Below are 50,937 nucleotides of genomic sequence, written 5' to 3'. Positions count from 1 at the left end.
TTTTTCTCACCCTGCTCTATTTTACCTCGTTTATATGAAAAAGTCTGCCGAAGGGCAGACTTTTTCGACAGGCTGGGGGCATAGGCCAAATGGCCTATGCCCTGTCTTACTTAAAACACAGATATTCCAAAATCCGGGCGAGTAGCTCCACCGTGCCTACGTAATAACCACTGCGCCCATAAACTGCCTGTCCCGCTTTGCTGCACACCACAGCCAGAGGGGGACGGTCCGGATCGCAGCCCAGCCGGCGAGCCACCTCCTCCAGATCAAAGCTCCACTCATCCATCAGCACCTGAATTTCGGGCCATTTATGCAGCACTCTGGCCAACGTGGGCTGTTTTACGCTCTCTGCACTTCGCACAAAAAATTTAATGTCTGCCGGGAGCGCCTGGAATGCCTCCTGTCTGTCTGTCAGCTCGTTAAGTATATGCTCTGTGGGTTCACTCCCCTCCTCCAGCCAGAACAGTAAAGCGGGCTTGCCGCTGGTATGCCGCCCATCCCCCACTGGTTCTCCCGTCAGCGTAACCGCCGGAAGGGGCGGCATGTCCTGTTCTCCCAGCATATCCGCTAAAGCAAAGGTACGCAGACAGAGTGGGATGGTCTGCCCCTGTCCGGACAGGATAAAATCCCGCCGGGCGGCGAATTGACTGCCGTTGGGCAGGCGCACTGCGGTGATGATCCGGTACCCCCCCACAGGCAGGTTCAAACAATATATCTCCCTGTTCCAATCCCCATCCCGCAGATTTAACTGCCGCCAGCCCATCTCTGTCCAGCAGGAGAGCGTCCAATTCTGCCGGTACAGGGGTATCTGTCCCTGTGTCCGCACCAGCCGCAGCGGCCCAGTCTCCTCCTCCGCTACCGTCCGAAACCGACCATTCTCCCAAAACTCCGGCACCCCGTCTGTAGGCCGCAGCCGGGCGGCGATGCCCAAGGTACGCAGCAATGTCACAAACAGCACCCGGAGACTCTTTTCGTCGCACCGGCCCCGTTTCACTGCTACGGCAGGGGTCCAATACAGATTGGCGTAGCAGTCCCCCTGCGGCGCTGCAATATGGCGTCTCAATTCCCCCCACAGAAGGCCGGGCCGGGTGCGAAAGCGCTCTTCTAATCCTGCCAGCCATTGGGACAGCGGACCCCGCCAGGAGGTGAGCTTCTCCCAGGCGATTCTGGGGCAGGCTACATAGCGCCAGTAAATTTCTTCCGGCAGCTCACCGGCGGAGGGCAGGTGGAAGAGATCCTCTAACGTCTCACAGTCTGTATCCCGCAGATCTTTCTCCGCCAAAGTGGCTAGCAGCCGGGCCCGGCTCTCCCGGTTCTTCCCAGAAAGGAAGGCATATATTTCGTCAAAATTGCCACGGGCGCTCCGGAGAAGTGCCTCCTCCATTTCCGGCAGAGCAGCTCCCCGGAGCGGGTCAAAGTGGGCGCTGAGCCGGCTCTCCCGTATGGCTGTTCCCTGGGCCAGGACAGCGGCCCGTTCTGTCTTTTGGATCTGTGTCAGTGTGCCGGGATGGATGGGTGCGTCTTTAGGCGCACAGTAATTCCACTCCACCCATTCTTCCTCCGGGCAGAACGCATCGGACAGCATCAGGGTGCACCCCTCCCCGGTACAGTCCTCTTCCGCCCACAGGCCGTTCCACTCCGCCAGGACATGAAGGCTGCCCAGTCCCAGGGAGATTTCCGCCTTCCCGCAGCCGTCCGCCGTCAGGATTGCAACCGTGTGAAAGCCAGCCTCATTGAGAAGTTGCAGATGGAGCCGGGCGCCGGGGGCAGGCGCTCCCTGCCACCGGACTGAGAAGCGGTATTCCGCCGTCCTGGCATAGCGGGCGGTCTGATTATACCAGGTCACCGCCCCTTCCCGGCCGATGGGGACGCCATGGAGTGGAGATGTACCCCGACCGAAAATCCGGGAATGGACTACCATAGCTCTGGAGGCAGCGGTGTTGAACCACCCACGGTCCAACACCGGCTCCGGCTCACAGGCGCCGAGAAAATGCCAAACTCCGCCGCATAACACCTCCACCCAGGCGTGATTGTCGTCGCAGTGGGACCACCGGGGGGCATAGATCTGCCGGGCGGGAAGGCCCACGCTCCGCAGAGCCGCTGTCAAAAAGGCGGACTCCTCCCCGCACCGGCCGCTTCCATTGCGCAGTACGGTCAATGGTGCGGCGGTGCGGTCATCCTGGCTCTCGTAGGACGCCCACTCATGGCACCAGCGATTTACCTCCAGCGCTGCCGCTTCCGGGAATAATCCAGTCACCCGGGGCTGAAGCGCACGGTAAAAGCAGGCATGATATTCACCCAGATCCTCATCGTTCACCCTGGGACAGAGGACATAGTGGTAAAAAATCTCCTCCTCCAGTTGGGCGCACCAGGCGAATTCCTGACGCACCTGGAGGGCGTGGTCCGCGCACGTAAGGAAGAAGTCAAAGGAATAGCAGTCCAGATCGCTCACCGGCAGACTGTCCCGCAAAAATGCCATAGCCTGCCGGCGCTCCCCTGTCAGCGCATCCAGTTTCTCGCTCCACTCAGGCCGCATTGTCTCTCTCCTCTCTCTGAAACATCATGGCGCTCAGAAGCTGTACCATTTGGAAAAGTATGCAGATTTGCGAGGGTAAATCATCTTTGACGAGGCAAACAATCGCCGGAACACGCTGCGTATTTCAAGATTTTTCAACGCCGTTCAGAGGCGATTCGATCTGCAAAGACCGTACTGAGACAATTGGTACAGCTTTTCAGCTTTCCTCTGCCAGCAGTTCTTCCAGCTCTTCCTCGGAGAGCACGGGAATGCCCAGCTCGTTGGCCTTTTTCAGCTTGGAGCCGGCGGCCTCTCCCGCCACCACATAGCTGGTCTTTTTGGACACCGAGCCGGAGACCTTGCCGCCCAATGCCTCAATTCTCGCCCCAGCCTCCTGCCGGGTGAGTCGCTCCAGTGTGCCGGTGAGGACAAAGGTCTTCCCCGCCAGCTTGTCCCCAGCAGGCGCCTCATGGCTGTCCATATTTACCCCCGCCGCTCGCAGGCCGTCGATCAGGTGGCGGCTTTGGGGACTCTGGAACCACTGCACAAGGCTCTTGGCGGTAATACCGCCAATGTCCGGCACTTCGGTGAGCGCCTCCTCCGTGGCAGCCATCAGGGCGTCCAGGGAGCCGAACCGGGCCGCCAGCACCTTTCCCGCTTTCTGCCCGACCTGCCGGATCCCAAAGGCGAAGAGCAGCCGGGACAGGTCGTTCTCCTTGGATTTCTCAATGGCGGCGATCAAATTCTGAGCGCTGCGCTCTCCCAGCCGCTCCAGTTTGGACACCGCATTTGCCTCCAGCCGGTACAGATCGGCGGGCCCCTTTACCAGCCCGGCCTTCACCAGCGCCTCTACCACTGCCGGTCCCAGGCCCTCAATGTCCATGGCGTCCCGGCTGGCGAAGTGGACCAGATTGCGCAGCACCTGGGCAGGGCACTCCGCACCGGTACAGCGGATGTGAACCCCGTCCTCATCCCGGACCACCGGTGCGCCGCACACTGGACAGACCTCAGGCAGCGTATAGGGAACCGTCCCCTCTGGCCGCTGCTCTTTCAGCACACTGACAATCTCGGGGATAATCTCCCCCGCCTTTTGAATCAGTACCGTGTCGCCGATGCGGATATCCTTCTCCGCAATAAAGTCCTGGTTGTGGAGGGTGGCGTTGGTGACGGTGGTCCCCGCCAGGCGCACCGGCTCCACCACCGCTTTTGGGGTGAGCACACCAGTGCGGCCCACCTGCACCACAATATCCATCACTCTGGAGGTCTTCTGCTCCGGCGGATACTTGAACGCCGCCGCCCATCGGGGAAATTTGGCCGTGCTGCCCAAAATTTCTCTATCTGGCAAGCTATTTAACTTTATAACCGCGCCGTCGATGTCAAAGGGAAATTCCTCCCGGCTTTCCCCCATCTGGACAATTTGATCGCCCGCCTGGATAATGGTGGGACAGGTGTAATGTGGAATTACTTTAAAGTGCTGTGTTTTCAAGTATTCCAAGGTCTCTGTATGTGTCTGAAAGGTCTTTCCCTCCGCCAGTTGGATGTTGAACACCTGAATATCCAGCCGGCGGGCCGCCACCACCTTGGGATCGTGCTGACGCAGGGAGCCGGCGGCGGCGTTGCGGGGATTGGCGAAGAGAGACTTCCCCTGCACCTCCAGTTGGGCGTTAAGCGACTCAAAAACCTGCTTGGGCATATACACCTCGCCCCGGACAATCAGCCGGGGCAGCTTGTCCGGCAAAACCATGGGGATGGCACGCACGGTCTTCAGATTCTCCGTCACATCCTCCCCCACCCGGCCGTCTCCCCGGGTGGCCCCCCGGACAAAGACGCCATTTTCATACTCTAAGGCCACTGACAGTCCGTCCACCTTAGGCTCCACATCGTATTCAATCTCTCCGTCCAGGGCGTCCCGCACCCGCTGGTCAAACTCCCCCAGTTCTTTTTGGTCAAATACGTCCTGAAGACTCTCCAGCGGCACCAGGTGGACCACCTCCTGAAAGCCGTCGGCCACCTTGCCCCCCACCCGCTGGGTGGGAGAATCTGGCGTCACCAGCTCAGGGTGGGCCGCCTCCAGCTCCTCCAGCCGGCGGAGCTTGTGGTCAAAGTCGTAGTCGGACATAGTGGGGTTGTCCAGCACATAGTACTCATAATTGGCCTGTTCCAGCTCCTCTCGAAGGGTCTGGATCTCCTGTTGTTCGTCCATCTAAAGCCTCCACTTCTTCACATTGAAACCGCGCCGTAAACTGGGGCGTCCGCCAGCGCAGGAGTACAAACAGTCCATACCCCAGCATCGCCCCCAGGGTGTTGAGAATGACATCGTCAATATCGGTACTGCGGACCACGAAATACTGTCCAATTTCGATGAACACAGAAGTAATAAAGCCGGTCTTCGCCGCCCGCTGCCACCTGGCTCCCCGCCACAGCAGGGCGGGAAAGAGGCCGAAGGGCACAAAGACCGCCAGATTTCCCCCCAGGTTCAGCAGGGTAAAAGCCCAGCCGCCTTTTTGCAGCTCCCACCGGTAATCGGAAAGCATATGGAACGGCACCAAATTCACCCGGTAAAACGGCCCATACCGGCAGACCAGCAGCCGCACGTCTCCCCACATACCATCCGTTGTGGCCGCCGGCTCTACCACAAAGTCCGGCAGGAGCGTCATCACCAGTACGCCGGACACGATGGCCCCAAACAGAAGGAGCGCCCCCTCCCGCAGCGTGCTGCTTCTCAGCCCCATGGCTGCCAGAGTCCTCTTCCGGTAGGGCCGCAGGCCGGCAAACAGCACCGCCGCCGGAAGGGCGGCCAGCAGCATCATCTGCAGATAACGGAACAACGTATCACGAAGAAACATGTATATTAAGAAAGTTCTCCTCTCTCCTTTTCGTAACCAAATGGAAGGTTGAGATAGGTGTCCGGCACCTGTCCAATAATCACCGTCTCCGTCACGCACACCGGAACATTTATGCTATACTCTGCCCTTCCCCCCGGCAGCAGCAGGGACACCTCCACCGTCACGTCCAGCATCACCTGATGGAGGGTCTGGTTGATCCCCGCCGCAGTAAACTCATTGCGAAACTCCGCCCTTGGCACCGCCGCCGCCAGTACCTGCACGGACAGTACCGGCCCCCGGCCGGAACAGATCCCCCAGCCGGTGAGATTTCCTATGGGGATTCCCAGGGTCTCCCGGTCTAATGCCCGCACCCGCTCCAGCACGTCTGCCAGAATGCTCCCCCGCAGCCTGTTCAAGGCGGCCGGGTTGGCAGTGAGGGTAGTAATGGTCCCGTTCTGGTCGGTCTGAATGGCAAACAGCCCGTCGCCGGCATCGCCTTCCTCTAAAGAGCGGCCTACCGCGTCGTTGACGATCTCCGTCACCGCATTTTGCAGCTTCGCTCCGGCCAGCTCAATCACCACCGGCCGGGCCAGCCGGTCAATCTGCCAGAACAGCGCCAACGCCAGCCCAATCCCCGCCAAGGCAGGAAAGAGATGGTATCTCCGTTGGGCCGTACCTCCGCCGTATCGGCTGGCCAGCCGCCGCAAAAAGACAGACCGCACAAGCCCTCCCCCCTTTGGGTTCAGACTATGCGCCAGATTGCTTGACCTAGAACCCAGGCTCTTAGAAATGGTACAGCTTCTTATTCCGTCCGGAGCAGCTCCTCCACCGCCAGCAGAACCCCCGCCTTTCCTGACTCATAGGTCAGGCCCCCCTGAAGGTAGGCAGTATAGGGCTCCCGCATGGGCGCGTCGCAGGACAGCTCGATGGACGCCCCCTGGATAAAGGCCCCCGCCGCCATAATCACCGGGCTGTCATAGCCTGGCATGGCCCAGGGTTCCGGCGTCACATAGGAGTCCACCGGAGCGCCAGACTGGATGCCCTTGCAGAACCGCTTCAGGGGCTCCGGCGCGCCGAAGTGGATCATCTGGATGATGTCCCGGCGGACGGTATCTGAGGCGGGCTCCGTCCGGTAGCCCAATCCCTCCATAATCTTGGCGGCGAATACCGCCGTCTTCACCGCCTGAGCCACCGTATGGGGCGCCAGGAACAGTCCCTGGTACAGCGCCCGGCTGCTCCCCATCGTGCAGCCGCACTCCCGGCCAATGCCGGGGACGGTGAGGCGCATAGCCGCCCCCTCGATCAGATCCCGCCGCCCGGCCAGATAGCCGCCGGTAGGAGCAAGCCCGCCGCCGGGATTTTTGATCAGAGATCCCACCACCAGATCTGCCCCCGCCTGGGTGGGCTCTCTGGCCTCCACAAACTCGCCGTAGCAGTTGTCCACCAGAATGGCGGCGTTCGGATTATTCTCCCGTACCACCCGGCACAGTACTCCAATCTCCTCCACCGACAGGGACGAGCGGGTGGAGTACCCCTTAGACCGCTGGATCAGTACCGCTTTCACCTTTGGGTCCCGGACCGCCCGGGCCAGCCCCTCTGGGTCGGGCGCGTCGTCGGCCAAATCCACCTGCCGGTAAGATACCCCATAGCTTTTCAGGGAGCCGGGGCCCTTGTCCGTTACGCCGATCACCCCCAAAAGGGTGTCGTAGGGTGCGCCCACCGCCGACACCAGCACGTCCCCCGGCTTCAGCGCCCCGAACAGAGCGCAGGCGATGGCGTGGGTACCGTTGACAAAGTTAATGCGAACCAGAGCGTCCTCTGTACCGAAAATATCGGCGTAGATTTGCTCCAGCCGATCCCGGCCCAGGTCATCGTAGCCGTAACCGGTGGTGCCGGCAAAGCAGCTCTCGTCCACCCGATATTTCTGAAAGGCCGCCAGAACCTTTTGCGTGTTCTCTTCGGCAATGGCGTCGATGCGGTCAAACTGCTCCCGCAGGCCGGACTGAGCCTCCCGCCCCAAGGCCCGGACCCGTTCACTTAGCTGTAAAGACATCTCGCTTTTTTCATCCTATCTATTCGATTTTGTATCGTGCCGGGGGCGTCTGTCATCCCTCCAGCTCCGCCCCGGCATAGGCGGCCGCCAGCGCGGCGCAGGCCTCCACGTCCCGGGCGTCCACCATCTCCTGTGGGGTATGGGTGTACCGGCAGGGAATGGAGATCCCCCCGGTAACCACACCGCCCCGGCTTTGGTGAATGGCCCCAGCGTCGGTGCCGCCGAACCGGATCACATCCCGTTGAAAGGGAATGCCCTCGGCCTGTGCCAGGGCGCACAGCTTTTCTACTATGGCGGGGTGGCACAGGACGCTGCGGTCCATCACCTTCACTGCCGCGCCGCCGCCCAGAACGCTGGAGCACTGGTGCTTGGTGTCCAGCTCGTCGTCCGCAGAGGTCACGTCTACCGCCACCGCGTAGTCTGGGTCAATCGAGAATGCCGCAGTTCTGGCTCCTCTCAGCCCCAGCTCCTCCTGGACAGTAAAGACAAAATAGAGGTCGTTCTCACTCTGCTGAAGCCGCTCCAGCGCCATCAGCAGCACCACGCAGGAGATGCGGTTGTCCATATAGGGAGAAACCAGCCGGTCTCCCGCTTGATAGGCAGGTGTGTCGTACACCGCCGTATCCCCCACCTGCACCTTGGACTCGGCCTCCGCCCGGTTCTTGGCGCCGATGTCGATATACAGATCATCCAGCTTGAATGCCTTCTCCGCCTGGGCGGACACCGCCAGCACCCCCCGAGTCCCGTTGGCAAAGCGCACCGGCGCATAGGCGATCTCCGCCGGGGTCAGCCCCCCCAGGGGTCCAAAGCGGAGAAAACCGTTTTCATCTATATGGGTCACAATACAACCGATGGAATCCATGTGGGCGGCGAACATCACCTTGGGACCTCTTCCCCGTTTGCGGACAATCAGATTTCCCAGCGGATCGGTGGTAATCTCATCGGAAAAGGGGGCGGACAAGCCGCGGATGGCCTGGGCTATCCCCGCCTCGCCGCCGGAGGGACCATGACAGCTATTGAGGACGCGGAGGGTTTCTAACATATCCATACACTTATCTCTCCCTGTCAGCCGCGGCCGGCCAGCGCGCCGATAAAGAGCCGCGACAATGTCAATATATTCTCTATATCCTGGATGCAGGCCACGCTGGCCGGCGCATGGAGGTAACGCACTGGGGCAGATATGGTTACAGTCCGCACGCCCCCCCGGGATCGCTGTACCGCCGAGGCGTCGTTTCCCCCCGCGAGGCGGTGCTTGGTCTGCCAGGGGATCTGGTTGGCCTGGGCCAGATCCCGGAGCAGCTCAAACAGCTCCCGATCCGCCACGGAGCCCAGATCCATAAAGGGCACCACCGGCCCCCCGCCCAAAGCACATACGCTCTGGTGTCCTTTGGCGCCAGGCAGGTCTGCGGCAGTGGTGGTCTCCAGCACCAGGGCAATCTCCGGCTTCTCCCCAAAGGCGGCTCCGAAGGCCCCCCGGCAGCCCACCTCCTCCTGCACAGTAAACAGGAAAGTGCAGTCCATGGGCAGTTCCTCTTCCAACAGCTTGATCATCACCGCGCAGCCGATGCGGTCATCCAGGGCCTTCGCCTTAATGAGGCCGCTGCCGAAGGTCTCGCTGTCGCTGTCGAAGACGCTGCAGTCCCCCAGAGCCACCTGCTTTTCCGCCTCCTCCTTGCTGTCCGCGCCGATATCAATATAGAGATCCTCCGTCTTGGGGAGGGTCTTCTCCTCCTCGCCGCTGACCAGATGGTAAGCTTTCAGGCCGATGACTCCAGGGATCTTCTCCGGCCCCACCCGCACCGGCTTGCCGATGAGCACCCGGGTGTCAATTCCCCCAACACAGGAAAATTTCAGATAGCCCTCGTCAGTAATCCGGCGGATAATCAGCCCCACCTCGTCCATGTGGGCGCACAGAGCCAGCTTCGGGCCACCGGAGCGCTTCCCCCTTTTGAACACAATTAGATTTCCCAGGGCGTCCACCCGTGTCTCGTCGGCATAGGGGGCTACCCGGTCTCGGATATTGGCCCGGACCTCCTCCTCAAAGCTGGACACACCAGGCAGGGCACACAGTTCCCTGACCAAACTCAGCATAGACTGCCTGCCTCCTCTCCCAGACGCTTGGCAAAGGCGGCCAGAAGCTGGGCCACCCGCTCCATATCCTCCCGATCCAGCACCTCAATGGGGCTGTGCATATATTTCAGGGGCAGGCTCACCACCGAGGTGGCTACCCCCTCCCGGCTGATCTGCATATGCCAGCCGTTGGTACCGGTGTGGCCGGCCATCACCTCCAGCTGATAGGGGATCTCTTCTTTTTCCGCCTTCTTCACCATCCGCTGGGTCATCCAGCGGGTCATATTGGGGCCCACTCCAATGGCCGGTCCGCCGCCTACGGTCAGACATTTCTCCTTGGGGGCGTCCGGCGTCTGGCCGTGAGTTACATCCACTGCCACACAGAAATCCGGAGCGATGGAGAAGGTGGCCCCCTTGGCTCCCGCGCCGCTGATCTCCTCCCGGGTGCTGCCCAGAATGTAGAGATCCACATCCAGCTTCACGTCCTTCAGCAGCTCTGCCGCCCGTACCAGCGTAACAAAACAAGCCCGGTCATCCATGGCCTTGCCCCACAGCTTTCCCTGCCCCAATGGGGCGCATCCCCCGCGAAAGACCATGGGCGTACCGATGGGAATCCGCTTCTCCGCTTCCTCCTGGCTCAGGCCCACATCCACAAAGAGTTTATCTATAGGAACGGATTTTTTTCGTTCGCTGTCCTTCAGCAGGTGAGGCGGGGTACAGGCCACTACCCCCAGCACAGGCTGCTGGGCCAGCACCGCCAGCTCCCGCCCCGGCAGCATCCGGGGATCCACACCGCCGATGGACTGAAAGCGGAGAAATCCGTCCTCGATTCCCGTCACTATCAATCCGATTTCGTCCAGATGGGCGTCCAGCAACAGCTTTTTCGCCCCCGGCTTTCCGCAGCGGCGCAGGCCGATGACGCTGCCCATGCGGTCTGTCCATACCTGATCCATCAGCGGCTCCAGCAGCGCCTGGGCCACCTGGGCTGCCGGGCCCTCAAATCCGGAGGGGGCGTTGCATGCGCACAGCCCCTCCAGCGCCTGTTTCATATCCAAGTTTTCTTCCCCTCCTTCCGGTTTTTCAGTCCAGTCCCCGAATGATGGTTTTAAACACATTGCCCCGCTCCATAAAGTTCTTGAACTTGTCAAAAGAGGCGCAGGCTGGGGAGAGCAGTACTACGTCTCCCCGTTCCGCCCGGCAGTGGGCGGTCAGTACGGCCTCTTGAAAATCATCGGTCTCCACAATCTCCAGCCCGCCCGGCTGATATCCGGGGGCGCCCTCTACCGCCGTCCGCAGCTTCGGGGCGGTGTCCCCCGTGAGCACCAGCAGCTTGACATGGTCCACGATCTCCGATCCCAGATCGTCAAAGGGGATATGCTTGTCATAGCCTCCGGCGATGAGGATTACCTTATCCCGGAAGCAGCGCAGGCCTGCGGCGGTGCGGGATGGGCTGGAGGCGATGGAGTCGTTGTAGTACTTCACCCCCCGCAGGGTGCGCACCAGCTCGATCCGGTGCTCCACCCCCTGGAAGGAGGCGGCGAATTCCCGGATCACCTGATCTGGTACCAGGCCATTCACCGCCCCGATGGCGGCCATATAGTTCTCTACATTGTGGCCGCCGGGCAGCAGAATGTCCGCAAGAGGCAGCACCTCCCGGCTCCCTGTCTCGTCCGCCACCCAGATGGCGCTGTCCTTCAAAAATACGCCCTGGGACAGTTCCCGCTGGCAACTGAACCGCACCAGCCTGCCGGGGACCCGCCCCTCAAAGGACTGGGTAATCGGGTTGTCATCGTTGAGCACCGCCACCCCGTCCCCGTCCTGGAAGCGGATGATGTTCTCCTTTGCGGAGACATACTCCTCCATGTCCAGGTGGACATCCAGATGATTGGGCGCCAGATTGGTAATGACCCCAACATCCGGGCTGCGGCCCATGGTCATCAGCTGGAAGGAGGACAGCTCCACCACCGCGATATCCTCCATCTCCATCCCCGCCGCGTCGGGCAGCAGCGGCTTTCCGATATTCCCCCCCACGTAGACCGTATGTCCAGCCGCTTTCAGCAGGCCGGCGATGATGGTGGTGGTGGTGGTCTTCCCGTCGCTCCCCGTCACAGCAATGATTTTGCAGGGGCAAACCTCAAAAAAGGCCTCCATTTCAGAGGTAATTACCGCCCCCCGCTCTTTGGCGGCCAGCAGCTGGGGTACGTCCGGCCGCAGCCCTGGGGTGCGGAAGATCACCTCCTCCTCCAGCTGGTCCAGATAGCCGGAACCCAGCCGGAGGGTAACGCCCAGACTCTCCAGCGCCTCCGCCTGACCGCCGAATTCCTCCCGGCCCCGTTTATCACAGGCGGTGACCTTGATCCCCGCCCGTACCAGCATGTTAATCAGCGGGGTGTTGGACACGCCGATGCCAACCACCGCCACTGTTTTTCCCTGTAATTGATCCAAATAGTCCTGTGCAGCGGAACTCATAGCTCTGTTCCCCTTTCAGAAATTCATGCGCAAGCAATAGCGCCGCCAGTTCTTCAGCAAACATTATTATACTTCCGCTTTGGAAAAAATTCAATGAAAAGCAGTCATTCTTTCCAAATATAGGTCTCTCCCCTGATCCGCAGAGCGACGGCGGGGGCGCGAAAACAAGTTGAATCCAATTAGGCGCTATGATATAATTGGGGGCATAGTGCGGAATGGAAGGGGGACATCAATCGTGAACCAAGCACTGCAAAAAGTCTCTTGCTGATCGGCTGTTTTCTTATGGCAGCGTTCCTTTTCATTTATTCGGTTACAAAGAAGGATGTTTTCGGCTATTTCAGCTTTGGTTTTGCCGCTGCTGGTGTCATTTTCTGGCTCATATTTGGCCGGTGTCCCAACTGCCGCGGCTTTTTAGGCCGCACATACGATAAATACTGTCCCCACTGCGGCGCAAAAATAGAGTGGTAATTTTCCATCTACAGGAGGTAAGCTGCTATGTCCCTCGTCGTTTTAGACGGCTATGCCATGAATCCTGGGGACCTCTCCTGGGACTCGCTGGAGCCCTACGGCCCCGTCACTGTCTATGAGCGCACCCCCCACGAGCTGGCCGCCCAGCGCATCGGCGCCGCTCAAATGGTGCTGACCAATAAAGTGCCCATTACTCAGGCAGTGATGGACGCCTGTCCCAACCTGCGCTACATCGGCGTTACCGCCACCGGCTATAATATTGTGGACCTGACTGCTGCCAGCGCCCGGGACATTCTCGTCACCAATATTCCCGCCTACAGCACCCCCTCTGTGGCCCAGCATGTCTTCGCCCTGCTGCTGGAGCTGACCAACCGGGTGGGCTGGCACGCCCAGAGTGTCCGGGCGGGCGCCTGGCAGAGCTGTGCCGACTTCTGCTACTGGGACCGCCCCCTGATGGAGCTGGCTGGGAAGACCTTCGGCATTATCGGCTACGGCCGTATTGGACAGGCAGTCGCCCAGCGGGCCATGGCCTTTGATATGGAGGTACTGGCCGTCTCCTCCCACGCCCTTTTGGACCAGCCCCACCTGCACACCGTATCTATGGACGAGCTGCTGGCCCAGTCTGACGTCATCTCCCTTCACTGCCCTCTGACGGAAAAAAATAAAGGCTTCTTCAACCAGGAGACTATTGATAAGATGAAGGACGGCGCTCTGCTCATCAACACCGCCCGGGGACCTCTCATCCACAGCGGCGACCTGGCCCAGGCGCTCCGCTCCGGCAAGGTGGCCGGCGCGGCAGTGGACGCTCTCCCCCAGGAACCGCCCAGAGACGGCGACCCGCTTATCGACGCCCCCAACTGCATCATAACCCCCCACCTGGCCTGGGCCTCTGCCGAAGCCAGGCGGAGGCTGCTGGACATCACCGTCCAAAATCTGGCCGCTTTTGCCGCCAATCAGCCTATTAATGTGGTGAACTAAGAAATTCCCCCGCTGCCAGCTGGCAGCAGGGGAATTTGCATTACTTCGCAATCTGTGAGGTGGCCTCGGGCGCGTCTGGCATTTCACCGTCTGACTGCCTCCAGTAGGGATTGACCTCTGTCCAGTATGTCTCATTTTCAAATTTACCAGGGTAAAACAAGAACAATACCGTATGCCCTATGCCGCCGTTGGGCAGCTCTTCTGCTGGGTCGTTGTCCCCCGGAAATACAATCTCCTCAATCTCCGCCAAGTCAATTGGCGTTTCAAATTGGAAATAGAAGCTGGCGTCCGCATATAAAAATTGCTTCTCTGCATCGCTATGCCAGGAAAGAGACATGGTATCTCCTGGCTTGGTATACACTTTTGTACCGCTCTTCAGCAGGATATAGGGCCGCCAGGGCGCCTGCTCTCCCGCCGCATTTACATATTCACAGGCATCTTCAGTTGTCAGAAGCAAAGAAAAGGACAGGGAAAAAGGCGAGAGTGAAAGTTCTTCCACCACAGCCGGCATCGTTCCGTCCAGCATTACACTGGAACGCCCTGTAAAGGAATAGGACTTCACCATGCTGGTCAACGGAAAACCGATATCAAATTCCAGATTGTCATAGACCACCGGGGCCCAATCTCCTGTCTCACCAGAATAGATGCGCAGCTGGGATAGATTTTCCAATGTACAGTACCCCAGATGCTCTGGCACCTTCTTATTAAATGTAAGATGGAACATCAAAGAAATTCGGTTATCCGTTGGGTTCTCATCCGGCAAGGAGTCTATCCCCCACCAGTACCCAGAAAAGATTGCGCCTTCTGTCTTTGTCTCATCTGTATACAACCCCACTTCGGCTGGCCGACGCTCCTCCGGCGCTCCTGTAAACCAATAATCCCCCCGTCCTTCCGGTGTTCCCTCCGCCTGGGGGAGCACGTCTCCCTCCGGAGCCTGAAACTCCATCAGGGCGTAAACGCTCCGCTGATCCCACACGACTTCCTTCACCGTAAGACTGGCGCCGGACCCGTTTTGATCCCAAAATGTCTGTTGGACCGAGGTTGCCGCCAGTTTTTCGGCCTGGTTTTTGTCTGAAATGCCGAACATGCTCCGAAACTCTGGTGAAATGCCTGCCAGGGACACCGCTCCGGCGGCTCCAGCCAGAAGGGACACTGCCGCTACAGCAGCCGCCATCCGGCGGTAGGGAACGGCCGTCCCGCAGTCTGTCTGTCCCCCCCGCCTGCCCTTCACCAGAATTTCTGTCAGGGCATCCTTTTCCTTGGGAGAGAACGACAATCCATCCAGCTCCTCAAAATACCGTTTCATATCTCCTGCACCTCCAATTCCGCTTTTAGCCGCCGTCGTGCCCGGCTCATCCGGGCGCGGACAGCCTCCGGTCGGACGCCAAGCAGTCCGGCAATCTCTTCTGTGTGGTAGCCCATGTAGTAATAGAGCACCAACACCTCCCGGTCTCTCACCGGAAGCTGTTGGACCTGCTCCAGTACCCCGTCCGGCTCCGGCTGGAAAACCGGCTGCTCCGCCGCCTGATCCAGCCCTACGGTATGCCTGCGCCAAAAGCTCCTGCGCAGATTTTTGCAGGCATTGACCGTCACCCGCACCATCCAGGCCCGCTCCTGGGCGCTGGTGGGGAATGTTTCGGCAAACGCCATCCGTTTCAGCAGCACCTCCTGGCAGATATCCTGTGCGTCCTGCACTGAGTTCAAAATAGAGTATCCCAGCCGCAGAATCATGTCGGAGTAGTCCGACACCAGACGTTCTGCCAGCTGGCGCTCCGTCTCCTGTTTCATTTTGTCACCTCCCTGCTGTGTCCCTCTATATAATAAAACAACTGGGCCGCCCCTTTTGTGACAGGGACGGCCCACGTATTTTTAAAAACTGTACCATTTTCGTATTTCGAGATGTTTAACACAGCCAGGGATAATTGGGACTGCATGGATGCGTACTGAAACGATTAGCACAGCTTCTCACATCAGGGGGGCCAGCACCCGCAGCACCGCCCGCAGAAGGTGGCGGCCGGAGGAGTGGGCCCGGCAGCGTTGGAGGGTAATGGCCTCGCAGTGCTTGAGCGTCTGGAGAAAATCCGCCTTCATGTCCAGCAGGCAGGGCGCACCGCACAGCCACACGCCGTTTTCAAAGTGGAGGAACATACTCCGGTAATCCATATTGATGGTGCCCACCGTACCAAAACGGTCGTCCACCACAAAGTTTTTGGCGTGTACAAAGCCGGGGGTGTACTCATAGATGCGCACACCCGCCTCCAGCAAGGGCTCATAGTGGGCGCGGGTCACCTCAAAAATGATCCGCTTGTCCGGGATATGGGGGGTGATAATACGCACATCCACCCCAGACTTGGCGGCGTTGCACAGGGCCCGGTTCACACAGTCGCTCAGAATCAGATAGGGCGTGGTGAGATACACATAGTCCTTAGCCTTGGTGATGAGATTGAGATAGACAGTTTCCCCCACTGGCTCCCCGTCCAAGGGGCTGTCGGTGTAGGGCTGCACAAAGTACTCCCAGCAGTTTTGGGGCATCTCCTCCGCCCGTGGCCGGAGGGCGGCAAAATTCTCCTGCGCGCCGCGGATATAGTCCCACATACTCAGGAACATCACCGTCATGCTCCACACCGCCTCCCCCCGCAGGAGGATGGCGCTGTCCTTCCAGTGGCCGTACTTCTCCACCCGGTTGATATACTCGTCCGCCAGATTGATGCCGCCGGTAAAGCCAGTGTGGCCGTCAATAATGCACAGCTTCCGGTGATCCCGATTGTTCAGCCGCAGGGAAAGAACCGGAACAAAGCGGTTGAAGACACAGCACTTGATTCCCTTGTCTTCCAGCTTCTGGGCGTACTTCTTGGGCAGGGTGAACAGGGAGCCGATATCGTCATAGATCACCCGCACATCCACCCCAGCCTTGGCCTTCTCCTCCAAAATCTCCAGGATGGAGTTCCAAAAAACCCCCTCTTCAATGATAAAATACTCAATAAAGATATATCGCCGCGCCCGCTTCAGCTGCTCCAGCATCTGTGGGAACACGCTGTCACCCAGGGGAAAATAGGCTGCCTCCGTGTTGGTGTACAATGGCCCATGGGCGTACTGCTCCAGATAGCTGGCCTGGCGTATTGCGTCCTCGCCGTAGCGCTCCAGTGTGGTCTCCACACCGGGCCACTCCCCATCGGTCTTACAGTCCCCCTCCAGAGCGGTTACCATCTGCCGCTCCATCCCCTGCATCTTCTGCTGCGCCCGTAGAGACAGCCGGTTGCCCCCTACCAGCACATAGAACAGCCCGCCGAAGACAGGAAAAAGCAGGATCGGAATAATCCAGGCGATCTTATAGCCCGGGTCGCTGCGGCTGCTTACAATCCACAGCACCGCTACCACGGATATGGCAATGCACAGCCAGTAGAAATAGATAAAGTACTCAAAAAACTGCAGCAGCATCAGCGCCAGCAGCGCCAGCTGCACCCCGATCAGTAAAACCGTTATGGTCAGCCGGTGGAACATCAATGACGCAGCTTTTTTCAGCATGTCCCGTTTCCTCCTTCCACCTGGTCTGGCGGTGTCTTTGAAGCCTGCGGCGTTTTGAGTTCCGCCGCCTTCACCGCCACATTTTCCTCCCCCAGCAGCCCGCGCAGCTCCTGGAGCAAAATGGGGTGTACCTGGCAGGGCAGGGCTTGGGACCAGGTATTGGTATCCATAAACTTCGCCCGCAGAGGCTCCTCTCCGGGGAACATCAGCAAAATGCGCTGTATTTTTCCCCATCTAGGATCCGTCTGGGCGGGCAGGCGCAGATACAGCTTTTGATACTGAGGCGCGTTCTGGGCGGCCTGGCCGTTCTCCTCCAGGGGCTGTATCTTATCGCACATGATCTGCGGGGCCTTTTCGTCCCGCACGGAGATACGGCCCTCTGCCACAACAGGCGTATTTTCTTTCAGATAGGCGCCGCTCTCCCCCAGCACCCGGGAAAAAACCAGCATCTCCATAGAGCCCGTGTCGTCTTCCAGCATCACATAAGCCATCAGCGTATTGCTGCGCGTCGTCTTTGTCTTGGAGGAGGTCACCACTCCGGCCACGGTCACCCGCTGGCCGTCAGAAAAACGTTCCGGCCCACCCTCCTGTGCAAAATCCGCTGTGATCGCCCCCATGGACACCGCATGGAACCGCTTTGCCGCTTCTCGATACTCATCCATGGGGTGGCCGGTAAGATAGAGCCCGGTGGTCTCCTTTTCCATCGCCATCAGCTCCCGGCGGGAAAATTCCGGGATGTTCTGCACTACAAGCTCTGGGGCGCTCTCCTCCGCCCCGCTGCCGAAGAGGTCAAACTGTCCGGCCAGATTCTTCCGCTTGTTCTGGGCGATAGAATCCACCACCTGCTCATAGCCCTGGAGCAGCTGGGATCGCCGCACCCCCATAGTATCAAAAGCGCCGCAGCGGATCAGACTCTCCAGCACCCGCTTGTTCAGGTCGCAGTCAAACAGCCGCAGACAGAAATCCGGGAAGGACGAAAAAGGCCTTTCTTTTCTCCGCTTGAGAATGTCCCCTACAATCCCCCAGCCGACTCCCTTCACCGCCGCCAGGCCGAAGCGGATATTCTCCCCCGAGACGGTGAAATCCGCCCCTGATTCGTTGATATCCGGCGGCAGGAGGGCGATGCCGCACTCCCGGCATTCATTGATATACTCCGCCACCTTGTCGCTGGAGTCCAGCACCGAGGTAAGCAGAGCCGCCATGTACTCCTTGGGGTAGTGATATTTGAACCAGGCCGTCTGGTAGGCCACAATGGCATAGGACACCGCGTGGGCTTTATTGAAGGCGTAGTTGGCGAAGTCGTAGATCTCATCATAGATATCCGCCCCCGTCTGCTCGTCCACCCCCCGGGCGATGCAGCCCGGAATATTCCGCTCAGGGTCGCCGTAGATAAAAGACTGGCGCTCCTTTTCAATCTGAGCCTTCTTCTTTTTCGATATAGCCCGGCGCACCATATCCGCCTGCCCCAGAGAGTAGCCCCCCAGCTCCTGAAAAATACGGATAACCTGCTCCTGATAGACAATGCAGCCGTAGGTGACAGACAAAATGGGCTCCAGCTTGGGGTGCTTGTAGGTCACCCGATCCGGATTCTGCTTGCAGGCGATAAACCGGGGAATCGACTCCATGGGGCCTGGGCGGTAGAGGGCGATAATGGCGGTGATATCCTCAATGTTCTGGGGTTTAAGTCCCACACACACGCCGGTCATGCCAGAGGACTCCATCTGGAACACCCCAGAGGTACGCCCGTCGGCGAGCATCTGAAATACCTCCGGGTCGTGGTCCGGAATATCCGCCAGAGAAAACCCCGGCTGCTTGGCCCACACCATACGCGCCGTGTCGTCCAGAATGGTCAGGTTGCGCAGGCCCAGAAAGTCCATTTTCAGCAGGCCAAGCTCTTCCAGCGTCGTCATCACATATTGGGTGACGATGGACTCATCGTTCCGCGCCAAGGGCACATAGTCCACCACCGGCCGCTTTGTGATCACCACTCCCGCCGCGTGGGTAGAGGCGTGGCGGGGCATCCCCTCAATGGCCTTTGCCGTATCAATGAGCCTATGGATGTCCTCCTGGCTTTCATAACTCTCCCGCAGGGGCTTGGACAGCTTCAGGGCCTCCTCTAGGGTGATGTGGAGGTTGCTGGGGCCGCTGGGCACCTGCTTGGCCACCGTATCCACGTCGGCATAGGAGATATTCAGCGCCCGGCCTACGTCCCGGATAGCCCCCCGGGCCGCCATAGTGCCGAAGGTGACAATCTGGGCCACATGATCTCCGCCGTACTTATTCTGAACGTACTCAATTACCTCCTGCCGGCGGCGGATGCAAAAGTCAATGTCAATATCCGGCATCGTAACCCGCTCCGGGTTCAGAAAACGTTCGAAATACAGATCATATTTCATAGGGTCCACATCGGTGATGTCCAGGCAGTAGGCCACCATGGACCCGGCGGCGGAGCCCCGGCCCGGCCCCACCGGGATCCCCCTGCCTTTGGCGTAGCCGATGAAATCCGACACGATGAGGAAGTAGTCCACAAACCCCATTTGCCGGATGACTCCCATCTCATACTCCAGCCGCGCCCGGAAGCCCTCCCCCGGCTGGGGGTAGCGGCAGGCAAAGCCTTTGTCGCACAGCGCCTGAAAATAGGCGTCCGGGTCGGTATGTCCCGCCGGCAACTTGAACTCCGGCAGGTGGTATTTGCCGAATTCAAACTCCAAATTACACTGGTCGGCAATCCTTTGGGTATTCTCCACCGCCTGGGGGTAGTCGGGAAAGAGGGCAGCCATCTCCTCCTCCGATTTAATATAAAACTCTTGCGTCTCAAACCGCATTCGGTTTGGATCGTCCGCAGTCTTGCCCATCTGGATGCACATCAGCGTATCCTGCATGGAAGCGGCCTCCCGGGTCAGGTAGTGGGCATCGTTGGTCACTACCAGGGGAATCCCCGTCTCCCGGTGGAGACGCAGAAGTCCTGCCGCGGCCTCCCGCTGGGCGGCGATGCCGTGGTCCTGTATCTCGATATAGTAGTTATCCGCCCCAAAGAGATCCCGCATCCGCAGGGCCTCCCCCTTGGCGCCCTGATAGTTGCCCCCCAAAATCAGCCGGGGCAGTTCTCCCGCCAGACAGGCGGACAGGGCAATCAAGCCCTCGTGATGGGCCTCCAGAAGCTCCTGATCCACCCGGGGCTTGATGTAAAAGCCGTCAATAAACCCCTGGGAAACCAGGCGGCACAGATTGTGATAACCTGTCTCATTTTTGCACAGCAGGACCAGGTGCCGGGCCTCCGCGTCGTACTCATGAATCTTATCTGTCCGCTTTCGGGGGGCTACATAGACTTCACAGCCAATAATGGGTTTTACCCCCGCCGCCTTGCAGGCCCGGTAGAAGTCCACCACGCCGTACATGACGCCGTGATCGGTGATGGCCACCGCGGTCTGTCCCAGCTTCTTCACCCGCTGGGGCAGATCCTGAATCCGGCAGGCGCCATCTAAGAGGCTGTACTCTGTATGGACATGTAGGTGGACAAAAGACATGGCGCTCCTCCCGTCTTACTCTTCGCTGCCCGCCTTAAAATTATAGATGGGCCTGATAATGCGTTCCATCTCTGCGGTGGGGGCAATGTTGGACACAATGGATTCCATGGGCTTATAAGCCATGGGACACTCATCCAGCGTGGCGCTGCTTACCGATGTGGTGTAGATCTCCGCCATCTGCCGCTTGAACTCGGACACGGTAAAGGACTGCTTGGCCTCCCCCCGGCTCATCAGCCGGCCAGCCCCGTGGGGCGCCGAGCAGTTCCAGTCCTCATTGCCCTTCCCGGTACAGATCAGGCTGCCATCCCGCATGTTGATGGGGATGAGAAACCGCTCCCCCGCCTGAGCGGACACCGCCCCCTTGCGCAGAATCATGGCGTCGGTGTCGATGTAGTTGTGTACCGTCGTAAACTGCTCCTCTATGTGGAACTTCATCCCCTCCACCAGCTCATCCACCATGGCCTGGCGGTTAAGGGCGGCGTATGCCTGAACCAGCTTCATATCGTGAAGGTACTGCTCGAAGAGATCTCCGGATACATAGGCCAAGGGTTTGGGAATGGCAGTGTGCTTGGTGTTGCGCCAGGTCTTAATGGCCTGCTGGATTTTCTTTTCCTCCCCCGCCGCCTTCATTTGGGCGATCCTCCGCTCCAGGCTGGCCTCGTCGGTCTGATTGAGCACCCGATACCCTGCCTCCTGGTAGTACTTTGCCACTTCTAAGCCCAAGCGGCGGCTGCCGGAGTGGACTACCAGGTAGAGATTGCCCTCTTCATCCCGATCCATTTCGATAAAATGGTTGCCGCCCCCCAATGTACCCAGACTCTTCTCTGCCCGCAGGCGGTCCACCGCCTTCCAGCAGCACAACTGGTTCAAATGGATTCGCTCTGAATACCGGTGGGCCTTCTCCCGGATAGCAAAACCAGAGGGAATCCGCTCATAGATCAGCTTGTCCAGCTTTTGAAGCTCCACATGCCGCTCCCGCAGACGGACGGTCTCCATGCCGCAGCCGATGTCCACCCCCACCAGATTGGGCACCACCTTGTCGGTGATGGTCATAGTGGTACCCACTGTGCAGCCTGCACCGGCGTGTATATCCGGCATCAGCCGGATCCTGCTTCCGGCGGCAAATTCCTGGCTGCACAGCTCAATCACCTGGGCGATGGATGCCTCATCCACCACATCGGTATAAATCTTCGCTGTATTGTATTTTCCCGCTACTTCTATCATAGCTTCTCCTGTTATTCTCTTGTCCCGGCGTTCCCCTGGCCCCGGCTCAGCTCCACCAGCTTGCGCAGGCGGTGGTTCAGACAGGACTTGGTCACTGGCGGCTGACATACCTCCGCCAGCTGCGCCAGCGTCAATTCCGGATAGGCCACCCGCAGCCGTGCTGTCTCCCGCAGTTTCTCTGGCAGCTCCGCCAAAGCTCCCCGGTCATTCAGCCGCCGAATGGCCTCAATCTGCTCCTGGGCCGCCTCCACAACCTTATCCAGATTCGCCGCATCGCAGTTCACCCGGCGGTTCACCCGGCCCATTACCTCTTTCTCCGCCTTAGCGTTCATCACCGCCATAGCGGACAACGGCGCACCAAGCAGGGTAAGAATGTTTTCAATCGTTTCGCTTTGTTTAAAATAGGTAATATAGTTGCCCTTGCGTTCAATCTCTTTTGGGAAAAAGCCCGCCTCCCGCAGCAGAGCGGACAGCTCCCGGCTCACATTGTAATGGGACGTAGCCAACTCCAAATGATACCGCTTGGCTGGATCAGTCACCGAGCCCCCCGCCAAAAAGGCGCCGCGGAAAAAGGCCGCGCGGCAGTGCTCCTCCTCCAGAACGGCGAAATTGATATGGTGGGCCAGAATCTCCTCTAAATCATAGCCGAATGCTGCGCAGATAGCCGTAAGGCTCTGTCTGTCCTCAATTGAAAAGATACGCTTTCCGCCTGTCCCATCCGGCAACTGGTCAAAGGACACCTGAAATGCCCTCTGGAACAAGTCCGGCAGGCGGCTGGCAAATTCCTCCGATTCAGTGGCAATCCGGGCTCCATCCCGGGAAAAATGGCGGCAGAACAGCAGCACCCCATACGCCTCTGCCTGGGCACAGCAACGGCGGGACAACGGCTCCCGGCACAGCTCCTTCTTCGTTTCTGACGCAAAGGACATGGGCCCTCCCCCTTAAAAAATCTTGGTCTCCGCCCGCTCCCGATAGAGCTCCATTACCGCCTGGGCCAGACGGGTGACAGAGTGGCGGGCGTAATTAGAGGTCTCGGAGGATACCGGACGAGTGATCACTTCCACCCCAAGGGCCTCAATCGCTTCCCGATCTATAATGATAGGAACTGCATCCTCCTCCCGATAGCGCTCCACCAGACCAGGCCGCACCTGAGCGGAGTTACACAGGCACAGATCCACCAGCCCTGGCCGGCCGTGCTGAAGCAGCGCGGCCACATGATCGCCGGCGGTCATTCCCTCCGTCTCGCCGTCCTGGGTCATGATGTTGCAGATGTATATCTTCAGCGCGCTGGAGCGGCAGACGGCCTCTGAAATCCCATCTACCAGCAGATTGGGTATCACGCTGGTGTACAGGCTCCCCGGCCCCAGCAGAATAAGCTCCGCCTGTTGGATGGCCTCCAGGGCGGCCGGCAGAGCGGCCGGCCGCTCCGGCAGCAGACGCACCCGCCTAATGCGGCAATCCTGCTCCTTCTTGAACTGGAAAATTTTTGATTCCCCCACCACAGAAGTGCCATTTTCAAAGGTGGCCTCCAAATTGACATCCGCATTTGTCACTGGCAGCACCCGGCCCGTAATGGCCAGCACCTGACTCATCCGGGCCACCGCCTCATCAAAGGAGGGAGACAGCCCATTGAGGGCAGCTAAAATCAAGTTGCCGAAGGATTGGCCGGTCAGCCGGCCGGCTCCCTCCGGGAAGCGGTAGCTCAAAAGCTGGCTCATCACCGGCTCGGCATTGGCCAGCGCCTCCATGCAGTGGCGGATATCCCCAGGGGGCGGCATCTTCAGATCTTCTCGAAGAACGCCGGATCCGCCGCCGTCATCCGCCACCGTGACAATAGCGGTCAGATTTTTTGTGTGAAGTTTCAGCCCCCGCAGCATGGTGGACAGTCCGGTGCCCCCGCCGATGGCAACTATTCTGGGGCCATTGACCCACTGAAACTCACTGTACAGAGATTCTGTCATAATCATTCCTCCGCGGCGCTCTCCGTCTACGCTCTCGTCATATCCCGGTGGTTCTCGCTGGCCTGATAGCCCCTTTGCCGCACAAACTCCGCCAGCGCCCGGGTGATGGCCACAGAGCGGTGCTGTCCGCCGGTACAGCCCACGGCGATGACCAGCGCGGTCTTCCCCTCCGCCACATACTGGGGCAGCAGGAAGCTCATCAAATTTTCCAGATGGGTCATAAAATCCCGGGTCTGCTGGTAATTAAATACAAAAGAGCGCACCGGCTCGTCCAGGCCGGTCTGGCGCCGCAGCTCCGCTAAGTAGTAAGGGTTGGGCAAAAAGCGCACATCGAAAACCAGATCCGCCTCAATCGGGATGCCATACTTGAAGCCGAAAGAGATGACATTCACGCCCATAGCGTGGGCCTCTTTGCCGTCTCCAAACAGGCGCAGCACCTCCCCCCGCAGCTTGGCTGTGGATAGTGCGCTGGTGTTGATGATATACTCCGCCCGCTGGCGTACCGGGGCCAGGGCGGCCCGCTCCTGCTGCACCACCTCCTCCAGAGAGCGGCCGTTTTTCGCCAAGGGATGCATCCGCCGGGTTTCCTTATAGCGCTTGATAATAACCTCTGTTTCTGCCTCTACAAACAGGGTTTTATAGGCGCACCCGATTTGGGTCAGCTCCTGCTGCGCCTCAAAAAGCCCGTCGAAGGTCTGGCCGCCCCGGATGTCCGTCACCAGAGCCACCCGGTCGTATTTCCCCTTTCCCGCCATGCACAGCTCGGCAAATCTGGGAATCAGGGCCGCCGGCATGTTGTCCACCACGTAAAAGCCCATATCCTCTAAAAAAGAGGCCGTCTTGCTCTTTCCCGCCCCCGACAAGCCCGAAACAATAACAAATTCCATTTCTCATCCCTCCGCTCCAGCCAGGCTGCGCTTAGAAGCCCAGCAGGCGTATCTCCAGTTCCAGCGCCACGCCTGTCTTTTGCAGGACGGTCTCGCGAATCCGCTCTGTCAGACGGAGAATGTCGCCGCTGGTGGCCCCACCCCGGTTGATCACGAAGCCCGCATGTTTTTCCGACACCTGGGCGCCTCCCACGCTGGCTCCCTTCAGTCCGCAGGACTCAATCAGCGCGGCTGCGAAGTGGCCTGACGGCCGCTTGAAGGTACTCCCCGCGCTTGGGTACCCCAGCGGCTGTTTCTCCCGCCGGCGGGCTGCTAAATCCTCCATTTTGGCCCGAATCTCTCCCGGCTCCCCCGGCTTCAGCGCCAATCCGGCCCGGAGAATCAGCCGTTCGCCGCCGGAAAAGGCGCTGCGGCGGTACTGAAAATCACAGTCCGCCCTAGGAATCGTCTCCATCTCCCCTGTAGGCGTCAAATAAGTCACATGCTCCACCACCTGGCACAGCTCTCCGCCATACGCGCCGGCATTCATGGTAATTCCGCCCCCCAGACTGCCGGGGATACCGTGGGCGAACTCCAGCCCGGTCAGCCCCCGCTCCAGCGCGAAATTAGCAATACGGGAGAGCAGGCATCCGCTCCCTACCTCAATCTTTTCCGGCCCGCCGGCCTCCATTCGCTCCAACCCCCGGACACTTTTGATGAGAAATACCTCCACGCCCTGGTCTGCTACCAGCAGATTGGATCCGTTTCCCATAAAAAAGGGGGTAATTCCGAGCGCGGCGGCGGCCTTTATCCCGGCAGCCGCCTCCTCCTCCGTCTTGGGCAGGGCCATAAGGCGGACGGGACCTCCGGTCTGAAATGAGGTATGCCGGGCCATAGGCTCCCTTTCCCGCAGCTCCAGTACCGGACAAGTTTGACGCAGCTGAGCTGCCAGTGCGGAAAAAGTGTCCATGTGATAACCCCCTGAATCTCCCACAGCCTGTAGGTTCCAAAATCTTGATTGGTTTATTATAACAGATCGATCTCTAAATTAGAATACGTCCCCAGGATTTCTCTGCTGAATCCGCGCAGTTTTACCGGTCGTAGACATACACAGGCACCCCGTGGGCGCACAGCGCCCTTTGGAGAATGGGCTCCACTTCCTCCCACCGACCGCCGGCCAGACCGCAGCCAATGCGGGGCATGTGGACGCTGGCACCCATACCCACAGCCTCCCGGGCCACTGCAGCCATACAGGTCTCCAGTGCGTCATACCGGATGGGGGGCACCCCGCCGATGGGCTGGATGTCCCGCTGGGCGATGAGATTGGCCACCGTGATCTCCTCACTAACCCGCACCAGCTGCACCCGGCCCAGGGCAAATTCTGTTCCGTCCCGGTACCAGGCCCGGTACTGCCGCTCCGGTTCCGTCCACCGGCGGGAGAGCTCCAGGACAAACCCCTTTCCCCAGCCGCCGATGTCGTTGCAGACATGGGCGATCATCTTCTGCCCCGCCCCTGCCGGAGCAGTGGCGTCTCCCTTTAAATAGTGAATCTGCTCCATGTTCTCACCCCATTGCCCCATATTTCAGCTCTGTTCCGTCTGCGGCATACTTCTTCCGCTTGGCTGTAATCTCGTCCATATGGATACGGAACAAGGCGGTGCGGCCAAAGCTGCCTGCCGCCGCCTTCTCAAACCGCTCCCCCATCTGCTGGGGACCGCAGTACTTTGCGCAGAAAATCCGCAGCGCCTCCAGCCGGTCTTGATTTTCCGTCAGTTCCTCCGCCGTCCCCCGCACCACGGCACTTTCAAACTCAGTGGTATACCGCTCGGGGATCACATGAGTATCCCCTACGGCGGTGACGCACACCTTTGGATGCACCCGCAGGCACTGGGCCTTCTCCCCCTCTGGGGCGCTGTGGAGGTAGAGCCACTCCCCCTGACGTGCCATATTGATAGGGATGCAGTAAGGCGCCCCGTCCAAACCCGTCATGGCCAGGGTCATCCACTCCGCTTTATCCAACACCATCAGGGCAAACTCCTGTCCCATCTCTCTGTCTTTTCTGCGCATCTGTCCTGCCTCCCCTGTCTTCCCGTCGTCCCAATCCGGTCTTTCCTAAAAATTCCTCGCGGAACTCCTATTACTATACTCCACCACGGATTTTTTTGCAAATTTTTCTCCGCCCCCTTGACAAGTCCGCCCCAGCGTGTATAATAACATATGAACAATAGCTCATATAAGAAAAAGGGAGGGATCCTATGTCTGGAAACCGCGGCGGCGATGTGGAGCAGTGCGACTATATCCACGTTCATGAGGACATTGTGGCCCAGGTCAACCAAAATATGCCCGATGAAGAGATTCTATACGACCTGGCAGAGCTCTTCAAAATTTTTGGCGACTCCACCCGCATCAAGATCCTGTACGTACTTTTTGAGTCGGAGATGTGTGTGTGCGACATCGCCAATCTGCTGGGCATGACCCAGTCCGCCATCTCCCACCAGCTTCGGGCTCTCAAGCAGAGCAAGCTGGTCAAGTACCGCCGGGAGGGCAAGACGGTTTTTTATTCCCTGGCGGACACCCATGTGCGCACCATCCTGGACCAGGGCATGGAGCACGTGGCCGAGTAAGCCCTCCCCTATCCCCAATCAAGCTTCAAAATACAACTGTAAAGGAGATTTTGACATGAAAAAGCACTTCAAACTGGTGGATCTGGACTGCGCCAACTGTGCCGCCAAAATGGAGACCGCCATCAACCGCATCGACGGCGTGAACAGCGCCACTGTCAGCTTTCTCTCCCAGAAGCTCACCCTGGATGCCGACAGCGACCGCTTTGACAGCATTTTAAAAGAGGTGGTTAAAGTCTGCAAGAAGGTGGAGCCGGACTGCGTTATTCAGCTCTAAGAATCTATATTCAGGTTGCCTTCAACCGGTATGAATACAGGTTCTAAGCGCGGCACGAAAACCGGGCGGTGGCCAAGCCGCCCGGTTTCCACCCCTCTATTTTCTATATTTCCCCTTATTTAATAGATTTTTCAAGGAGGTAGGTCTGGAATGAACGGAACACAGAAGAGGATGCTTGGGCGCATTCTTCTCAGCGGTCTGCTGTTGATTGTCTCTGCTCTGCTGCCGGTGGAGGGTCTGGCACGGTTTCTCATCTTTCTGGTCCCCTATTTTACCGTGGGATGGGATGTACTGTGGCGCGCCCTGCGCAACATTGCCCGCGGCCAGGTATTTGACGAAAACTTTTTAATGGCTCTGGCCACCGTGGGCGCCCTGGCCATTGGCGACTATCCAGAGGCTGTCTTTGTCATGCTCTTCTACCAGATAGGTGAGCTTTTCCAGTCCTTTGCCGTGGGGAAATCCCGGCAGTCTATCGCCGCCCTGATGGATATCCGCCCTGACTTCGCCAATCTGGAGCGGGACGGCGGCGTGGAGGAGGTAGACCCCGAGGACGTAGCGGCAGGCAGCGTCATTCTGGTCAAGCCCGGCGAACGGGTGCCCTTGGACGGCGTTGTCCTGGAGGGATGCTCCACCCTGAACACCGCCGCTCTCACCGGAGAATCCCTCCCCCGGGAGATCGCCCCCGGCGGCGAGATTGTCAGCGGCTGCATCAACCTCACCAGCCCCCTCCGGGTGAAGGTGACGAAACCCTTCGGCGAATCCACTGTGGCCCGCATTCTGGAGCTGGTGGAGAATGCCTCCAGCCGGAAAGCCAAATCAGAGGCTTTTATTACCAAATTCGCCCGCTACTATACCCCTATTGTGGTCATCGCCGCGGCGCTGCTGGCTTTGATCCCGCCTCTCTTCTTCCATGGGCAGTGGGCTGACTGGCTGAGCCGGGCCTGCTCCTTTTTAGTCATCTCCTGCCCCTGCGCCCTGGTGATCTCTGTACCTCTGGCCTTTTTCGGCGGCATCGGCGGGGCCTCCAAGGCGGGCATCCTCATCAAGGGAGGCAGCTATCTGGAGGCGCTGGCCAGCACGGAGCTGGTCGTCTTTGATAAGACCGGGACCCTTACCCAGGGTACCTTCCAGGTCACCGCTATTCACCCAAAAGACCGCCAACCGGAAGACCTTTTGGAGCTGACCGCGCTGGCGGAGTGCTGGTCTGACCACCCCATCTCCCGCTCTATCAAAGAGGCTTATCAAAAGCAGCTTGACCCCAGCCGGGTCTCCGATGTGGAGGAGCGCTCCGGCCGTGGGGTCCGGGCCAAGGTGGATGGGCATATCGTCTGCGCCGGCAATGACAAGCTGATGGAGGAGGCCGGCGCCGGCTGGCGCCCCTGTGAGGAGACCGGCACTACCATCCATGTGGCAATAGACGGCGTCTACGCCGGCCACATCGTCATCTCCGACAGGATAAAACCAGACGCTCCACAAGCTATCTCCGCCTTGAAATCGTCTGGCGTCCGCAGGACGGTGATGCTTACCGGGGACACCAAAGCTGTGGGCGAGGCGGTGGCCCGCCAGCTGGGCTTGGACGAGGTCTACACTCAGCTCCTCCCCGCCGGCAAAGTCAGCCGCGTGGAGGAACTGATGGCCCAGAAGTCCCCAAAAGGCGCTCTGGCCTTTGTGGGAGACGGCATCAACGACGCGCCGGTCCTGGCCAGGGCCGATATCGGCATTGCTATGGGGGCTCTGGGCTCCGACGCCGCCATTGAAGCCGCCGACGTGGTTTTGATGGACGACAAGCCCTCCAAGCTGGCCGACGCCATCCGCATCGCCCGAAAAACCCTTGCTATTGTGCGTCAGAACATCGTCTTCGCCTTGGCCGTCAAGCTGCTGGTTCTCCTTTTGGGCGCCTTCGGCGTGGCCAATATGTGGGAGGCTGTCTTTGCCGACGTGGGGGTTTCCGTCATCGCCATTCTCAACTCCATGCGCGCCCTGAAGCAGGTCCCCTGCTCCCAGGCAAAGGGCGCCTCCTGACACATGCCGGACGGGACAGGTTCCGCGAAAGAAGGTGGACGGTTTGTTGTTTCAAATCGGTGGAATTTTTATATTGCTGGCCTTTTATGGCTGCTATTTCCTCAAAATGCTCTCCCAGCACAGAAACGGGATACAGACCAGCCAAATTGGAAGAAAAAAGCAGGGCCTGGCCCGGTTTATTGAGATCGCCATGTCCCTTGCCGCAACGGCAGTTCCTATTTTGGAGCTTGCCAGCCTCATCCGAAATACCCCGTCCCTGCCGCTGTGGGCGAGAATCGCCGGACTCTGCGCTGGGCTGGCGGGGACGGCAGTCTTCCTCCTCTCGACGGCTGCTATGGGGGACAGCTGGCGGGCGGGGGTCCCCCAGGCCGGTGAAACCCGGCTCATTACAAATGGGATCTATCAATTCAGCCGCAATCCGGCCTTTCTCGGGTTTGATCTGGTCTATCTCGGTATGTTTCTCCTGTTCTCCGGTTGGATTCTATTGGCACTGTCCGCCTTGACCGCCCTTTTGTTCCATTTACAGATTGTAACCGTGGAGGAGCCCTTTTTGACCCGTGCCTTCGGCGGCAGCTATATCGCCTATCGGAATCAGGTACACAGATATTTGGGCCGCACCCGACGCAATATTTGACAACCGCCCCGCTTTGGGGTATAATCTCTTCTGCAAGTAAGCTGGACAGCCGCGCGGGCGGGGCGAAAGGCCTGTCTGTGAGGAAAGTCCGGGCTCCGCAGGGCAAGGATAACGGGTAACACCCGCCGGGGGCGACCCTAGGAAAAGTGCAACAGAAATAGACTGCCCCCGTTCCCTGTCGAGGGAAGGGGGGCGATGGTGGAAAGGCGAGGTAAGAGCTCACCCGATGGCTGGGAACAGTCCATCGCTGTAAACTCTATCCGGAGCAACGCCGTGGAGGGACATGCAGCCGGCCCGGCTGTCCCGAGGAGGCGGCTGGAGCGTACCGGCAACGGTGCGTCGAGATAGATGGCTGTCTTAAATGACAGAACCCGGCTTACAGGCTTACTTGCCCATACAAGGCGTCTAAAGCTCACCGCTTTAGACGCCTTTTACATCTAAATTTTGCTCCAAATGGAATGTGGCGTTTTTTATGGATACGATCCAGTGTTTTTCCGGTCTGGCCCAGATCTACGCCCAGGCCAGGCCGGGCTGTCCCGACCACCTGATGGACTGGCTTTTTGCTCCCGGCCGGCTCGCCGCTGGCCAGCGGGTAGCCGACATTGGTGCGGGAACCGGTCTGTTTTCCCAGGCTCTGCTGGAGCGAGGCGCCCAGGTCTGGGCGGTAGAGCCCAATGGAGATATGGCCCAGGAGGCCAGGTAGTTCCTGGCCCCCTATCCCGGCGCTGAGATCTTAACCGGCACTGCTGAGGCCACCGGCCTCCCCGATCACAGTGCGGACCATGTCACCGCCGCTCAGTCCTTCCACTGGTTTGATCCAGACGGCTTTCAGCGGGAGTGCCGCCGCATTCTCCGCCTTAGTGGTAAGGTCTTTCTCCTCTGGAATGTCCGCCAGGAGGAGCACCCATTCACTACCTAGATAAAGGAGGTTTTCCAAGTGCTCTGCCCCCGGTTTCAGGGATTTTCCGGCGGACTGGCCCACCGGCTGGGCGGCATTGACCGCTTTTTCAGCGGTCAGGAAGAGACGATTTCCCTCCCCCACCCCCTCTTCTATAATCGGGAGGGCTTCCTCCACCGCTGCCTGTCCGGCTCCTGCGCCCCCCGGCCCAGCGAGAGCAACTAGGTCCTGTTTGAAAATTGTCAACACGCCCAAACGGCGGCTCTTTTTCCGCCATACTTTTCCGATTTTCCTTGAAATACATCCAGTATTCCTGCGTCAAATCGGCTTTGTCTGACGAAAAAATATCTCACCGCTGAGCATATTGCCATTTTTCAAACAAGGCCTATTCCGAATTTCTCCGCCGGATCGGCGCCCTCTTCCAGCGTTGCAGCGGAACGGCTGGGTCGCCATACCAAATAATACCGCCGTCTACTGGGGCCACCTCGTCCCCTGACGGTAAAGGGGCCGGAATGCATCGCATTCCGGCCCTTCATGCTGTTATAAATCCGGGACACTTACTCCTGGTCCCAGTTATGCCAGACGTTCTGAACGTCCTCGTTATCCTCCAGCAGGTCGATGAGCTTTTCCATATTCTTGAGGTCGCCCTCGTCCGTCAGCTTTACATAGTTCTGGGGCACCATCTGCACCGCAGCTTCCAGGAAGCTGTAGCCCTTTTCCTCCAGCTTGGACAGCACCTCGCCGAAGGCGTCCGGGGTAGTGTAGACCTCAAAGACCTCTTCCTCCGCCTGCATATCGTCGGCGCCGCAGTCCAGGGCGTCCATCATAACGGTGTCCTCGTCCAGGTCCTCCCGCTCAATGACAATCACGCCCTTCCGGTCAAAGGACCAGGACACACAGCCTGTGGCCCCCAGGCCCTTACCGTACTTGTCCAGCAGGTGGCGCACCTCGGGCGCAGTCCGGTTGCGGTTGTCGGTGAGCGCCTCTACGATGACGGCCACGCCGTTGGGGCCGTATCCCTCATACACCACGTTCTCAAAGCTGTCGGTGTTGCCTGCCCCCAGGGCCTTGTCAATGGTGCGCTTAATGTTGTCATTTGGCATATTGGCGGCCTTGGCCTTGGCGATGACCGTGGCCAGGCGGGAGTTATTGGCAGGGTCACCGCTGCCGCCCTGCTTCACCGCCACAATCATCTCACGGGCGATCTTGGTAAAAATTTGGGACCGCTTCGCGTCCGCCGCACCCTTGGTCTTCTGAATATTATGCCACTTGGAATGTCCTGACATTGGATTCGTCCCCTTCTGTTATCTAAATAGGCGAAAATATGATATCATAAAGTTCACAACGGCGCAACCCCTTATCCGTGCCAGACAGGCGCGCTGTATTGATTCAACTCTTCTTACAGGTAGGAAAAGACCTCCTCATGGCGCTTGGACTGCGCTATCTCCAGCTTAGGGAAGGCCGCGCTCAGCCACTTCACCAGCACGGGGCAGACCACATTTTCCGTGGGATAGTGCCCCGCGTCGATGAGATTGAGTCCCATGGCCTTGGCGTCCAAAAAGCTGTGATACTTCACATCTGAGGTAACAAAGGTGTCGCAGCCCATGCGGAATGCATCGGACAGCATATCGCCGCAGGCACCGCCCCCCACGGCCACCCGGCGCACAGGGCGGCGGGCGTCCACATAGCGCACCCCATTAGCCCCCAGGGCCTCCTTTACCTGCTGGGCAAAAGCGGGGGCATACATCCCCGTACCCTCCCAGACGCCCACACGGCCAATCCCATAGGGCCGGCCCAGGTGGTCCGTGCCGTCCTGCTTCAGCTGCTCCGTCTGGACCAGTCCCAGCCGCTGGGCCAGGGCGTCATTCACCCCGCCCGCCACCGCGTCCAGATTGGTGTGGGCACAGATTGCGGCGATCCTCCGTTCCGCCAGAGTCAGCAGAACCCGCCCCACCGGATCTGTGTCGGTGACGCGGTGGACGGGCTGGAAGATCACCGGGTGGTGGGCCACGATCAGCTCCGCCCCCCAGGTCTCCGCCTCCTCTGCCACGATCTCGGTGATATCCAGGGCCACCAGTACCTTTGTCACCGCCTGATCCCCCCTGCCCACCAGAAAACCGGCATTGTCGAAGTCCATCTGTAGGGAAAAGGGGGCTACCTCGTCCAAATGCCGGTAGATATCCGTTACGGTTGTCATGTCTCCAGCTCCTTTTTCATCTCGTTCAACCCCTGATATACTTCTTCCAGCTCCTGCCGCCGGGGGAGATCCTCCGGCTTGGCGGACCGCCGGATCCCTTCCAGCGCTCGTTCCACCCGCAGCAGCAGGTGTTCCAGCAGTACAGGACGCAGGGGATCCCCCCGCCCGTGCTCCTGCCGGCCGGCCCAGCGCTCCGCCGGGGTCAGGGACTCCATTGCCCCCGGCGCTGCCAAAATTACGGTATAGAGGGTTTTCCCCTCCTGGCACAGCCGCTCCGCCTTTATGCAGAACCCATGCGCTTCCAGCCAGCCCCGCAGCTCCGGCAGGCCGCTCATGGGCTGGAGAATCAGCCGCCGGGGCGGTGTACGCACCCAGGGAGCCGCCGCCAGAATAGCCGCAATGGTCTCCCCCCCCATACCGGCGATGGCTACCGTTCCGGCCTCCTCCGGCGCGATCCCCGCCAGCCCGTCGCACAGGCGGAAGGACATCCGGTCCGCCACCCCATACCGCCGGGCTGTGTCCATGGCCCGCTCCAGGGGGCCTTTCCGCAGGTCGGAGGCCACCGCCGCCGGAATCCTCCCCTGCTGGATGAGATAGGTAGGCAAATAGGCATGATCCGTGCCAACGTCCACAAAGCCCCCGCCCTCCGGTACCAGGCCGGCCACCGTCTGAAGTCGCGGGGACAGCTCTACCCTCCGCAATGCTGTCACCTCCCTATGTATATAGTCAAAGCACTCGAAAACCGGTAACGTTTGGCGGCCAAAATGCAGCGTGGACGATGTTGTCATTTTCGCTGCGCCGTATTTTCCCCGCCTCCCTTTACCGATTCTCAGGCGTATTGACGATATCAAAAAGGAGCGGCGGTACGCCGCTCCTTTTTGACTCAGCAAGTTTCTTTACTTGCTATGCTTCGCAATCTCTTCATTGAGGGCGTTCAGCAGCGCCTCTACATTGACGCCGTGGACCATGCAGGCCTCCTCCACGGTTTCCCCCCGGGAAGAGGGGCAGCCCAGGCAATGCATGCCGATAGACATGAACAAAGGTGCGGTTTCGGGGGCGATATCAAGGATCTCGCCAATAATGGTATCTTTAGTAATCTGAACCATTGGGATAGACCTCCAATTCTAGGATAACCGTAGTATATCCGATTTCCTCCTCTTTTGCAAGATGAGACTGGCCTTTCCAGAAACTTTAACGTCCTTGAATGTGTCACAAAATAAGAAAAAGAGACGCCCAAGCGGGCGTCTCCTTTTGCAGTCGCTGTGCTGAGAGATGCTTAGTGCTCCTCACGCATACGGGCGAAGCAATCGCTGCAGTACACGGGGCGGTCGGACTTGGGCTCGAAGGGCACCCGGGCCTCGCCGCCGCAGGCAGCACAGGTGGCGGTGAAGTACTCGCGGGGACCGCGGGAAGCGGCCTTGCGGGCGTCACGGCAGCTCTTGCAGCGCTGGGGCTCGTTCTGGAAGCCGCGCTCCGCATAGAACTCCTGCTCACCGGCGGTGAACACGAACTCCTGGCCACACTCTTTGCATACCAAAGTCTTGTCTTCGTACATGATAAATACCCTCTCTTTGACTTGTTGCCCAGGTCCGGAATAAACCGTAATGTGCTGGGTCAGTGATATATTGCGCTCAGCTTTCGCTGACATCGCCGGATAATTGGTGCCGCGCCAGCTTGCGACGGATGCGCTGTACGGCGTTGTCCACCGATTTCGGGGACCGTCTTACCTCAACGGCAATTTCTGAATAGGACAGCCCATTCAGATAAAGCCGGAGAATTTTTGCTTCGAAACCGGATAACTGGCCTTTCAGCACATTCATACGCTCACGGACTTCCTCCCGGTCAATCACAGCATCTTCCGGGTTCTCCAGACAACGGCAGCCCGTACCGCAGGTATCGTGGATGGTATAACCGTCAAAAAGCGGGGTTTCGAAAGAGATATAGTTATTTAAAGGAGCGTGCTTATCTCTTGATGCAGTCTGAATCGCGGAGAGCAGGCGGTTACGGATACAGACTTCCGCAAACGTGCGGAAGGAGGCGGCCTTGCCGCCGTCATACTCCCGTATCGCCATAAGCAGTCCCAGCATTCCCTCCTGGATGAGGTCCTCACTGTCCCCTCCCGCCAGAAAATAGGGCCGGGCAAAGGCGCGCACCACCCGGTTATACCGCAACGCCAGCTGCTCTTCTGCCTCCCGGTCTCCATTTAACGCCCAAGTACACAGAATTTCGTCTGTGGGTTCTTCCTTAATCGGGAGAAAAGATTTCATCTGTGCTCTCCTTGCCCTCTATTATACGCAGGAAATAGGTGTCTTGTCAAGTATTTATGCAAAATATTTATACAAGGTCAAAAATTATCCCAGCTTTTTTATCACATCCGCCAATTTTTCAGCGTGTGTCATGGCCGCTTCCTGGGTTTTTGCCTCTACCATCACCCGAAGCAGAGCTTCTGTCCCTGATGGGCGGACTAAAATACGTCCCTCGCCGGACAGAGCGGCCTCCTGGGCAGAAATGGCGGTCTGGAGGGCGGGGGCCTCCATAATCTCCTCTTTTTTCTCCTTGCTGGCCACTGGCAGGTTAATAAGCACCTGGGGATACCGCTTACAGTCCGCTACCAGCTCCGAAGCCCTCTTTCCGGAGCGGTGGAGTACCTGGAGGAACTGGAGGGAGGTGAGCTCCCCGTCGCCGGTGGTGGCGTAACGGCGGAAAATCGTGTGGCCGGACTGCTCTCCGCCGATGACATAGTCCCCCTCCAGCATCTGCTCCAGCACATTTCGATCTCCCACCGGCGTACACAGCAGCTTTATTCCGTGCTCTTCGGCGAACCGGTGCAGGCCCAGATTGCTCATCACCGTCCCCACCAGCGTGCTGCCCTTCAGCTCTCCCCTGGCCTGGAGGTCCAACGCGCAGGCCGCCATGATCTGGTCGCCGTCGATGTCCTCACCCCGCTCATCCACCGCCAGGAAGCGGTCGGCATCCCCGTCGTAAGCTAGGCCCAGATCGTATCCTCCGGCGCGCACCCGCTCCTTCAGCTCTTCCATATGGGTGGAGCCGCACTTGTCGTTAATATTGACCCCGTTGGGCCGGGCGTGGATGATGTCCGTCTGGAGCTTGGGAAAACGGGCAAACAGACCTGGTGCGGTGGCGGAGGCCGCGCCATTTGCGCAGTCCACCAGAATACGCAGGCCGGCAAAATCCGTGTCCACCGTGGCAGCCAGGTGATCCAGATAGGCTCTGGTTTCCGCCTCTCCCACGGGGATCACCCGCCCCAAATCTCCATGGGTTTTCAGAGGCACCTGACAGCCTGAAAGAATGATCGCTTCAATCTCCAGCTCCAGTGCGTCCCGCAGCTTATAGCCCTGGCTGTTGAAGATTTTGATGCCGTTGTGCTCAAAAGGATTGTGGGACGCGGAGATCACAATGCCTGCATCCGCCCCGCTGTCCACCGTCAGGAAGGCCACCGCCGGCGTGGGCACCACCCCCAGCTGGAGCACATCCGCTCCCGCCGAGCACAGTCCGGCGGTGAGCGCGTGTTCCAGCAGGTCGGAGGAGATGCGGGTGTCCTTGCCGATGGCCACCCGCGGGTGCTGCTTCCCCTTGTCCCGCCCCAGCACCACCGCCGCCGCCAGGCCCACCTGATAGGCCAGCTGGGCGTCCAGACCGGCATTGACCACACCGCGGATTCCATCTGTTCCAAATAGCTTTCCCATAGTTACAATCCTTCCTATGTCATGATATAAGCGTTATTCCTCCGCCCAGCCGCCGTCAAAGAGATACTGGAGCATTTTCTCCGGATTTTCCAGAAACCGCCGGGTCAAGCAGTAGTACTCTGTCTCCTTATAATTTACCCGGCGGACGCCCTCACTGGAGAGCTGGTAAATACACGCCCCTGGGTAGGCCCTGAGAATGGGCGAATGGGTGGCAATGATAAACTGGCTGTCCGCCTGGACCAGCAGGCGGCTCTGCCCCATCAGCGTCAGCAGGCGGCTGGGGGACAAGGCGGCCTCCGGCTCATCCAGCAGATACAGGCCCTTTCCCCAAAAACGGTTCTGTACCAGGGCCAAAAAGCTCTCCCCATGGGACTGCTTGTGGAGGGAGATCCCGCCGTAGCCCGCCAGGAGCTCCCCGCTTCCCTCGTCCAGGTCATCGATATTAGAAGCTACATTATAAAAGCTCTCTGCCCGGAGGAAGAAGCCGTCCTTTGGGTAGCGGGTACGGGAGAGCGTCAGGTGCCGGCACAGCTCGGAATGAGTGGCCCGGATGGAAAAATTGAAATTCCGGCCACCTCCCTCGGCGTTGAAGCCGTACCCCACAGCAATCGCCTCCAGCAGCGTGGACTTTCCCGTCCCATTTTCCCCCACCAAAAAGGTCACCGGGGCGTCAAACTCCAGCCGCCCCCCTTCCAGCAGGTACCGCACCGCTGGGAGGCCGTTGAGATAGGAGTCCGGCTCCGGCCGGGAGCTGGCAAAGACCGCCCGGATATAGCCCGGAGTCATAGGGACAGCTGGTCCAGGCCGCCGTTTGCCAGACCGACTGGGACGTGCAGGCCCAGATGCTCATAGGCTCTCCGGGTGACGCAGCGGCCCCGGGGGGTACGGGTGAGAAAGCCCATCTGCATCAGATAGGGCTCGTAGACATCCTCCAGAGTGACCGCCTCCTCGTTAATAGTAGCGGCCAAGGTCTCCAGGCCCACCGGACCGCCGCCGTAGTGCTCAATAATGCTGGACAGCATCCGCCGGTCGATGGCGTCCAGGCCCAGAAAGTCCACCTCCAAAGCGGTGAGGGCCTGGTCGGCCACGTTCTGGGTGATCACCCCGCCCGCCCGCACCTGGGCGAAGTCCCGCACCCGTCGGAGCATCCGGTTGGCGATGCGTGGCGTACCCCGGCTCCGCCGGGCGATCTCCATGGCCCCCGCCTCCTCAATCGGCACATTGAGAATGCCTGCTGAGCGGGAGACAATAAGGCTCAGCTCCTGGGGGGTGTACAGCTCCAGACGCAGGGTCACGCCAAACCGGTCCCGCAGGGGGGCGGACAGCTGGCCCGCCCGGGTGGTAGCCCCAATCAAAGTGAACTTGGGCAGATCCAGCCGGATGGAGTTGGCCGAGGGGCCCTTGCCGATGATGATATCAATGGCGAAGTCCTCCATGGCGGGATACAGGATCTCCTCCACCGAGCGGTTAAGCCGGTGGATCTCGTCTACAAAGAGGATGTCGTTCTCGTTCAGGTTGGTCAGCAGCGCAGCCAGATCCCCCGGTTTTTCAATGGCCGGGCCGGAGGTGATGCGGATATGCACCCCCATCTCATTGGCGATGATGTTGGACAGGGTGGTCTTGCCCAGCCCCGGCGGGCCGTGAAGGAGCACGTGGTCCAGAGGCTCCCCCCGCATCTTCGCCGCCTGGATGAAGATCTCCAGGTTTTCCTTGGCCTTCTTCTGGCCGATGTACTCGGACAGCGCCTTGGGGCGCAGAGAGTACTCCCCCTCGTCCTCTCGGGTCAGCGAGGTGGTCACCAGAGGTTCCTCTGTCTCAAAGCCGCCGTCGGCGGAAAAATCAATGCTCAAGCACTCACATCCTTTGCCTCTGAGGGCTCAGATTTCCAGACCTTGTTTGAAACATAACTTCAGCCTGTCGAAAAAGTATTTTTGCCAGACTGGACACTGGTTTGTTTGGATGCAAAAGGAACCCCTGAAACCTTCAGATTTTGCGTTTTTTGACACGCTGATTTCTCTCTTATTTTACCATTTTCTTCAGCGCCTGTTTGATGATCTGCTCCAGGGCCAGGGCTTCCACGTCGATTCCCTTTAATGCCTGGGCCACCTCCCCAGTGCTGTACCCCAGCACCGCCAACGCTGCGGCGGCTTCGCTGGACTTGTTCTGGGGGATCACCGTCACGCCGGTGCCTCCATAGCTCTCCCCTTTGGCGGCAATCTGGCCCTTGGCCAGTTTATCCTTCAATTCCAAAATAATCCGCTGGGCAATCTTCTTCCCGATGCCCTGGGCCACCGTGAGGGCCTTTTCGTCCCCGGTGATGATGCTCATGGCCAGCCCCTCCGGCGTGGTGGCGGACAGGATGGACAGCGCCGCCTTGGGCCCCACCCCGGACACCCCGATGAGCAGCCGGAAGCAGTTCAGCTCGTCCTCGGTGGCAAAGCCGTAGAGCTCAAAAATCTCCTCCCGGACGTAGAGATGGGTGAACAGCTTTCCCTTCTGCCCCACCGTCAGGCGGGAGATACTCTGATTGGTGGTACGGCAGGCATAGCCCACGCCGCCGCAGTCGATCACGGCCAGATAGGGCTCCACATGGGCCACTGTGCCGCTGAGATAGTAAAACATTCCGTCTGCTCCTTCTTACGCTTCTACAGAAAGCCCCATGTACTACCGGCGGCGGGCCGCCCACCGGCCGCTGCCGGGCTGGGCCGAGTCGTAGAGACTCAGCTTGGAATGGCTGGACCGGGCGTGACACAGGGCCACCGCCACCGCGTCAGCGGCGTCATCCGGCTTGGGCACCTGCTTCAGCTGGAGCAGCCGCCGGGTCATATCCATTACCTGCCGCTTCTCCGCCTTGCCGTATCCCACCACCGCCTGCTTGATCTGGGAGGGGGTGTACTCAAACACCGGTACCCCGGCCCGCTCCGCCGCCACCAAAATCACCCCTCTGGCCTGGGCCACAGCGATGCCGGTGGTTACGTTGCTGTTAAAAAACAGCTCCTCCACCGCCATGGCGTCGGGGCTGAACTGGCCAATCAGCGTCCCCATGTCGTCTGCGATCTGCCGAAGCCGGACCGGCAGGGGCAAACCCGCTTGGGTGGTGATGGCCCCGCACTGGATCAGCCGCTGTCCCCCCCGCCCCGTCTCCACAATTCCAAAGCCCACAATGGCAAAGCCCGGGTCTATTCCCAAGATAGTCAAAACGCGCCCCCCGCTCCATGCGGCGTTCCCCGCAGATATCCGTACGCTGTGTATTGTAGCACATCTGTTTCCAAATAGAAAGCGCTTTTCGCGCCTTTTGACACAGAGGAATCCTACGCTTCTTGTAGCCCTCGTTCAGGTATGCTAAAATAGCCATAACGCTGTTGGGGCTTGCCGCAGGCTTTCCAGTGATGCCGGTAATCCGCAAAATGCGTTGTATTTTTAACGGAAAGGGACGTGTTATAATGGACAAGCTCGCATGGATTGGCGCAGGGGTAATGGGGCGGCCTATGGCGGCCCATCTGGCGGCGGCCGGCTATCCCGTGGCGGTTTACACCCGCCGGTTTGAGACTTTGGCCGGCGCGGAGGATCAGGGGCTGCTCCCCTGTGCCACCATTGCCCAGGCGGTGGAGGGCGCAAAATATGTCTTCGTCATGGTGGGCTATCCCCAGGACGTGGAGGAGGTCTTCACCGGCCCGGAGGGCATCTTCCGCCATGCCGCCCCGGGCACACTGTGCATTGATATGACCACCTCTTCCCCCGCCCTGGCGGAGAAGCTGTCCGCCCTGGGGGCGGAGCGGGGCATCCGGGTAATGGACGCCCCCGTCTCCGGCGGGGACAGCGGCGCCAGGAACGCCACCCTCTCCATTATGGCCGGCGGCAGCCCCGCCGACTTTGAGCAGGCTCTCCCCCTCTTCCGGCTTCTGGGAAAGAGCGTCCACCATATGGGCCCTGCCGGCTCCGGACAGCACACCAAGGCCGCCAACCAGATCGCCGTGGCCGGCGCCACCGCCGCCTATACTGAGGCCCTGGTCTATGCCCAGTCCGCCGGGCTGGACCCCCAGGCCATGCTGGACGCCATTGGCGGCGGCGCCGCGGGGAGCTGGCAGATCGCCAACATGGCCCCCCGGGTCCTCAAGGGCGATCTGGCCCCCGGCTTTTTTATCAAGCACTTCATCAAGGACATGAAGATCATCCAGACCGAGTGCGCCCAGCGGGGCGTCACCCTGGAGATGCTCAACACGGTCTGCGGGCTCTATGAGTCCCTGGCCCAGCAGGGCCTTGCCGACGAAGGCACCCAGGCCCTCATTCGGTACTACCAGTCTTAGAGCTGACGAAACATTGGTACATAAAACGGCATGGTCTCACTGACCATGCCGTTTTTGCGGCACTGCCTTCAATCCTCCCACTCCTTCAGGAAGTAGCTGCGGCTATAGGGGCCGGAATAGGGCTCCACCCGGGCGAAGCACCGGAAGCCCAGCCTGGGGTAGTAGTCCAGCGCTTGGAAGGAGAACGTGTCCAGCTCCATCCGCCGCGCCCCCAGGATTCTGCCCCGGGTCTCCGCCTCTTCCAGAAGGCGGCGGCCCAAGCCCTGCTTTCGGTAGGGCTCCGCCACCCAGAGCAGCTCCACATAGATACAATCCACCAGCAACCGGGCAACGATGCCGGCCACTACCGCTCCTTCTTCCCTCACACAGAGGGACAGATCTTGTACCTGCCCCAGAAACGGGGCGTTATAGGCCCGCAAGCCGTCACAGATTTCCTGCTTTTCCTTCTCTCCGCAGGGGAGCCACTCCATAACATCCTCCTATGTCAATCGTCAAGGTCAAAGGGGGGCGGTCCCTGATCGACGGCGTCCCGCTCAAACTCCAGCTCATCCGGGACGGGACCGCCGGAGCCCTCTGCCGGGCCCGCTCCGGGGGACATGGACTGCCTGTACTGCATCTCCTGCCACTGGGCCTTGGAGATGAGCACCTGCCGGGGCTTGGATCCCTCAAAGGGGCCCACCACGCCCTTCTCCTCCATCTGATCCACCAGCCGGGCCGCCCGGGAGTAGCCCAGCTTCAGCCGGCGCTGGAGCATGGACACCGAGGCCATGCCGGTCTCCACCACCACCTCAATGGCGTTGGGGAGCAGCTCGTCGTAGTCGTCCTCGTCGGCGCAGACCGCCTCTCCCCCGCCCTTGCTTCCCTTCTCTTTGGCGGCGGCGTTCTGCTCGATCTCGTGCAGAACCTCCTCGTCATACTCCGCGGTGCCGCTGCGCTTGACATACTCCACCACTCTGGCCACCTCCTCGTCGGAGATAAAGCAGCCCTGCACCCGCTGGGGCTTGCCGGAGCCCAGGGGGAAATAGAGCATGTCCCCCCGGCCCACCAGCTTTTCCGCGCCGGTGGTGTCCAAAATAATGCGGGAGTCCAGCGAGGACTGCACCGCGAAGGCGATCCGGCTGGGAATATTAGCCTTCATCAGGCCGGTGATCACGTCCGCGGAGGGCCGCTGGGTGGCGATGATCAGGTGCATTCCCGAGGCGCGGCCCATCTGGGCCACCCGGCAGATAGACTCCTCCACCTCTTTCGCCGCCACCAGCATCAGATCGGCCAGCTCGTCAATGACCACCACCACCGAGGGCATCTTCTTCAGCCCCTCCGTCCGCGCGGCCAAGGCGTTATAGGACTTCAGGTCCCGCACCCCCACCTCCGCAAAGGCACGGTAGCGCTTCATCATCTCCGTCACCGCCCACTGGAGCGCACCCGCCGCTTTCTTGGGGTCGGTGACCACCGGGATGAGCAGGTGGGGAATTCCATTATAGATCCCCAGCTCTACCATCTTGGGGTCCACCATAATGAGGCGGACCTCTTCCGGGGAGGATTTATAGAGCAGAGAGATAATCAGAGAGTTTGTACACACCGATTTACCGGATCCGGTGGTGCCGGCGATGAGCAGATGGGGCAGCTTGCCGATATCGCACACCACACAGCGGTTACTGATGTCCTTCCCCACGGCGAAAGCCACCTTGGATGGATGCTCCCGGAAGGATTTGGAGTCGATCACATCCCGTATCCCCACCGGCGCCACCAGACGGTTAGGCACCTCAATGCCCACCATGGAGATCTTGTCCGGAATGGGGGCGATACGCACTCCCGTGGCTCCCAAGGCCAGGGCGATGTCGTCAGTGAGATTGGTCAGCTTGTTCATCCGTACGCCCTGGGCCAGCTCCAGCTCATACCGGGTCACCGACGGCCCCCGCACCGCGTCCACAATGGCGGCGTCAATGCCGAAGGACCGGATGGTATCCGCCAGACGGATCTGGTTGGCCCGCAACTCTCCCGCCACGTCGCTGGCAGACACGCTGCCGCTCTCCTTCAACAAATCGGCGGTTGGATATTGGTAGTATGGCTCCACTCCTTCCGCCATGCTCCGTTCGATGTCCCGGCCCACCTCGACGGCCTGGTCCGCCCCGTCCGGCTTGGGGGTGGGCCTGCGCACCGCCGGCTCCCGCTCAATCACCGGCACCGGCGCAGGCGTCTCACGCCGGCTCTCCGGCACGGGGAGCAGATCCGGGCCGGCGGCACTCTCCCGCCGGAAGAGGCCGAAAGCCGGCTTTTCCGGCTCCGGCGGAATACCCACGGCCTCCTCCTGTGGAGCCACATCCTCCAAAACAGGGGCGGCCTCCTCCGCTTTCCCAGGAAATTGAATCAGGTTGTCCGCCCCGTCCGCCTGGGGCTCCTCCTGGACAGGCTCCGGCTTGGCGATAACCGGTACGTTTGGCTCCGGCGGCTGGGAACTGCCGCCGGTCAGAATTTGGTCTGGAGCCGGCACCGATGGCTTCCGGTTAAAAAATTTCTCCTTTTTCGCAGCAGGAGGCTCTGCCTTCGGGGTCTGCTCTACCAGGGGACCCTCGTCCACAGGTATGTCAATGGCCTTGCGCCGCTCTCTTGCAGGGGCGGGCGCAGACGGCGGGACAGGACGCTCCTTGGTCCGCCGGGGGGGCAGCTCCTCTTCCTCATACTCCGGCCGGCTGCGCAGGTAGTCTACCACATCCACTACCGTCACATTGGCGGCGGTCAGCCCCAGCAGTGCGCCGGTGAGCACAAAAATGATCCCCGCTCCCAGCCGGCTGAAAGCCGCCGCGAAGGAGAAGGCGAGAAACCCGCTGACCGCGCCGCCGCTGTGAAGCGCCCTTCCTTCCGTCCACAGATTCTGAAACAGCTGCACATTCCAGTCGTACTCTCCCCCCGCGAACAGAAGGTGGAGCAGCGCCCCTGCCGCTACCGGGAGCAGCAGTGTACACCACAGGCGCAGGCACACCGGTCGGCCGCGGTGGAAGACCAAAATCATGCTGGCCGCCAGCAAAGCGGGCGGCAGCAGGTAGAATCCATAGCCGATGAGCCCCTTTACCCCATTGCAGAAAAAGTCGATGAACAGAGCCTTGACGTTGAAATACCCCAGAGCGGAGAAGATGGCCAGCAGCAGACAGACCAGTGCCCCCACGCCCCGCCGGATGGGCTTCTGGGCCGGCTGGCTCCTTCGGCCTGCGCCGCCGGCGCGTGCGCGGCTGCCTCCGCCGCCCCGGGCGCTGGAGGAAGTCCGTTTTCCGCTGTTGCTCTTCTTCTGTGCAGTGGCCATGGAAGTCATCCTTTCCTGGGGGCAGACCGATCTGTCCCACAGATATCTGTCAGTTTTCGGTAATTTTGCGCGTTACATTTTATTTTGTAAGGAGCGGAACGATAATCCCCGCAATCAGCGAACCCAGTCCCACCACCCAGCAGTAGTAGGAGAACATGCCGAACTTTCCCTGGTCCGACAGGATATTGACCAGCCGTATGGCGAAGTAGCCCACCAGGGCGGAGACCACAATTCCCACAATGTAGGTGGGTACGGGAATGGCCGCGGCGGTTTCGCTTCCGATGGCCTCCGCCAGCTCCAGGATGTTGGCGCCCACTACCGCCGGCAGGGACATCAAAAAGGAGAAGCGCACCGCGAATTTTCGCTCAAACCCCTGGAACAGTCCGGTGGAGATAGTGATGCCGGAGCGGGAAATGCCGGGAATGGTGCCAATGGCCTGGGCGCAGCCCACAATCAGCGCATCTGCCACCGTGGCCGTCTTGGCGTTCTTCCGCCCCTTCGCCATACGGTCGGAGAAGAACAGCAGAAAGCCGGTGATCATCAGAGCGATGGACACCATGATGCTGCTGGAGAAAATCTGCTCCATCCACCCCTTGATAGGTACGATAAACACCAGCGGTACCGTAGCCACCACGATCAGCAGCACCATGCGGCGGGCGGGCGGCATTTTTTTCTCCCCTCTCCCCTTCCCTGCAATGGCCGCGATGCCCAGGAAAAACTCCCGAATCATATCCAGAATGTCTTTCCAATAGTAGACGCACACAGAGATTAAGGTGCCGAAATGGAGCAGCACGGTAAAGAGCATATGGTTTTCCTCCACATTCTCCATACCAAAGAAGGTTTGAAACAAAACCAGATGGCCGGAACTGGAGATAGGCAAAAATTCCGCTATCCCCTGGATGATCCCCATTAAGATAGATTCTATCAAGCTCACTTGCATTCCCTCCATGCCTTTCCCGCTTTTTGATCCATAGCGTCTGCCACGCTATTTTATTATAATATCATAGCTTTAAAAATATTTCCATTGTTTTCTCTTATACCCCTCTATCCTTTCTCGCCGCCCCATATCCCCGCCTTGTTCCCCCGCTGCACCCCCATAAAAACAGGCCGGGACTGGCGGTGTTTTCGCCCAGTCCCGGCCTGTTATTTGTCGGTGCTGTCCGTCTTCTCTTCTTTTCCCTTCTTTTGCTGGTCTATCATTTGGTGCAGGCAATCCAGGGCGTCGCTGAGGCCGCCGATATGGTCGATGAGTCCCACCGCCACCGCCTCTTCCCCGTAGATCACGCTGCCCACGTCTGCGGCAAGCTCCCCTGTTTGCAGCATGAGCTTGGTAAAGGTCTCCCGCTCTATGTTGCTGTTCCTTGTGACGAACTGAAGAATACGCTCCTGAATGCGGGTAAAATAGTGAAAGGTCTGGGACACGCCAATGACCGTTCCGTTGATCCGCACCGGATGGATGGTCATGGCGGCAGAGGGGGCAATGAAGGAGGTCTTAGCCGCCACCGCCAGGGGCACCCCAATGGAGTGCCCGCCTCCCAGCACCAGAGACACTGTAGGCTTTTTCATACCGGAGATGAGCTCCGCGATGGCCAGGCCCGCCTCAATGTCTCCCCCCACCGTGTTGAGCAGCACCAGCAGGCCGTCTACCTCCTCCCCCTCCTCTACCGCCGCCAGCAGCGGCATCACATGCTCATACTTCGTGGTCTTTGTGGAGGGATCCAGCATCTGATGGCCTTCAATCTGCCCCACAATAGTCATGGTGTGGATGGTCCCCCGCTGGGTGTGGATCACCGCCGAGCCCAGCTCCCGGATATCTTGCCGCTGAGCCTCGCACTGCCCCTGTTTCTCGTCTTCCATGTCCCCGCCTCCTGTTCAGAAATTTAAGACTGGAGTCTGTCTGAAAACCTGCGTAATGACCAAGTAGGAAAAAACTTTTCGTCTGACAAGCAGTTTTTTGCAAGGCAAGGCGGAGGACGCCGTTGGGCCGGCGCCCGCCAAAGACGGCAACGACGCCACGTGGAACCCCTGCCTGGAGACAAATGCTAGTTTCTGACTTGGTGGAGTACTAGTTTCTCCCCGAACCCCCGATTCTATCCCGGTCTGACCCCGTCTCTCACAATCGTAAACTAATTTTATATTTTAGTTGACAATCAAGGAAAACCATGGTACAGTTCCAGTTGTCAATTTTTCCGTTTCAGGAGGAGGTTTTTTTATGGATACCACCACAAAACGCACACCCCAGCGGATGAGAACAAAGGATATGGCCTATATTGCCATGTTTTCCGCACTCATCGCCATCTGTGCCTGGATTTCTGTCCCGGCGGCCGTGCCCTTTACCATGCAGACTTTCGGGGTATTCGCCGCTGTAGGCATTCTGGGCGGCAGGCGGGGCACATTATCCATTCTGGTCTATATTCTCTTGGGGGCGGTGGGACTTCCGGTCTTCTCCGGGTTCCGCGGCGGCCCCGGCGTCCTTCTGGGCACCACCGGGGGATACATCGCGGGCTTTCTTTGTTCTGCCCTGCTTCTATGGGCCCTGGAGCGGTTTTGGCGGGACAGAATGTGGCTCCTTCTCTTGGCCATGTTTCTGGGCATGGCAGTTTGCTATCTGTTCGGGACCTTCTGGTACATGCTGGTATACAGCAGCAGCACCGGCCCGGTGGGTATCCTCACCGTTCTGGCCCGGTGCGTGTTCCCCTTCCTGGTGCCGGACGCGCTGAAGATCTCCCTGGCCGCCGCCCTTAGCCACCGGCTGAGAAAATCGATCTCTTAGAAGCTGTACCAACGGCCTCAACACAAATCTTTGCGGGACAAAACTGCCGGCGGTATTCAAAAATCTTGAAATCCAACCAGGAATCCTGCGATTTTTCGCCTTGCCGCCGGCAGTTTTGTCCCGCAAAGCGATATGTCTTGGCGAACGGTACAGCTTCTCAATCTCCCCTGTTTCGGGGAAAGCACTTGCGATCCCTCCCCTCCTTGTGATAGGATAACTGCACAATCATAATTTAGGAGGGACTGCGATGAAGCAGGACATGATTCTGATTCTGGACCTGGGCAGTGAGGAAAATCCCCGCCTAGCCCGGGAGATCCGCGCCCTTGGCGTTTACAGCGAAATTTACCCCCACGATATCACGGCGGAGGAGCTGGCCGCCCTGCCCAACGTAAAGGGCATCATTCTCAACGGAGGGCCCAACCGGGTGGTGGGTGGCCAGGAGATCGACGTGTCCAAGGAGATCTATAACATTCCCGTCCCTGTGCTTTTGGCCGACCATAAGGGGGACAGGCCTTGGCCCGCCGATCCAGACGCCCGCAGGGAGGCCCTGTCCAACTTTGTCTTCGGCCTCTGCGGCGCCCAGGCCAACTGGAATATGGACCACTTCATCGCCGACCAAGTAGAGCTCATCCGCCGCCAAGTGGGGGACAAAAAGGTTTTGCTGGCCCTCAGCGGCGGGGTAGACTCCTCTGTGGTGGCCGCCCTGCTCATCAAGGCCATCGGCAAGCAGCTCACCTGCGTCCATGTCAACCATGGCCTGCTGCGCCAGGGAGAGCCGGAACAGGTGGTTGAGGTATTCCGCAACCAGATGGACGCCAACTTGATTTACGTAGACGCCGCAGAGCGCTTTTTGGACAAACTGGCCGGTGTGGACAACCCGGAACGCAAGCGCAAAATTATCGGCACCGAGTTTATCCGGGTCTTTGAGGAGGAAGCCCGCAAGCTGGAGGGCATCCGCTTCCTGGCCCAAGGCACCATCTATCCCGACATTATTGAGAGCGGCACTAAAACGGTCAAGGCCGTAAAAAGCCACCACAATGTGGGCGGACTCCCCGATGATTTGGATTTTGAGCTGGTGGAGCCGCTGAAAATGCTCTTCAAGGACGAAGTTCGGGCCTGCGGCACGGCGTTGGGGCTCCCCGACTCCATGGTGTACCGGCAGCCCTTCCCCGGCCCTGGTCTGGGGGTGCGCTGTCTGGGCGCCATCACCCGGGATCGGCTGGAGGCTGTCCGGGCCTCTGACACCATCCTTCGGGAGGAGTTCGCTAACCATGGACTTCAGGGCAGGGTGTGGCAATATTTCACTGTTATCCCAGACCTGAAAAGTGTGGGCGTCCGGGACAATAAGCGCGCCGATGAGTGGTGTGTTATCCTCCGCGCTGTCAACACCGTGGATGCCATGACCGCTACCATTGAGGAACTCCCCTTCCCTCTTCTCCAGAAAATCACTGCCCGCATTACCAGCGAGGTCAAAGGCGTAAACCGCGTTCTTTACGATCTTACGCCGAAGCCAACTGGGACGATAGAGTGGGAGTAGTATTTTCAGAAACTAGCAAAAATCAAGACCCGCAAACCGTTGAAAATCAAGGGTTTGCGGGCTCGCCATTTTTGGAGCGAGTATTGACTTTGCGGAACATATGCGGTACAATCGGGGCGTGAAATGCGGAACAATTCAAGCCTAGGAGGTATGACGGATGAAGTACACCGCTGTTAGTGTTCGGCAATTAGACCGCAAGGGCAAGCCGTGGCAAGCAAGGGCAAAATACAAAGATACACAAGGGAAGTGGAAAGAACTTAGTAAAATGTTGCCAGACGCAAAGGGCAAGAGAGAAGCGCAACGGATAGCAAAAGAGTGGTTAGACGCTCTTAATGCAGAAGCCGATTTAATGCCAAATGCAGGAAAGGCTAGTACAGTAGATAAAACCTTTATAGAATATCTAAAGCACCAGCTAGACACAGGAGAAATAGAAAGAAGCACTTATAGCAATAGCATACACTCATACAACAAGTATATAAAGCCGTATTTAGGAGATTATATATTTGCAACGGTTGATAATACCGTTATTAACAGTTGGCTAACAAAGCTATATAACTTAGGACTATCACAAAATACAATACATACAACATATGCAAGACTGAAAAAAGTATATAACTACTTCTATAATAACGGTGAATTGTTAAAAGACCCATTCAAAGGCGTAAAAATGCCGAAAAAGGGAGATGTAAAAGTAACACACTTGACAAATGAACAGATGGACAATGTTTTAGAAGCTGTCTATTTGGACTTTGAGCCGCAAGACCCTATGTATGTAGGAATACTGTTAGCCTTTTACGCCGGGTTAAGGCGTGGGGAAATTTGCGGGTTAAGATGGAATGATATAGACTTTAATAGGCACACTATACGGGTTAGGTCAGCAGTAGGAGTAAGTGAGGGAAAAGGATTAGGAGATTACACTAAAAATCCTAAAAATAAGAGTTCTACTAGAACTTTTCCAATGTTGCCGCAATTAGAGCAAGCACTAAAGGAGCGGAAAGCACTTATAGGCCCACAAGATAATTGGTTTGTTGTAGGTGAAGAAGAACAATTTATGCGCCCACAACAGTATAACCGCCTATTTAGTGAATTTGTAGATAGAAATAATCTAGTTGATGCCTACGGAAAAAAGATAGTGCCGCATGGATTAAGACACAATTTTGCTACTGTTGGTATTCGTGCTGGAATGGATATTGCAAGTTTAGCCCTTATGATGGGACACGCAAGCAGAGCAATGACATTAGATACCTATGGGGACGCTAACGCAGACGCTTTAAGCCTTGCAAGTGTTAAGCTAACAGACACATTCAAGGAAAATACTTCCTATTGGGAAGATAGACAAGAAAGCGATAAGGGAGAGTAAGAAAGCGATTGCAATACGGAACAAGGGGGAACGGCCTAGCCGCTCCCCCTCTTTTTTGCTACCGCCGCCGCTAGGCCGCTTGTAAGGGCCGCTAGGCGGCTTTTGCGGTGGGGTATTGCCTAGGGACTTGAAACGCTCCTAGGGCCTTCTATGGGCCTTGTAGGGCGTTCTATGCTATCAGCCGCCGAACAAGGCCACCGCCGCCAGTAGCTACCAGCCGCCGAGTGTGTCCCGCTCCCGCTCGATGGAGCCGACTGCGCCGCCGTTGGCGGCTTGTCGGCCCTTGCGCCCGCTCCGCTGGGCGTGATAAGGAAAGCGGGGGCGGCTTGCGCCGCTCCCGCTTGATTGTTATTTCTTCTTTAGGGCCGCTTGCAATTCGGCAAGGGTATCTTTCATCATGTTTGCCTTTTTGCTTGTTCCCTTTGGGGCAAGGTCAGGGAAGTATTTACGGGCGAAAGCGTTTCTAATATCGATATAGGTTGCTTTGCGCTTAATGGGTTTTCCGTCCTTGTCCTTTGTGTCAACTTCTGTTTTGATGGTATCAATCAGCCATTGAATATCTTCATTTCCCTGCTCCATGACATATTCCTTGATAAAGTCCATCTTAATTTCCTTTAAGGTTTTCGGCGTGTCCATTGTTTATTCCCCTTTCAGATATTGTTTATTATTTTATTGCTTGATTGTCTTGTATTATAGCGGCTAGTTTTCTATTTGTCAATAGTAAAATTCAAAGACGGCTAGTGGTGTTAATACTAGCCGCCTTATATTTATCTTATTTTGTATGTAAATGTTTCAAATTCTCCATTTTCGCAAGGAAGATAAATA

48 protein-coding genes and 1 other RNA gene are annotated in these 50,937 nt (G+C 58.8%); 12 read left to right on the top strand and 37 right to left on the bottom strand.

The window, feature by feature from the left end; genetic code table 11:
* Positions 1–106: 106 nt before the first annotated feature.
* The 9 genes from D1159_RS11740 to murD form a co-directional block, all read right to left on the bottom strand.
* Entirely contained in the window at positions 107–2,536 is a 2,430-nt protein-coding gene (locus tag D1159_RS11740) for a transglutaminase-like domain-containing protein (RefSeq protein WP_161845845.1), read from the bottom strand.
* Between the two features lie 196 nt (positions 2,537–2,732).
* The gene (ligA, locus tag D1159_RS11735; protein WP_161845844.1) at positions 2,733–4,718 is read right to left on the bottom strand and encodes an NAD-dependent DNA ligase LigA; all 1,986 of its coding nucleotides are present in this window, start codon (positions 4,716–4,718) and stop codon (positions 2,733–2,735) included.
* A complete protein-coding gene (locus D1159_RS11730; RefSeq protein WP_161845843.1) occupies positions 4,660–5,361 on the bottom strand; it encodes a VanZ family protein in 702 nt (233 codons plus the stop codon). Before D1159_RS11730 ends, ligA begins: the two co-directional genes overlap by 59 nt.
* A gap of 5 nt (positions 5,362–5,366) precedes the next feature.
* Positions 5,367–6,062 carry a sporulation protein YunB gene (yunB, locus tag D1159_RS11725; RefSeq protein WP_347563683.1) on the bottom strand — a complete coding sequence of 232 codons (696 nt, stop codon included), beginning with the start codon at positions 6,060–6,062 and terminating at the stop codon, positions 5,367–5,369.
* A gap of 80 nt (positions 6,063–6,142) precedes the next feature.
* Positions 6,143–7,393 carry a methionine gamma-lyase family protein gene (locus tag D1159_RS11720; RefSeq protein ID WP_161845842.1) on the bottom strand — a complete coding sequence of 417 codons (1,251 nt, stop codon included), beginning with the start codon at positions 7,391–7,393 and terminating at the stop codon, positions 6,143–6,145.
* Between the two features lie 52 nt (positions 7,394–7,445).
* The gene (locus D1159_RS11715) at positions 7,446–8,441 is read right to left on the bottom strand and encodes a M42 family metallopeptidase (protein ID WP_161845841.1); all 996 of its coding nucleotides are present in this window, start codon (positions 8,439–8,441) and stop codon (positions 7,446–7,448) included.
* 17 nt (positions 8,442–8,458) lie between these two features.
* Positions 8,459–9,484, bottom strand: coding sequence for a M42 family metallopeptidase (locus D1159_RS11710; protein WP_161845840.1), 1,026 nt, complete (start codon positions 9,482–9,484; stop codon positions 8,459–8,461).
* Positions 9,478–10,512: a M20/M25/M40 family metallo-hydrolase gene (locus D1159_RS11705; RefSeq protein WP_161845851.1), complete on the bottom strand. Its 1,035-nt coding sequence runs from the start codon at positions 10,510–10,512 to the stop codon at positions 9,478–9,480. Before D1159_RS11705 ends, D1159_RS11710 begins: the two co-directional genes overlap by 7 nt.
* A 31-nt stretch (positions 10,513–10,543) precedes the next feature.
* On the bottom strand, positions 10,544–11,932 hold the full coding sequence (gene murD, locus D1159_RS11700) for a UDP-N-acetylmuramoyl-L-alanine--D-glutamate ligase (protein WP_161845839.1): 1,389 nt from the start codon (positions 11,930–11,932) through the stop codon (positions 10,544–10,546).
* A 495-nt stretch (positions 11,933–12,427) separates the two neighbouring features.
* Here murD and D1159_RS11695 point away from each other — a divergent pair, with 495 nt between their 5' ends.
* Positions 12,428–13,378: a D-2-hydroxyacid dehydrogenase gene (locus D1159_RS11695; RefSeq protein WP_161845838.1), complete on the top strand. Its 951-nt coding sequence runs from the start codon at positions 12,428–12,430 to the stop codon at positions 13,376–13,378.
* Between the two features lie 40 nt (positions 13,379–13,418).
* Here the strand turns inward: D1159_RS11695 and D1159_RS11690 are convergent, their stop codons facing one another.
* From D1159_RS11690 to D1159_RS11640, 11 genes are all read right to left on the bottom strand, one after another.
* Positions 13,419–14,684 carry a DUF4179 domain-containing protein gene (locus D1159_RS11690; RefSeq protein WP_161845837.1) on the bottom strand — a complete coding sequence of 422 codons (1,266 nt, stop codon included), beginning with the start codon at positions 14,682–14,684 and terminating at the stop codon, positions 13,419–13,421.
* On the bottom strand, positions 14,681–15,166 hold the full coding sequence (locus D1159_RS11685) for a sigma-70 family RNA polymerase sigma factor (protein ID WP_161845836.1): 486 nt from the start codon (positions 15,164–15,166) through the stop codon (positions 14,681–14,683). Before D1159_RS11685 ends, D1159_RS11690 begins: the two co-directional genes overlap by 4 nt.
* A gap of 177 nt (positions 15,167–15,343) precedes the next feature.
* Entirely contained in the window at positions 15,344–16,903 is a 1,560-nt protein-coding gene (gene cls, locus D1159_RS11680) for a cardiolipin synthase (RefSeq protein WP_202621052.1), read from the bottom strand.
* A complete protein-coding gene (locus D1159_RS11675) occupies positions 16,897–20,430 on the bottom strand; it encodes a DNA polymerase III subunit alpha (RefSeq protein WP_161845835.1) in 3,534 nt (1,177 codons plus the stop codon). The genes cls and D1159_RS11675 overlap by 7 nt, the downstream gene beginning before the upstream one ends.
* 15 nt (positions 20,431–20,445) lie before the next feature.
* Positions 20,446–21,654 (bottom strand): RtcB family protein, encoded by a 1,209-nt coding sequence (locus tag D1159_RS11670; RefSeq protein WP_161845834.1) that lies wholly within the window; start codon positions 21,652–21,654, stop codon positions 20,446–20,448.
* Between the two features lie 11 nt (positions 21,655–21,665).
* Positions 21,666–22,583: a DNA-binding protein WhiA gene (gene whiA, locus D1159_RS11665; protein ID WP_161845833.1), complete on the bottom strand. Its 918-nt coding sequence runs from the start codon at positions 22,581–22,583 to the stop codon at positions 21,666–21,668.
* Positions 22,584–22,595: 12 nt separating this feature from the next.
* The gene (locus D1159_RS11660) at positions 22,596–23,615 is read right to left on the bottom strand and encodes a gluconeogenesis factor YvcK family protein (RefSeq protein ID WP_161845832.1); all 1,020 of its coding nucleotides are present in this window, start codon (positions 23,613–23,615) and stop codon (positions 22,596–22,598) included.
* A 26-nt stretch (positions 23,616–23,641) separates the two neighbouring features.
* Entirely contained in the window at positions 23,642–24,502 is an 861-nt protein-coding gene (gene rapZ / locus D1159_RS11655) for an RNase adapter RapZ (protein WP_161845831.1), read from the bottom strand.
* Positions 24,503–24,533: 31 nt separating this feature from the next.
* Entirely contained in the window at positions 24,534–25,451 is a 918-nt protein-coding gene (gene murB / locus D1159_RS11650; RefSeq protein WP_161845830.1) for a UDP-N-acetylmuramate dehydrogenase, read from the bottom strand.
* Positions 25,452–25,572: 121 nt separating this feature from the next.
* Positions 25,573–26,040, bottom strand: coding sequence for a macro domain-containing protein (locus tag D1159_RS11645; RefSeq protein ID WP_161845829.1), 468 nt, complete (start codon positions 26,038–26,040; stop codon positions 25,573–25,575).
* 4 nt (positions 26,041–26,044) lie between these two features.
* Entirely contained in the window at positions 26,045–26,548 is a 504-nt protein-coding gene (locus tag D1159_RS11640) for a pyridoxamine 5'-phosphate oxidase family protein (protein WP_161845828.1), read from the bottom strand.
* Positions 26,549–26,736: 188 nt separating this feature from the next.
* Here D1159_RS11640 and D1159_RS11635 point away from each other — a divergent pair, with 188 nt between their 5' ends.
* From D1159_RS11635 to D1159_RS11610, 6 genes are all read left to right on the top strand, one after another.
* Positions 26,737–27,105, top strand: a complete 369-nt coding sequence (locus D1159_RS11635) for a metalloregulator ArsR/SmtB family transcription factor (protein WP_161845827.1) — start codon at positions 26,737–26,739, stop codon at positions 27,103–27,105.
* A 55-nt stretch (positions 27,106–27,160) separates the two neighbouring features.
* Positions 27,161–27,379: a cation transporter gene (locus D1159_RS11630; RefSeq protein ID WP_161845826.1), complete on the top strand. Its 219-nt coding sequence runs from the start codon at positions 27,161–27,163 to the stop codon at positions 27,377–27,379.
* Between the two features lie 150 nt (positions 27,380–27,529).
* Positions 27,530–29,401: a heavy metal translocating P-type ATPase gene (locus D1159_RS11625; protein ID WP_161845825.1), complete on the top strand. Its 1,872-nt coding sequence runs from the start codon at positions 27,530–27,532 to the stop codon at positions 29,399–29,401.
* Between the two features lie 73 nt (positions 29,402–29,474).
* On the top strand, positions 29,475–30,035 hold the full coding sequence (locus tag D1159_RS11620) for an isoprenylcysteine carboxylmethyltransferase family protein (protein WP_243152261.1): 561 nt from the start codon (positions 29,475–29,477) through the stop codon (positions 30,033–30,035).
* 33 nt (positions 30,036–30,068) lie between these two features.
* Positions 30,069–30,430: RNase P RNA component class A (rnpB, locus tag D1159_RS11615), an RNA gene on the top strand.
* Positions 30,431–30,507: 77 nt separating this feature from the next.
* Positions 30,508–30,738, top strand: a complete 231-nt coding sequence (locus D1159_RS11610) for an SAM-dependent methyltransferase (protein WP_161845824.1) — start codon at positions 30,508–30,510, stop codon at positions 30,736–30,738.
* A gap of 30 nt (positions 30,739–30,768) precedes the next feature.
* Here the strand turns inward: D1159_RS11610 and D1159_RS19690 are convergent, their stop codons facing one another.
* Positions 30,769–30,972 carry a hypothetical protein gene (locus tag D1159_RS19690; protein WP_243152260.1) on the bottom strand — a complete coding sequence of 68 codons (204 nt, stop codon included), beginning with the start codon at positions 30,970–30,972 and terminating at the stop codon, positions 30,769–30,771.
* Between D1159_RS19690 and D1159_RS11600 the strand changes: the two genes are divergently transcribed.
* The gene (locus tag D1159_RS11600; protein ID WP_161845823.1) at positions 30,973–31,158 is read left to right on the top strand and encodes a hypothetical protein; all 186 of its coding nucleotides are present in this window, start codon (positions 30,973–30,975) and stop codon (positions 31,156–31,158) included.
* A 332-nt stretch (positions 31,159–31,490) separates the two neighbouring features.
* Here the strand turns inward: D1159_RS11600 and D1159_RS11595 are convergent, their stop codons facing one another.
* The 11 genes from D1159_RS11595 to ruvC form a co-directional block, all read right to left on the bottom strand.
* On the bottom strand, positions 31,491–32,219 hold the full coding sequence (locus D1159_RS11595) for a YebC/PmpR family DNA-binding transcriptional regulator (RefSeq protein ID WP_161845822.1): 729 nt from the start codon (positions 32,217–32,219) through the stop codon (positions 31,491–31,493).
* A gap of 113 nt (positions 32,220–32,332) precedes the next feature.
* Entirely contained in the window at positions 32,333–33,130 is a 798-nt protein-coding gene (locus D1159_RS11590; RefSeq protein ID WP_161845821.1) for a Nif3-like dinuclear metal center hexameric protein, read from the bottom strand.
* The gene (locus tag D1159_RS11585; RefSeq protein ID WP_347563682.1) at positions 33,127–33,840 is read right to left on the bottom strand and encodes a class I SAM-dependent methyltransferase; all 714 of its coding nucleotides are present in this window, start codon (positions 33,838–33,840) and stop codon (positions 33,127–33,129) included. Before D1159_RS11585 ends, D1159_RS11590 begins: the two co-directional genes overlap by 4 nt.
* Positions 33,841–34,026: 186 nt before the next feature.
* The gene (locus tag D1159_RS11580; protein ID WP_161845819.1) at positions 34,027–34,236 is read right to left on the bottom strand and encodes a DUF1858 domain-containing protein; all 210 of its coding nucleotides are present in this window, start codon (positions 34,234–34,236) and stop codon (positions 34,027–34,029) included.
* A gap of 170 nt (positions 34,237–34,406) precedes the next feature.
* Positions 34,407–34,685 carry a zinc-ribbon domain containing protein gene (locus D1159_RS11575; protein WP_161845818.1) on the bottom strand — a complete coding sequence of 93 codons (279 nt, stop codon included), beginning with the start codon at positions 34,683–34,685 and terminating at the stop codon, positions 34,407–34,409.
* A 76-nt stretch (positions 34,686–34,761) separates the two neighbouring features.
* Complete coding sequence (locus D1159_RS11570) at positions 34,762–35,397, bottom strand: sigma-70 family RNA polymerase sigma factor (RefSeq protein WP_161845817.1); 636 nt, start codon at positions 35,395–35,397, stop codon at positions 34,762–34,764.
* Between the two features lie 84 nt (positions 35,398–35,481).
* On the bottom strand, positions 35,482–36,837 hold the full coding sequence (gene glmM, locus D1159_RS11565; protein ID WP_161845816.1) for a phosphoglucosamine mutase: 1,356 nt from the start codon (positions 36,835–36,837) through the stop codon (positions 35,482–35,484).
* 33 nt (positions 36,838–36,870) lie between these two features.
* Positions 36,871–37,623 (bottom strand): AAA family ATPase, encoded by a 753-nt coding sequence (locus D1159_RS11560; RefSeq protein WP_161845815.1) that lies wholly within the window; start codon positions 37,621–37,623, stop codon positions 36,871–36,873.
* Positions 37,620–38,687, bottom strand: coding sequence for a Holliday junction branch migration DNA helicase RuvB (gene ruvB, locus D1159_RS11555; protein WP_161845814.1), 1,068 nt, complete (start codon positions 38,685–38,687; stop codon positions 37,620–37,622). The genes D1159_RS11560 and ruvB overlap by 4 nt, the downstream gene beginning before the upstream one ends.
* A 169-nt stretch (positions 38,688–38,856) precedes the next feature.
* The gene (gene ruvA, locus D1159_RS11550) at positions 38,857–39,459 is read right to left on the bottom strand and encodes a Holliday junction branch migration protein RuvA (protein ID WP_161845813.1); all 603 of its coding nucleotides are present in this window, start codon (positions 39,457–39,459) and stop codon (positions 38,857–38,859) included.
* A 42-nt stretch (positions 39,460–39,501) separates the two neighbouring features.
* Complete coding sequence (ruvC, locus tag D1159_RS11545) at positions 39,502–40,035, bottom strand: crossover junction endodeoxyribonuclease RuvC (RefSeq protein ID WP_161845812.1); 534 nt, start codon at positions 40,033–40,035, stop codon at positions 39,502–39,504.
* 245 nt (positions 40,036–40,280) lie between these two features.
* On the opposite strand from ruvC, the gene D1159_RS11540 reads away from it, so the two are divergent.
* Complete coding sequence (locus tag D1159_RS11540) at positions 40,281–41,144, top strand: NAD(P)-dependent oxidoreductase (protein ID WP_161845811.1); 864 nt, start codon at positions 40,281–40,283, stop codon at positions 41,142–41,144.
* Positions 41,145–41,212: 68 nt separating this feature from the next.
* Here the strand turns inward: D1159_RS11540 and D1159_RS11535 are convergent, their stop codons facing one another.
* The 4 genes from D1159_RS11535 to D1159_RS11520 all read right to left on the bottom strand — a co-directional run bounded on the left by D1159_RS11535 (position 41,213) and on the right by D1159_RS11520 (position 46,299).
* Positions 41,213–41,614, bottom strand: a complete 402-nt coding sequence (locus tag D1159_RS11535; RefSeq protein WP_161845810.1) for a GNAT family N-acetyltransferase — start codon at positions 41,612–41,614, stop codon at positions 41,213–41,215.
* A 14-nt stretch (positions 41,615–41,628) separates the two neighbouring features.
* On the bottom strand, positions 41,629–44,442 hold the full coding sequence (locus D1159_RS11530; protein ID WP_161845809.1) for a DNA translocase FtsK: 2,814 nt from the start codon (positions 44,440–44,442) through the stop codon (positions 41,629–41,631).
* A 79-nt stretch (positions 44,443–44,521) separates the two neighbouring features.
* A complete protein-coding gene (locus D1159_RS11525) occupies positions 44,522–45,382 on the bottom strand; it encodes an undecaprenyl-diphosphate phosphatase (RefSeq protein ID WP_161845847.1) in 861 nt (286 codons plus the stop codon).
* Between the two features lie 203 nt (positions 45,383–45,585).
* Entirely contained in the window at positions 45,586–46,299 is a 714-nt protein-coding gene (locus D1159_RS11520) for an ATP-dependent Clp protease proteolytic subunit (RefSeq protein WP_161845808.1), read from the bottom strand.
* 355 nt (positions 46,300–46,654) lie between these two features.
* Between D1159_RS11520 and D1159_RS11515 the strand changes: the two genes are divergently transcribed.
* The 3 genes from D1159_RS11515 to D1159_RS11505 all read left to right on the top strand — a co-directional run bounded on the left by D1159_RS11515 (position 46,655) and on the right by D1159_RS11505 (position 50,112).
* Positions 46,655–47,215, top strand: coding sequence for a biotin transporter BioY (locus D1159_RS11515; RefSeq protein ID WP_243152259.1), 561 nt, complete (start codon positions 46,655–46,657; stop codon positions 47,213–47,215).
* Between the two features lie 247 nt (positions 47,216–47,462).
* Entirely contained in the window at positions 47,463–48,752 is a 1,290-nt protein-coding gene (gene guaA, locus D1159_RS11510) for a glutamine-hydrolyzing GMP synthase (protein WP_161845807.1), read from the top strand.
* A 157-nt stretch (positions 48,753–48,909) separates the two neighbouring features.
* A complete protein-coding gene (locus tag D1159_RS11505; RefSeq protein ID WP_161845806.1) occupies positions 48,910–50,112 on the top strand; it encodes a site-specific integrase in 1,203 nt (400 codons plus the stop codon).
* Positions 50,113–50,460: 348 nt separating this feature from the next.
* On the opposite strand, the gene D1159_RS11500 is transcribed toward D1159_RS11505, so the two are convergent.
* Entirely contained in the window at positions 50,461–50,748 is a 288-nt protein-coding gene (locus tag D1159_RS11500) for a hypothetical protein (protein WP_161845805.1), read from the bottom strand.
* Positions 50,749–50,937 lie beyond the last annotated feature (189 nt).

This window comes from Pseudoflavonifractor sp. 524-17 (assembly GCF_009935845.1).
Taxonomy (GTDB): Bacteria; Bacillota; Clostridia; order Oscillospirales; family Oscillospiraceae; genus Pseudoflavonifractor_A.
The sequence above is the reverse complement of the archived record's forward strand: the minus strand, read 5'-3'. Positions and strand labels throughout refer to the sequence as shown.

What these genes read in the sequence shown, in the direction of transcription:
- D1159_RS11740 (WP_161845845.1), bottom strand. Translation starts at nt 2,536, where the DNA reads ATGCGGCCTGAGTGGAGCGAGAAACTGGATGCGCTGACAGGGGAGCGC.
- ligA (WP_161845844.1), bottom strand. Translation starts at nt 4,718, where the DNA reads ATGGACGAACAACAGGAGATCCAGACCCTTCGAGAGGAGCTGGAACAG.
- D1159_RS11730 (WP_161845843.1), bottom strand. Translation starts at nt 5,361, where the DNA reads ATGTTTCTTCGTGATACGTTGTTCCGTTATCTGCAGATGATGCTGCTG.
- D1159_RS11720 (WP_161845842.1), bottom strand. Translation starts at nt 7,393, where the DNA reads ATGTCTTTACAGCTAAGTGAACGGGTCCGGGCCTTGGGGCGGGAGGCT.
- D1159_RS11715 (WP_161845841.1), bottom strand. Translation starts at nt 8,441, where the DNA reads ATGGATATGTTAGAAACCCTCCGCGTCCTCAATAGCTGTCATGGTCCC.
- D1159_RS11710 (WP_161845840.1), bottom strand. Translation starts at nt 9,484, where the DNA reads ATGCTGAGTTTGGTCAGGGAACTGTGTGCCCTGCCTGGTGTGTCCAGC.
- D1159_RS11705 (WP_161845851.1), bottom strand. Translation starts at nt 10,512, where the DNA reads ATGAAACAGGCGCTGGAGGGGCTGTGCGCATGCAACGCCCCCTCCGGA.
- murD (WP_161845839.1), bottom strand. Translation starts at nt 11,932, where the DNA reads ATGAGTTCCGCTGCACAGGACTATTTGGATCAATTACAGGGAAAAACA.
- D1159_RS11695 (WP_161845838.1), top strand. Translation starts at nt 12,428, where the DNA reads ATGTCCCTCGTCGTTTTAGACGGCTATGCCATGAATCCTGGGGACCTC.
- D1159_RS11690 (WP_161845837.1), bottom strand. Translation starts at nt 14,684, where the DNA reads ATGAAACGGTATTTTGAGGAGCTGGATGGATTGTCGTTCTCTCCCAAG.
- D1159_RS11685 (WP_161845836.1), bottom strand. Translation starts at nt 15,166, where the DNA reads ATGAAACAGGAGACGGAGCGCCAGCTGGCAGAACGTCTGGTGTCGGAC.
- cls (WP_202621052.1), bottom strand. Translation starts at nt 16,903, where the DNA reads ATGCTGAAAAAAGCTGCGTCATTGATGTTCCACCGGCTGACCATAACG.
- D1159_RS11675 (WP_161845835.1), bottom strand. Translation starts at nt 20,430, where the DNA reads ATGTCTTTTGTCCACCTACATGTCCATACAGAGTACAGCCTCTTAGAT.
- D1159_RS11670 (WP_161845834.1), bottom strand. Translation starts at nt 21,654, where the DNA reads ATGATAGAAGTAGCGGGAAAATACAATACAGCGAAGATTTATACCGAT.
- whiA (WP_161845833.1), bottom strand. Translation starts at nt 22,583, where the DNA reads ATGTCCTTTGCGTCAGAAACGAAGAAGGAGCTGTGCCGGGAGCCGTTG.
- D1159_RS11660 (WP_161845832.1), bottom strand. Translation starts at nt 23,615, where the DNA reads ATGACAGAATCTCTGTACAGTGAGTTTCAGTGGGTCAATGGCCCCAGA.
- rapZ (WP_161845831.1), bottom strand. Translation starts at nt 24,502, where the DNA reads ATGGAATTTGTTATTGTTTCGGGCTTGTCGGGGGCGGGAAAGAGCAAG.
- murB (WP_161845830.1), bottom strand. Translation starts at nt 25,451, where the DNA reads ATGGACACTTTTTCCGCACTGGCAGCTCAGCTGCGTCAAACTTGTCCG.
- D1159_RS11645 (WP_161845829.1), bottom strand. Translation starts at nt 26,040, where the DNA reads ATGGAGCAGATTCACTATTTAAAGGGAGACGCCACTGCTCCGGCAGGG.
- D1159_RS11640 (WP_161845828.1), bottom strand. Translation starts at nt 26,548, where the DNA reads ATGCGCAGAAAAGACAGAGAGATGGGACAGGAGTTTGCCCTGATGGTG.
- D1159_RS11635 (WP_161845827.1), top strand. Translation starts at nt 26,737, where the DNA reads ATGTCTGGAAACCGCGGCGGCGATGTGGAGCAGTGCGACTATATCCAC.
- D1159_RS11630 (WP_161845826.1), top strand. Translation starts at nt 27,161, where the DNA reads ATGAAAAAGCACTTCAAACTGGTGGATCTGGACTGCGCCAACTGTGCC.
- D1159_RS11625 (WP_161845825.1), top strand. Translation starts at nt 27,530, where the DNA reads ATGAACGGAACACAGAAGAGGATGCTTGGGCGCATTCTTCTCAGCGGT.
- D1159_RS11610 (WP_161845824.1), top strand. Translation starts at nt 30,508, where the DNA reads ATGGATACGATCCAGTGTTTTTCCGGTCTGGCCCAGATCTACGCCCAG.
- D1159_RS11595 (WP_161845822.1), bottom strand. Translation starts at nt 32,219, where the DNA reads ATGTCAGGACATTCCAAGTGGCATAATATTCAGAAGACCAAGGGTGCG.
- D1159_RS11590 (WP_161845821.1), bottom strand. Translation starts at nt 33,130, where the DNA reads ATGACAACCGTAACGGATATCTACCGGCATTTGGACGAGGTAGCCCCC.
- D1159_RS11580 (WP_161845819.1), bottom strand. Translation starts at nt 34,236, where the DNA reads ATGGTTCAGATTACTAAAGATACCATTATTGGCGAGATCCTTGATATC.
- D1159_RS11575 (WP_161845818.1), bottom strand. Translation starts at nt 34,685, where the DNA reads ATGTACGAAGACAAGACTTTGGTATGCAAAGAGTGTGGCCAGGAGTTC.
- D1159_RS11570 (WP_161845817.1), bottom strand. Translation starts at nt 35,397, where the DNA reads ATGAAATCTTTTCTCCCGATTAAGGAAGAACCCACAGACGAAATTCTG.
- glmM (WP_161845816.1), bottom strand. Translation starts at nt 36,837, where the DNA reads ATGGGAAAGCTATTTGGAACAGATGGAATCCGCGGTGTGGTCAATGCC.
- D1159_RS11560 (WP_161845815.1), bottom strand. Translation starts at nt 37,623, where the DNA reads ATGACTCCGGGCTATATCCGGGCGGTCTTTGCCAGCTCCCGGCCGGAG.
- ruvA (WP_161845813.1), bottom strand. Translation starts at nt 39,459, where the DNA reads ATGTTTTACTATCTCAGCGGCACAGTGGCCCATGTGGAGCCCTATCTG.
- D1159_RS11540 (WP_161845811.1), top strand. Translation starts at nt 40,281, where the DNA reads ATGGACAAGCTCGCATGGATTGGCGCAGGGGTAATGGGGCGGCCTATG.
- D1159_RS11535 (WP_161845810.1), bottom strand. Translation starts at nt 41,614, where the DNA reads ATGGAGTGGCTCCCCTGCGGAGAGAAGGAAAAGCAGGAAATCTGTGAC.
- D1159_RS11530 (WP_161845809.1), bottom strand. Translation starts at nt 44,442, where the DNA reads ATGGCCACTGCACAGAAGAAGAGCAACAGCGGAAAACGGACTTCCTCC.
- D1159_RS11525 (WP_161845847.1), bottom strand. Translation starts at nt 45,382, where the DNA reads ATGCAAGTGAGCTTGATAGAATCTATCTTAATGGGGATCATCCAGGGG.
- D1159_RS11520 (WP_161845808.1), bottom strand. Translation starts at nt 46,299, where the DNA reads ATGGAAGACGAGAAACAGGGGCAGTGCGAGGCTCAGCGGCAAGATATC.
- D1159_RS11515 (WP_243152259.1), top strand. Translation starts at nt 46,655, where the DNA reads ATGGATACCACCACAAAACGCACACCCCAGCGGATGAGAACAAAGGAT.
- guaA (WP_161845807.1), top strand. Translation starts at nt 47,463, where the DNA reads ATGAAGCAGGACATGATTCTGATTCTGGACCTGGGCAGTGAGGAAAAT.
- D1159_RS11505 (WP_161845806.1), top strand. Translation starts at nt 48,910, where the DNA reads ATGAAGTACACCGCTGTTAGTGTTCGGCAATTAGACCGCAAGGGCAAG.
- D1159_RS11500 (WP_161845805.1), bottom strand. Translation starts at nt 50,748, where the DNA reads ATGGACACGCCGAAAACCTTAAAGGAAATTAAGATGGACTTTATCAAG.